The 49,966-nt window shown below is 68.5% G+C and carries 79 protein-coding genes (1 of these 79 cut by a window edge); 12 read left to right on the top strand and 67 right to left on the bottom strand.

Annotated features, from left to right (window positions below; translation table 11 throughout):
- The 3 genes in view from ACFQS9_RS21990 to truA are tightly spaced (at most 33 nt apart) and all read left to right on the top strand, a layout consistent with a single transcriptional unit that may run on beyond the window.
- Positions 1-64 carry the 3' portion of a DNA-directed RNA polymerase subunit alpha gene (locus tag ACFQS9_RS21990; protein WP_378408638.1) on the top strand. It extends 1,001 nt beyond the left edge of the window, so only the last 64 of its 1,065 coding nucleotides appear in the window; the start codon falls outside the window, past its left edge; it ends in the stop codon at positions 62-64.
- Positions 65-97: 33 nt separating this feature from the next.
- On the top strand, positions 98-625 hold the full coding sequence (gene rplQ, locus ACFQS9_RS21985) for a 50S ribosomal protein L17 (RefSeq protein ID WP_378408637.1): 528 nt from the start codon (positions 98-100) through the stop codon (positions 623-625).
- 23 nt (positions 626-648) lie between these two features.
- Positions 649-1,497, top strand: coding sequence for a tRNA pseudouridine(38-40) synthase TruA (truA, locus tag ACFQS9_RS21980; protein WP_378408676.1), 849 nt, complete (start codon positions 649-651; stop codon positions 1,495-1,497).
- A gap of 21 nt (positions 1,498-1,518) precedes the next feature.
- Here truA and ACFQS9_RS21975 read toward each other — a convergent pair whose 3' ends face one another.
- Complete coding sequence (locus ACFQS9_RS21975) at positions 1,519-2,559, bottom strand: EamA family transporter (RefSeq protein ID WP_378408635.1); 1,041 nt, start codon at positions 2,557-2,559, stop codon at positions 1,519-1,521.
- A gap of 54 nt (positions 2,560-2,613) precedes the next feature.
- Between ACFQS9_RS21975 and ACFQS9_RS21970 the strand changes: the two genes are divergently transcribed.
- Positions 2,614-3,168: a CGNR zinc finger domain-containing protein gene (locus ACFQS9_RS21970; protein WP_378408633.1), complete on the top strand. Its 555-nt coding sequence runs from the start codon at positions 2,614-2,616 to the stop codon at positions 3,166-3,168.
- 27 nt (positions 3,169-3,195) lie between these two features.
- On the opposite strand, the gene ACFQS9_RS21965 is transcribed toward ACFQS9_RS21970, so the two are convergent.
- Both ACFQS9_RS21965 and ACFQS9_RS21960 read right to left on the bottom strand, forming a co-directional pair.
- Entirely contained in the window at positions 3,196-3,567 is a 372-nt protein-coding gene (locus ACFQS9_RS21965; protein ID WP_378408632.1) for a PAS domain S-box protein, read from the bottom strand.
- A gap of 147 nt (positions 3,568-3,714) precedes the next feature.
- Positions 3,715-3,861, bottom strand: a complete 147-nt coding sequence (locus ACFQS9_RS21960; RefSeq protein WP_378408678.1) for a hypothetical protein — start codon at positions 3,859-3,861, stop codon at positions 3,715-3,717.
- 118 nt (positions 3,862-3,979) lie between these two features.
- Here ACFQS9_RS21960 and lpqV point away from each other — a divergent pair, with 118 nt between their 5' ends.
- The 4 genes from lpqV (at position 3,980) to ACFQS9_RS21940 (ending at position 5,514) form a co-directional block, all read left to right on the top strand.
- Positions 3,980-4,474, top strand: a complete 495-nt coding sequence (gene lpqV, locus ACFQS9_RS21955; protein ID WP_378408630.1) for a lipoprotein LpqV — start codon at positions 3,980-3,982, stop codon at positions 4,472-4,474.
- Entirely contained in the window at positions 4,474-4,737 is a 264-nt protein-coding gene (locus ACFQS9_RS21950) for a helix-turn-helix domain-containing protein (RefSeq protein WP_378408628.1), read from the top strand. The genes lpqV and ACFQS9_RS21950 overlap by 1 nt, the downstream gene beginning before the upstream one ends.
- Positions 4,738-5,113: 376 nt before the next feature.
- A complete protein-coding gene (locus ACFQS9_RS21945) occupies positions 5,114-5,272 on the top strand; it encodes a hypothetical protein (RefSeq protein ID WP_378408626.1) in 159 nt (52 codons plus the stop codon).
- The gene (locus ACFQS9_RS21940) at positions 5,269-5,514 is read left to right on the top strand and encodes a helix-turn-helix transcriptional regulator (RefSeq protein WP_378408624.1); all 246 of its coding nucleotides are present in this window, start codon (positions 5,269-5,271) and stop codon (positions 5,512-5,514) included. Before ACFQS9_RS21945 ends, ACFQS9_RS21940 begins: the two co-directional genes overlap by 4 nt.
- A 337-nt stretch (positions 5,515-5,851) precedes the next feature.
- On the opposite strand, the gene ACFQS9_RS21935 is transcribed toward ACFQS9_RS21940, so the two are convergent.
- The 63 genes from ACFQS9_RS21935 to ACFQS9_RS21625 form a co-directional block, all read right to left on the bottom strand.
- Positions 5,852-6,001 carry a hypothetical protein gene (locus ACFQS9_RS21935; protein ID WP_378408622.1) on the bottom strand — a complete coding sequence of 50 codons (150 nt, stop codon included), beginning with the start codon at positions 5,999-6,001 and terminating at the stop codon, positions 5,852-5,854.
- A gap of 38 nt (positions 6,002-6,039) precedes the next feature.
- Positions 6,040-7,980, bottom strand: coding sequence for a hypothetical protein (locus ACFQS9_RS21930; protein WP_378408621.1), 1,941 nt, complete (start codon positions 7,978-7,980; stop codon positions 6,040-6,042).
- Between the two features lie 15 nt (positions 7,981-7,995).
- Positions 7,996-8,655: a hypothetical protein gene (locus ACFQS9_RS21925; protein ID WP_378408619.1), complete on the bottom strand. Its 660-nt coding sequence runs from the start codon at positions 8,653-8,655 to the stop codon at positions 7,996-7,998.
- Positions 8,655-9,722 (bottom strand): hypothetical protein, encoded by a 1,068-nt coding sequence (locus tag ACFQS9_RS21920; protein WP_378408617.1) that lies wholly within the window; start codon positions 9,720-9,722, stop codon positions 8,655-8,657. Before ACFQS9_RS21920 ends, ACFQS9_RS21925 begins: the two co-directional genes overlap by 1 nt.
- Complete coding sequence (locus tag ACFQS9_RS21915; protein ID WP_378408615.1) at positions 9,715-10,080, bottom strand: hypothetical protein; 366 nt, start codon at positions 10,078-10,080, stop codon at positions 9,715-9,717. The genes ACFQS9_RS21920 and ACFQS9_RS21915 overlap by 8 nt, the downstream gene beginning before the upstream one ends.
- A complete protein-coding gene (locus tag ACFQS9_RS21910; protein WP_378408613.1) occupies positions 10,080-10,493 on the bottom strand; it encodes a hypothetical protein in 414 nt (137 codons plus the stop codon). The genes ACFQS9_RS21915 and ACFQS9_RS21910 overlap by 1 nt, the downstream gene beginning before the upstream one ends.
- Before the next feature lie 3 nt (positions 10,494-10,496).
- Positions 10,497-10,820 carry a hypothetical protein gene (locus ACFQS9_RS21905; RefSeq protein WP_378408611.1) on the bottom strand — a complete coding sequence of 108 codons (324 nt, stop codon included), beginning with the start codon at positions 10,818-10,820 and terminating at the stop codon, positions 10,497-10,499.
- A 1-nt stretch (position 10,821) separates the two neighbouring features.
- Entirely contained in the window at positions 10,822-12,042 is a 1,221-nt protein-coding gene (locus tag ACFQS9_RS21900) for a peptidoglycan DD-metalloendopeptidase family protein (RefSeq protein WP_378408609.1), read from the bottom strand.
- Between the two features lie 37 nt (positions 12,043-12,079).
- Positions 12,080-13,669, bottom strand: coding sequence for a Gp37-like protein (locus ACFQS9_RS21895; protein ID WP_378408607.1), 1,590 nt, complete (start codon positions 13,667-13,669; stop codon positions 12,080-12,082).
- The gene (locus ACFQS9_RS21890; RefSeq protein WP_378408605.1) at positions 13,666-14,553 is read right to left on the bottom strand and encodes a phage tail family protein; all 888 of its coding nucleotides are present in this window, start codon (positions 14,551-14,553) and stop codon (positions 13,666-13,668) included. Before ACFQS9_RS21890 ends, ACFQS9_RS21895 begins: the two co-directional genes overlap by 4 nt.
- Positions 14,554-14,556: 3 nt before the next feature.
- Entirely contained in the window at positions 14,557-18,267 is a 3,711-nt protein-coding gene (locus ACFQS9_RS21885) for a phage tail tape measure protein (protein ID WP_378408603.1), read from the bottom strand.
- Complete coding sequence (locus ACFQS9_RS21880) at positions 18,260-18,799, bottom strand: NUMOD4 motif-containing HNH endonuclease (RefSeq protein ID WP_378408601.1); 540 nt, start codon at positions 18,797-18,799, stop codon at positions 18,260-18,262. Before ACFQS9_RS21880 ends, ACFQS9_RS21885 begins: the two co-directional genes overlap by 8 nt.
- Before the next feature lie 345 nt (positions 18,800-19,144).
- Positions 19,145-19,498, bottom strand: coding sequence for a hypothetical protein (locus ACFQS9_RS21875; protein WP_378408599.1), 354 nt, complete (start codon positions 19,496-19,498; stop codon positions 19,145-19,147).
- Between the two features lie 106 nt (positions 19,499-19,604).
- Positions 19,605-20,171, bottom strand: coding sequence for a phage tail tube protein (locus tag ACFQS9_RS21870; RefSeq protein ID WP_378408597.1), 567 nt, complete (start codon positions 20,169-20,171; stop codon positions 19,605-19,607).
- Between the two features lie 86 nt (positions 20,172-20,257).
- Entirely contained in the window at positions 20,258-20,638 is a 381-nt protein-coding gene (locus tag ACFQS9_RS21865; protein WP_378408595.1) for a hypothetical protein, read from the bottom strand.
- Complete coding sequence (locus tag ACFQS9_RS21860) at positions 20,635-20,889, bottom strand: hypothetical protein (RefSeq protein WP_378408593.1); 255 nt, start codon at positions 20,887-20,889, stop codon at positions 20,635-20,637. Before ACFQS9_RS21860 ends, ACFQS9_RS21865 begins: the two co-directional genes overlap by 4 nt.
- Positions 20,890-20,893: 4 nt before the next feature.
- Complete coding sequence (locus ACFQS9_RS21855) at positions 20,894-21,163, bottom strand: hypothetical protein (protein WP_378408591.1); 270 nt, start codon at positions 21,161-21,163, stop codon at positions 20,894-20,896.
- Positions 21,163-21,504, bottom strand: a complete 342-nt coding sequence (locus ACFQS9_RS21850) for a hypothetical protein (RefSeq protein ID WP_378408589.1) — start codon at positions 21,502-21,504, stop codon at positions 21,163-21,165. Before ACFQS9_RS21850 ends, ACFQS9_RS21855 begins: the two co-directional genes overlap by 1 nt.
- A complete protein-coding gene (locus ACFQS9_RS21845; protein ID WP_378408587.1) occupies positions 21,505-21,876 on the bottom strand; it encodes a hypothetical protein in 372 nt (123 codons plus the stop codon).
- A 14-nt stretch (positions 21,877-21,890) separates the two neighbouring features.
- The gene (locus tag ACFQS9_RS21840) at positions 21,891-22,373 is read right to left on the bottom strand and encodes a hypothetical protein (RefSeq protein WP_378408585.1); all 483 of its coding nucleotides are present in this window, start codon (positions 22,371-22,373) and stop codon (positions 21,891-21,893) included.
- On the bottom strand, positions 22,370-23,305 hold the full coding sequence (locus tag ACFQS9_RS21835) for a phage major capsid protein (RefSeq protein WP_378408583.1): 936 nt from the start codon (positions 23,303-23,305) through the stop codon (positions 22,370-22,372). Before ACFQS9_RS21835 ends, ACFQS9_RS21840 begins: the two co-directional genes overlap by 4 nt.
- A 22-nt stretch (positions 23,306-23,327) precedes the next feature.
- Positions 23,328-23,765, bottom strand: coding sequence for a hypothetical protein (locus tag ACFQS9_RS21830; protein WP_378408581.1), 438 nt, complete (start codon positions 23,763-23,765; stop codon positions 23,328-23,330).
- A complete protein-coding gene (locus tag ACFQS9_RS21825) occupies positions 23,765-25,210 on the bottom strand; it encodes a phage protease (RefSeq protein WP_378408579.1) in 1,446 nt (481 codons plus the stop codon). Before ACFQS9_RS21825 ends, ACFQS9_RS21830 begins: the two co-directional genes overlap by 1 nt.
- Positions 25,203-25,469 carry a hypothetical protein gene (locus ACFQS9_RS21820; RefSeq protein ID WP_378408577.1) on the bottom strand — a complete coding sequence of 89 codons (267 nt, stop codon included), beginning with the start codon at positions 25,467-25,469 and terminating at the stop codon, positions 25,203-25,205. The genes ACFQS9_RS21825 and ACFQS9_RS21820 overlap by 8 nt, the downstream gene beginning before the upstream one ends.
- Positions 25,466-26,740, bottom strand: a complete 1,275-nt coding sequence (locus ACFQS9_RS21815) for a phage portal protein family protein (protein ID WP_378408575.1) — start codon at positions 26,738-26,740, stop codon at positions 25,466-25,468. The genes ACFQS9_RS21820 and ACFQS9_RS21815 overlap by 4 nt, the downstream gene beginning before the upstream one ends.
- Positions 26,741-26,755: 15 nt before the next feature.
- The gene (locus tag ACFQS9_RS21810) at positions 26,756-28,279 is read right to left on the bottom strand and encodes a hypothetical protein (RefSeq protein ID WP_378408574.1); all 1,524 of its coding nucleotides are present in this window, start codon (positions 28,277-28,279) and stop codon (positions 26,756-26,758) included.
- Positions 28,260-28,586, bottom strand: coding sequence for a BAR domain-containing protein (locus ACFQS9_RS21805; protein ID WP_378408572.1), 327 nt, complete (start codon positions 28,584-28,586; stop codon positions 28,260-28,262). Before ACFQS9_RS21805 ends, ACFQS9_RS21810 begins: the two co-directional genes overlap by 20 nt.
- Positions 28,587-28,699: 113 nt before the next feature.
- Positions 28,700-29,068 (bottom strand): hypothetical protein, encoded by a 369-nt coding sequence (locus ACFQS9_RS21800; RefSeq protein WP_378408570.1) that lies wholly within the window; start codon positions 29,066-29,068, stop codon positions 28,700-28,702.
- Entirely contained in the window at positions 29,065-29,694 is a 630-nt protein-coding gene (locus ACFQS9_RS21795; protein WP_378408568.1) for a terminase large subunit domain-containing protein, read from the bottom strand. Before ACFQS9_RS21795 ends, ACFQS9_RS21800 begins: the two co-directional genes overlap by 4 nt.
- The gene (locus ACFQS9_RS21790) at positions 29,642-29,863 is read right to left on the bottom strand and encodes a hypothetical protein (protein ID WP_378408566.1); all 222 of its coding nucleotides are present in this window, start codon (positions 29,861-29,863) and stop codon (positions 29,642-29,644) included. Before ACFQS9_RS21790 ends, ACFQS9_RS21795 begins: the two co-directional genes overlap by 53 nt.
- A gap of 59 nt (positions 29,864-29,922) precedes the next feature.
- Positions 29,923-30,099 (bottom strand): hypothetical protein, encoded by a 177-nt coding sequence (locus ACFQS9_RS21785; protein ID WP_378408564.1) that lies wholly within the window; start codon positions 30,097-30,099, stop codon positions 29,923-29,925.
- Positions 30,096-30,287 (bottom strand): hypothetical protein, encoded by a 192-nt coding sequence (locus tag ACFQS9_RS21780; RefSeq protein WP_378408562.1) that lies wholly within the window; start codon positions 30,285-30,287, stop codon positions 30,096-30,098. Before ACFQS9_RS21780 ends, ACFQS9_RS21785 begins: the two co-directional genes overlap by 4 nt.
- Before the next feature lie 401 nt (positions 30,288-30,688).
- Positions 30,689-31,471 (bottom strand): hypothetical protein, encoded by a 783-nt coding sequence (locus tag ACFQS9_RS21775; protein WP_378408560.1) that lies wholly within the window; start codon positions 31,469-31,471, stop codon positions 30,689-30,691.
- On the bottom strand, positions 31,468-31,827 hold the full coding sequence (locus tag ACFQS9_RS21770; protein ID WP_378408558.1) for a hypothetical protein: 360 nt from the start codon (positions 31,825-31,827) through the stop codon (positions 31,468-31,470). Before ACFQS9_RS21770 ends, ACFQS9_RS21775 begins: the two co-directional genes overlap by 4 nt.
- Complete coding sequence (locus ACFQS9_RS21765; protein ID WP_378408556.1) at positions 31,824-32,333, bottom strand: hypothetical protein; 510 nt, start codon at positions 32,331-32,333, stop codon at positions 31,824-31,826. Before ACFQS9_RS21765 ends, ACFQS9_RS21770 begins: the two co-directional genes overlap by 4 nt.
- Positions 32,330-32,512, bottom strand: coding sequence for a hypothetical protein (locus tag ACFQS9_RS21760; protein WP_378408554.1), 183 nt, complete (start codon positions 32,510-32,512; stop codon positions 32,330-32,332). Before ACFQS9_RS21760 ends, ACFQS9_RS21765 begins: the two co-directional genes overlap by 4 nt.
- Before the next feature lie 148 nt (positions 32,513-32,660).
- Entirely contained in the window at positions 32,661-32,954 is a 294-nt protein-coding gene (locus ACFQS9_RS21755) for a hypothetical protein (RefSeq protein ID WP_378408552.1), read from the bottom strand.
- Positions 32,951-33,706, bottom strand: a complete 756-nt coding sequence (locus ACFQS9_RS21750; RefSeq protein WP_378408550.1) for an alpha/beta hydrolase family protein — start codon at positions 33,704-33,706, stop codon at positions 32,951-32,953. The genes ACFQS9_RS21755 and ACFQS9_RS21750 overlap by 4 nt, the downstream gene beginning before the upstream one ends.
- Positions 33,703-34,314 carry a metallophosphatase gene (locus ACFQS9_RS21745; RefSeq protein WP_378408548.1) on the bottom strand — a complete coding sequence of 204 codons (612 nt, stop codon included), beginning with the start codon at positions 34,312-34,314 and terminating at the stop codon, positions 33,703-33,705. Before ACFQS9_RS21745 ends, ACFQS9_RS21750 begins: the two co-directional genes overlap by 4 nt.
- Positions 34,311-34,511: a hypothetical protein gene (locus ACFQS9_RS21740; RefSeq protein ID WP_378408546.1), complete on the bottom strand. Its 201-nt coding sequence runs from the start codon at positions 34,509-34,511 to the stop codon at positions 34,311-34,313. The genes ACFQS9_RS21745 and ACFQS9_RS21740 overlap by 4 nt, the downstream gene beginning before the upstream one ends.
- Entirely contained in the window at positions 34,511-35,026 is a 516-nt protein-coding gene (locus ACFQS9_RS21735) for a crossover junction endodeoxyribonuclease RuvC (protein WP_378408544.1), read from the bottom strand. Before ACFQS9_RS21735 ends, ACFQS9_RS21740 begins: the two co-directional genes overlap by 1 nt.
- 19 nt (positions 35,027-35,045) lie before the next feature.
- Complete coding sequence (locus tag ACFQS9_RS21730; protein WP_378408542.1) at positions 35,046-35,282, bottom strand: hypothetical protein; 237 nt, start codon at positions 35,280-35,282, stop codon at positions 35,046-35,048.
- 29 nt (positions 35,283-35,311) lie between these two features.
- Positions 35,312-35,809 (bottom strand): single-stranded DNA-binding protein, encoded by a 498-nt coding sequence (locus tag ACFQS9_RS21725; protein WP_378408540.1) that lies wholly within the window; start codon positions 35,807-35,809, stop codon positions 35,312-35,314.
- Positions 35,810-35,838: 29 nt separating this feature from the next.
- Entirely contained in the window at positions 35,839-36,195 is a 357-nt protein-coding gene (locus tag ACFQS9_RS21720) for a DUF7316 family protein (protein WP_378408538.1), read from the bottom strand.
- Positions 36,192-36,764 (bottom strand): hypothetical protein, encoded by a 573-nt coding sequence (locus tag ACFQS9_RS21715; RefSeq protein WP_378408536.1) that lies wholly within the window; start codon positions 36,762-36,764, stop codon positions 36,192-36,194. Before ACFQS9_RS21715 ends, ACFQS9_RS21720 begins: the two co-directional genes overlap by 4 nt.
- A 48-nt stretch (positions 36,765-36,812) precedes the next feature.
- On the bottom strand, positions 36,813-37,634 hold the full coding sequence (locus tag ACFQS9_RS21710) for a cell division protein FtsK (protein ID WP_378408534.1): 822 nt from the start codon (positions 37,632-37,634) through the stop codon (positions 36,813-36,815).
- Position 37,635: 1 nt separating this feature from the next.
- Complete coding sequence (locus ACFQS9_RS21705) at positions 37,636-37,905, bottom strand: hypothetical protein (RefSeq protein ID WP_378408532.1); 270 nt, start codon at positions 37,903-37,905, stop codon at positions 37,636-37,638.
- On the bottom strand, positions 37,902-38,453 hold the full coding sequence (locus ACFQS9_RS21700; RefSeq protein WP_378408530.1) for a hypothetical protein: 552 nt from the start codon (positions 38,451-38,453) through the stop codon (positions 37,902-37,904). The genes ACFQS9_RS21705 and ACFQS9_RS21700 overlap by 4 nt, the downstream gene beginning before the upstream one ends.
- On the bottom strand, positions 38,450-38,656 hold the full coding sequence (locus ACFQS9_RS21695) for a hypothetical protein (protein WP_378408528.1): 207 nt from the start codon (positions 38,654-38,656) through the stop codon (positions 38,450-38,452). The genes ACFQS9_RS21700 and ACFQS9_RS21695 overlap by 4 nt, the downstream gene beginning before the upstream one ends.
- On the bottom strand, positions 38,656-39,369 hold the full coding sequence (locus tag ACFQS9_RS21690) for a hypothetical protein (protein ID WP_378408527.1): 714 nt from the start codon (positions 39,367-39,369) through the stop codon (positions 38,656-38,658). Before ACFQS9_RS21690 ends, ACFQS9_RS21695 begins: the two co-directional genes overlap by 1 nt.
- Positions 39,366-40,310: an ATP-binding protein gene (locus ACFQS9_RS21685; protein ID WP_378408525.1), complete on the bottom strand. Its 945-nt coding sequence runs from the start codon at positions 40,308-40,310 to the stop codon at positions 39,366-39,368. The genes ACFQS9_RS21690 and ACFQS9_RS21685 overlap by 4 nt, the downstream gene beginning before the upstream one ends.
- The gene (locus tag ACFQS9_RS21680; protein WP_378408522.1) at positions 40,307-40,606 is read right to left on the bottom strand and encodes a hypothetical protein; all 300 of its coding nucleotides are present in this window, start codon (positions 40,604-40,606) and stop codon (positions 40,307-40,309) included. The genes ACFQS9_RS21685 and ACFQS9_RS21680 overlap by 4 nt, the downstream gene beginning before the upstream one ends.
- A complete protein-coding gene (locus ACFQS9_RS21675; RefSeq protein ID WP_378408520.1) occupies positions 40,603-41,160 on the bottom strand; it encodes a hypothetical protein in 558 nt (185 codons plus the stop codon). Before ACFQS9_RS21675 ends, ACFQS9_RS21680 begins: the two co-directional genes overlap by 4 nt.
- Positions 41,153-41,416, bottom strand: a complete 264-nt coding sequence (locus tag ACFQS9_RS21670) for a hypothetical protein (protein ID WP_378408518.1) — start codon at positions 41,414-41,416, stop codon at positions 41,153-41,155. Before ACFQS9_RS21670 ends, ACFQS9_RS21675 begins: the two co-directional genes overlap by 8 nt.
- Positions 41,413-41,745 carry a hypothetical protein gene (locus ACFQS9_RS21665; protein WP_378408516.1) on the bottom strand — a complete coding sequence of 111 codons (333 nt, stop codon included), beginning with the start codon at positions 41,743-41,745 and terminating at the stop codon, positions 41,413-41,415. Before ACFQS9_RS21665 ends, ACFQS9_RS21670 begins: the two co-directional genes overlap by 4 nt.
- A complete protein-coding gene (locus ACFQS9_RS21660) occupies positions 41,745-41,867 on the bottom strand; it encodes a hypothetical protein (protein WP_378408514.1) in 123 nt (40 codons plus the stop codon). Before ACFQS9_RS21660 ends, ACFQS9_RS21665 begins: the two co-directional genes overlap by 1 nt.
- Positions 41,864-42,337, bottom strand: coding sequence for an RNA methyltransferase (locus tag ACFQS9_RS21655; protein ID WP_378408512.1), 474 nt, complete (start codon positions 42,335-42,337; stop codon positions 41,864-41,866). The genes ACFQS9_RS21660 and ACFQS9_RS21655 overlap by 4 nt, the downstream gene beginning before the upstream one ends.
- Positions 42,334-42,681, bottom strand: a complete 348-nt coding sequence (locus tag ACFQS9_RS21650; protein WP_378408510.1) for a hypothetical protein — start codon at positions 42,679-42,681, stop codon at positions 42,334-42,336. Before ACFQS9_RS21650 ends, ACFQS9_RS21655 begins: the two co-directional genes overlap by 4 nt.
- Positions 42,678-42,863, bottom strand: a complete 186-nt coding sequence (locus ACFQS9_RS21645) for a hypothetical protein (protein ID WP_378408508.1) — start codon at positions 42,861-42,863, stop codon at positions 42,678-42,680. Before ACFQS9_RS21645 ends, ACFQS9_RS21650 begins: the two co-directional genes overlap by 4 nt.
- 171 nt (positions 42,864-43,034) lie before the next feature.
- On the bottom strand, positions 43,035-43,466 hold the full coding sequence (locus tag ACFQS9_RS21640; protein WP_378408506.1) for a hypothetical protein: 432 nt from the start codon (positions 43,464-43,466) through the stop codon (positions 43,035-43,037).
- Complete coding sequence (locus ACFQS9_RS21635) at positions 43,463-44,266, bottom strand: phage antirepressor KilAC domain-containing protein (protein WP_378408504.1); 804 nt, start codon at positions 44,264-44,266, stop codon at positions 43,463-43,465. Before ACFQS9_RS21635 ends, ACFQS9_RS21640 begins: the two co-directional genes overlap by 4 nt.
- 68 nt (positions 44,267-44,334) lie before the next feature.
- The gene (locus tag ACFQS9_RS21630) at positions 44,335-44,538 is read right to left on the bottom strand and encodes a helix-turn-helix domain-containing protein (RefSeq protein WP_378408502.1); all 204 of its coding nucleotides are present in this window, start codon (positions 44,536-44,538) and stop codon (positions 44,335-44,337) included.
- Positions 44,535-44,774, bottom strand: coding sequence for a helix-turn-helix domain-containing protein (locus ACFQS9_RS21625; RefSeq protein WP_378408500.1), 240 nt, complete (start codon positions 44,772-44,774; stop codon positions 44,535-44,537). The genes ACFQS9_RS21630 and ACFQS9_RS21625 overlap by 4 nt, the downstream gene beginning before the upstream one ends.
- A 120-nt stretch (positions 44,775-44,894) precedes the next feature.
- Between ACFQS9_RS21625 and ACFQS9_RS21620 the strand changes: the two genes are divergently transcribed.
- Both ACFQS9_RS21620 and ACFQS9_RS21615 read left to right on the top strand, forming a co-directional pair.
- The gene (locus ACFQS9_RS21620; protein WP_378408498.1) at positions 44,895-45,158 is read left to right on the top strand and encodes a helix-turn-helix transcriptional regulator; all 264 of its coding nucleotides are present in this window, start codon (positions 44,895-44,897) and stop codon (positions 45,156-45,158) included.
- Positions 45,159-45,491: 333 nt separating this feature from the next.
- Positions 45,492-46,676, top strand: coding sequence for a tyrosine-type recombinase/integrase (locus ACFQS9_RS21615; protein WP_378408497.1), 1,185 nt, complete (start codon positions 45,492-45,494; stop codon positions 46,674-46,676).
- 23 nt (positions 46,677-46,699) lie between these two features.
- On the opposite strand, the gene ACFQS9_RS21610 is transcribed toward ACFQS9_RS21615, so the two are convergent.
- Complete coding sequence (locus ACFQS9_RS21610) at positions 46,700-47,842, bottom strand: acyl-CoA dehydrogenase family protein (RefSeq protein WP_378408495.1); 1,143 nt, start codon at positions 47,840-47,842, stop codon at positions 46,700-46,702.
- A gap of 54 nt (positions 47,843-47,896) precedes the next feature.
- On the opposite strand from ACFQS9_RS21610, the gene ACFQS9_RS21605 reads away from it, so the two are divergent.
- Positions 47,897-48,487, top strand: coding sequence for a TetR/AcrR family transcriptional regulator (locus tag ACFQS9_RS21605; RefSeq protein WP_378408493.1), 591 nt, complete (start codon positions 47,897-47,899; stop codon positions 48,485-48,487).
- A 165-nt stretch (positions 48,488-48,652) separates the two neighbouring features.
- Positions 48,653-49,966: Ig-like domain-containing protein (locus tag ACFQS9_RS21600; RefSeq protein WP_378408491.1), on the top strand; the 1,314-nt coding region annotated here is incomplete at its 3' end.

Below are 49,966 nucleotides of genomic sequence, written 5' to 3'. Positions count from 1 at the left end.
CGCCGGCGCCTTCAACGAGGCCGACGGCAACGACCAGGACTACGCCGAGACCGAACAGCTGTAGTCAGCTCACCGGTTCCTTACTAGGAGATTCATCATGCCCAAGCCCAAGAAGGGTGCCCGCTTCGGCGGGTCGGCTTCGCACCAGAAGGCGATCTTCGCCAATCTGGCCACCGCGCTCTTCGAGCACGGTCGTATCACCACCACCGAGGCCAAGGCCAAGGCCCTGCGGCCCTACGCCGAGAAGCTCGTCACGCACGCCAAGGCCGGCACGCTGGCTCATCGTCGTGAGGTGCTCAAGGTCATCCGCAACAAGGATGTCGTGCACACCCTGTTCGCGGAGATCGGTCCGTTCTACGCGGAGCGCGATGGCGGCTACACCCGCATCATCAAGACCGTCCCCCGCAAGGGTGACAACGCTCCGATGGCGATCATCGAGCTCGTCAAGGAGCAGACCGTCACCTCCGAGGCCGACCGCGCGCGTCGCGTGAAGGCGTCGCAGGAGGCCCCGGCCGCCGAGGCCAAGGCCGAGGAGACCGAGGTCGTCGAGGCGGAGGCCACCGAGGCTCCGGCCGCCGAGGCCGAGGCTCCGGAGGCTGACGCCGACGAGGCCAAGAAGGACTAACGCTGAACGCGTCAGTACCTCGCATCGAACCCGTCGCCCCTTCCGGGGGCGGCGGGTTCGTTCGCTATCGCCTCGATGTGACCTACGACGGCACCGACTTCGCGGGATGGGCGCGTCAGCCCGGACTCCGGACCGTGTGCGGGGTGCTCGAGCAGGCCCTGTCCACCGTGTTCCGTGAACCGGTCGAACTGACCGTGGCCGGACGCACCGACGCGGGCGTGCATGCGGCCGGGCAGGTCGCACACATGGACCTGTCGACTCCGCTCGACGACCCGGGCAGGCTCGTCCGGCGGTTCGCGCGATTCCTGCCGCCCGACGTCCGGATCAAGGCCATTGCCGCGGTGCCCCCGGAGTTCGATGCCCGGTTCTCGGCGATCCGCAGGCATTACGAGTACCGAATCGGCACGGCGAGGTACGGCGTCGAGCCGTTGCGGGCCCGCGACACCGTCTCGGTGCCGAAGGACCTCGACCTGGACGCCATGGGCAGGGCGTCGGCCGGCCTGCTGGGCCTGCACGATTTCGCCGCGTTCTGCAGGCGTCGCGAGGGCGCCACCACCGTGCGGGAGTTGCAGCGCTTCGACTGGGTGCGCGAGGGCGACATCGTCACCGCGCACGTCAGCGCTGACGCCTTCTGCTGGTCCATGGTCCGCAGCCTGGTCGGGGCGATGTTGGCCGTGGGGGAGGGGCGCCGCAGCGTCGCGTGGACGGTCGGGTTGCTCGAGCAGCGCGAGCGTTCCAGCGCCGTGCTGGTCGCCCCCGCGCGCGGGTTGAGCCTGGTTCGGGTCGACTACCCGGCCGATGAGGATCTGCACGAGCGCAATGCCGTCACCCGAGAGGTGCGTTCGGTGCCCGGCGGATGCTGCGGCGACTGACCACCCCCGCGGAGTGGGCAGTTACCGGGGCATCGGCCGAGAGGGCGCGTCCGTAGCTGCACTGTCGGCGGGCTGTGGCGCCGGCGGGCGTCGGCCGCCCGCGCCGCCGACTCGGGCGATCGCGATGCCGCCGAGCACACCCGCGCCACCGACGATCTGGATGGGCGTCATCGATTCGCCCAGCAGGATCCACGAGGCGACGACGGCGAACAGCACCTCGGTCAGCAGGACCAGCGAGGTCAACGTGGGACCGATCCGGGCGACTGCGGCGCTGCCCGACAGGTAGGCGACGACCGTGCTGACGAGGACCAGCAGGACGAGTGGGACGAACCACGGCAGGTCGACCGAACCCAGCGTGGCCGCCGCGCCGGTGACGGCGAGCGGCAGCACCCCGAGCAGGCCGATGCAGCCGATCACGGCGGCCCCGACCGCCATGCCCGTCGCGGTCAGGATCAGCGGGCTGAATGTCTCGGAGGTCCGGTCGGAGATGACGAAGAAGCAGGCCAGGCAGACCGTCGACATCGACGCCCAGGCGACGCCGACGAGGCTGATGTCGACCGACCCGAACAGATCCAGTACTCCCACCGCCCCCGCCAGCGCGAGTGCGGTGCCGAGGAGGGTCACCGCGCCCGGGCGCTCGCCTCGCCTCGCCCACGCCCACGCGAGGACCAGGAGCGGCGCCAGGAACTGGATCATGAGCGCGACGCCGACCGAGAGGTACTGCAGGGACAGGAAGAAGCCGGTCTGGACGCCCGCCACCGCCATCAGTCCGTACAGCACGATCGTCCTGGTGTGCCGGTGAGCGGTACGCAGTCCGGACGGCTCTACTGTCGCGGCGATCACCAGCATCACGACGGCGGCGCCCGCGATCCGGGCCAGTACGGTGCCGCCGGGCGACCAGCCCGCGTTCATCAGCGACTTCGCGAGCGGGCCCGACAGGCCGAAGGTGAACGCGGAGAGCACGCTCAGGGCGATACCGGTCCGGGCCGCCGGCGACTGGGTGCGGGTCGCTCGAAACAACACGGAGGCCGCACTGCTGCGCACGTCGGTGTCTCCTGTCATGGGTGAAAGCTGATTAGACTCATGACGCTATGAGACGAGTCGTCAGGAGTCAAAGTGTATATAGCCCATGACACCGAGCGGGCCCTGATCTGTGCGACCGCGCTCGTCAACACCGGGCTCGGCGGCCGCGAGCTGCTCTCCGACGTGGCCGCCCTCGACGCCTTCCTGACCGAGCACGACTGGAGCGGCAGGCGCGACGGTACGGAGGCGGAGCTGCGCGCGGTGCGGTCGTTGCGGCCTCGGCTCGCCGAGCTGTGGCAGGCAGGCAGTGATCGCGACGTGGCGCAGATCGTGAACGCCTTGCTCCGGGAGGCGAAGGCGATGCCACGGCTCGCCGAGCACGGCGACTGGGGCTGGCACCTGCACGTCACCGCGGACGACGATCCCTTGGTGCACAGGATGGGGGCGGAGGCCGCGATGGCGATCGTCGATGTCGTCCGGGTCGGGGACCTCGACCGGCTGCGTCATTGTGTCGCACCCGATTGCGATTCGGTGCTGATCGACCTGTCCCGCAACAGGTCTCGCCGCTACTGCGACACCGGGAACTGCGGGAACCGGGCGAATGTGGCGGCCTACCGGGCGCGCAAGGCGCGGATCGCCACTCGATGAGGGACGCGGCGGTCGGGCTGGGCCGGGCTACGCGACGCCCTCGATGACGGTCATCACGACGGTTTCCGCGTTGTGCCGGGCGACGGACTTGTTGAGCTTGGCCCGAATGACGACGCCGTCCTTGCGCACGAGGTCGAAATCGGCAGACAGGCCGAGGTGTTCGCCGTTGATCAATTGGGTGTGGCCGCGATCGTGTTCCTCGATGAGGCTCGGATGGACGAACTGACGCGGTCCCAGGCCGCGGGCCTCGGGCAGTGAGTACCCGAGCAGATCGGCGAATGCCCGGTTGACGTCGACAACGTGATCGTCACTCTTGTGCACGATCACCGGCATGTTGACGTTGTGGATGAGCGACCGATAGTGGGCACCACTGATCGCACTCACGGAACTCGAAGACACCCGCGACCTCCCGACTGGTCTGCGAAAGCACCCGATCCAACGTTGTGGATCGTTCAACCAATGTGACAGCGGGGGAAGTGTAAGTGCAACGTGATGGGCGACACAGCGGTTTCCGATACGTCGAGAACCGAAATGATTTCGCGGCGGTCAGCCGGCCAGGGATCGGGCGATCACGAGCCGCTGAATCTGATTGGTGCCCTCGAAGATCTGGGTGAACTTATCTCGGTCGGGCAGCGAGGTCGACAGTTGGGTTTCCTGCAGGTCAGTGCGCGTTTCATGGTTCACGTCGATCACATTGTGATCAGCGCATCGGGCGCTGAACCGGGACCGCGCCGGGACCGGTCGGGTGTCGGTCCCGGAGTTGCCGGGCATTCCGGGCGACCGAACCGGATCCGTCTGATATTGATACGGCATGCGAATGATCATGGTCGTGACCGCGTGCGCGGCAGCGACAGCCCTTCTTGCGGGTTGCTCATCGTCGGATGACGGCGGGACTGCTGAGCCCGTGGCGGTTTCGAGTGCGGCGAGTCAGGCAGCGGCCTCGGGGGTCGACGAGGCCCGCGCGAAGTTGCAGAGTGTGGTCGAGAGGCCGTCTTCGACGTCCGTGAAGCCTTCCCCCGCCGCCGGGTATGAGGTGTCGCCTGCGGGCGTGACCACCGCGGTGGACGTACCGCCGGCGATGTCCGGGGCCGAGTTCACGCAGACGTGCCAGGAAGCGCTCGTTTGGGTGTCGACGATCGAGGGTGATCCCGCCTCGAAGGCCGAGGCGATGCTCGGCGTCTTACAGGCGGATCCAGTCGAGTTCGGAGGCGACCCGGCTGCGCCAGATGTGTGGGCCAACGGCACGCCGCAGATGCATGCGGACACGATCGCCGCGGTGAACGCGGCCGCGCGCGGCGAGTGCTGATGGGTACCGCGAAGGACCGCGATGCGATCACGGACGCGATCGCGGCTGCGCTGTGCCAGGCCCGAGAGCAGTCCGGGATGTCGTTGGAGGAAGTCGCGTCGGCGGCCGAGTTGCCGCCCGCGACGTTGGCGCGGTTCGAGTCCGGCGGCCGGGAGGTGACGCTTCCTGTGTTCTCCCGACTCGGTGCTGTGCTGGGCTTTGATCCATTCGTCGTGATGGATGCGGTGCAGGTCGAGGCGTTCGGGCCGCCGCGCCGCAAGTAGGGCGCCCGGTCAGGATCCAATTCCGGACAGCACGGTTTCGCGTTCGGGCTGGTCGTGGGCGATCTGAAAATATCCTATCGCTAGGGTTGCATTAGTAGCGCTGGCGCTGGTAATATCTTTTCCAGAGGGACGGAGATGCCGCCCCTCGGAGAGGAACAGATGAGCCCGCCCGAATGGATAGCCCTTCTGGCCGCCAGCTTCGTTGGTATCCAGACCGGGATGAAGATCAGGGAACACCTGATCGACTACCCGATCAGGAAACGGAGAGGGGAGGACCAGGAGGGCGAATAGCCCAGAACCCCGCCCTGGCCGGTAGCAACGGCCAGGGTGGGGCCCTGGTAAACCAGCGTAACCCCGACCGACGAAGGAGGACACGATGAGTAAGGAAATCGCAGGTCTCGGCGCGATCGCGGTTCTCGCGATCATCTTCTACCTCACCGATGTGCCCGCATGGGCGTGGGCGTTTCCCGCGGTGCTGCTCATGCTCGAGGTCGCGATGCTCGTCCGGGCCCGCGCGATCGAGGCCCGACGATGAAACCGATCATCATCGACGAGGACACCGGGCGCCGCCTCTGGCGGGTTGTCGAGTGCTCGGAGCACACCGGGATCGCGGGCACGTCATGGCGCGCGTACGTCGCAAAGGGCATCGCGCCGCAGCCGATCGCCCACCTCGACGCCCGCACGCCACTGTGGGACGCCGAGGAGGTCCAGACGTTCGAGCGGGACCGGCCCGGCGTAGCTGGCCGACCACGCACGAGATCGAGCGCAGGGACCTAGTTTGCCCATCGGTCCCGCTGTGGCATCGCCCCGGCGCACGGTGGGGTTCTGATCGTGACTCCGCACGTGCGGCAGTAGTGCGTTCGGTGCCCGCCGCGACAGGCGCCGGCGCATTCGCATTGTTCCCAGCCGACGAGGCACCGGCTCGGCCCGAGCCGGTGCCCGTTCGGGCAGTGTGTCGGCGCGGGCTCGACGTGCACGACCATACCTCTCAGCCTAGCCGTAGTCGCACATTCGTTCGATAGTCGCTAGGGTGGGGTCCGCGGGCGGAAGCCGGGAGGGAAGCCCGACCGACGCCCCAACGACAAATAGCCCCGCCCTCAGTTTGAGGGCGGGGCTATTTCGTGCCGAGCTGGCGCAGGTCCCACGCGACGAGGTCGAGGGCGTCGAGGACCCGGGCGCACTCAGGATCGCAGCGGAGCCAGCCGAGCGCCACACTGTCGTCGGCGTGCAGCTCCGCGAGGAGCATCTCGTCCACGGGGCTCATGCAGGGTTGGACGCGCCGCGCTGCGGCGCGGTTCCCTGCTACCCGATGCGGGTGATCATGTAGCGGGTGTTGTTGCCGGCCGCGATCGTGCGGTAGCCGTTCGCGGTTGAGTCAACGAAGAACCCGAACCCGAGCTTCTGAGCGGCCGCCGTGATCCGTACGAAGTGAACCTCGGACTGGAACGGCGGCTGGCCCGATGCGGCGGCTTTGATGCCCTCCCGAATTCGGTAGCGGGCCTGATCGAAGACTCCCGGTCCGCGATTGGGGGTCTCGTTGGAGTTCCACAGCACCTCGCAGACGACCAGGTAGCTGCCGGTCGGGACGGTGAAACCATCCGCCGCGAACGTATGTGCCGGGTCAGTCACTGTGTTCACGAGGTTGCTCTGAATTGCGAAGAGCCCCGCGCCGGAGGTGTTGCCCGCGTTGAGCATCGTGCCGCCCGGCACGTACGCCTCGCTGTACGCGCCGACCGATCCGCCTTGCCACGTGGCATTGCCTGCGCCGTCGGACGTCAGCACTTTCCCCGCCGCGGGGCTGCCGCCTGTGACCTTGAGCGACTGAGTGGTCAGCAGGCCGGTCACCGTCGGGTTTGTCACTGACAACTTGGCGGCGAGCAAGCCCGTGAGCGCGTCTCGAGCCCGCTGGTCAGTGAAGTACTTGTTCGTCGCGCCCTCGGTCACCGAGTCGGTCGAACCGGGGGAGGGACTGATCTCGATGTAGGCCGATCCGCTCCATCGGTAGATCTTGCCGGTATCGAGGGCGACATAGATCTTCCCGGAAAGGCCGGCGCCTGGGAGGGCGCCGTGGTCCGCATACTCGAGAACGTCGTCCACGTACGACGGGAGATTCGCGGGCGGGACGAATCCGTTCGCGTCGAGTGGCGCATACCCGTTGGCCGCACCCTTCGCGGACTTGTCTTCCTTGTTGCCCAGTGATGCGGTCAGTCCGGTGACGTCGGCCTGGGCGTGGGTGTGACCTGGCTGCGACGCGGTCGCGGCCTTGGCGAGATCAGCCCGAACGCTGGGTGCCAACTTCGGAGGGGTGACAGCGTCATCGACAAGCTTCGCGGTGGTGACGCCGCCGTCAGGCACCACCCCGGCGGCCGCGTCGGCGACGATCTGCTCCGCTTCGTTCCGGAAGCCCAGCGACTCACCCGCGGCGGTGACCGACTGATCGCGCGCGGTGTCGATCTGCACCTTGATGGCGTCGATCTGCCCCTTCGTCGCGTCGACTTGCCCCTTCGCGGTGGCCGCGGCCCCGGCGGACAGGCCCGCCGCGATCGCGGACTGGCTGGCCAGACCCGCCTGTTCGAGCGCGTCGTCGGCCTCGTTCGCGGCCTGGATCTCGGAGGCGCCCGCCGCGTTCTTCGCGAGGATCGCCGCATCGCGGGCGCCCTCGGTCACCCCCCGCGCAGTCTCGGCGCGGCCGGCCGCGTCACGGGAACTCGCCTCGAGCGCACGCGATTCGACGACCAACGCCTCCGCTTCGCGGACCAGCTCGGCCACCCGGGACACGACAGGCTCCGGGTACTCGATCGACATGTCGATCGCGTCGGCGAGGTTCAGGCGCCGCTGCCCGTCGCCGCCGGGATCTACCGGTCCGAACGTGGCCGAGTTCGCGGCCACAGAGGGACCGTTGACGCCGCGGCCCGGGTCCTCGACCAGCTGGGGCTCGGCGGTCCACGCGATCGGGACGCCCGCGACGATGACGGGCAGCATCACCCCGTCGCGGGCCTGCCGGTCCTGCAGTCGGCCACCGACGACGGGAAACACCATCTCGCGCAGCGACAGCAGGTACGCCGACGCGCTTCCGGCTCCGGGGACGCGGATCGCGTCGAACCGGTCCAGGGCGTCGAACTGGGCCCGGAACACGACGCGGCCCTTGAGGGTCGACTGTTCAGGCAGCGCGTCGACGTCGTCGCGGCTGTCGTAGTCGGTGATCTTCCATTCGCCCGTGATGTGCTGGTACTGGATCGACATATCTCGACCTCCTTCCTACGGTGCACCGGGGCCGTCGCCGACCTCACTGGGTGCGTCGCCGTGCGTTGTCCTGTTGTCCCACTTGTTGACCGACATCTGCGAGTACAAGGTGCCGCCGAGCATTCGGCGCCAGCGAGCCGACGCCGCGAACGCGAACACGCGATACCCGGGCGCGGGAGGCACGAACGAGACCGGGCCACCCACCGACGCCTGGCCATCGCCCAGCCATGCGGTGTAACGCTTCCTGTCGAAGATCGGGTCGCCGGGGGTGCCGACCGGTTTGTGGATCTCGATGTCGAGATCCACCCACGGGTCTCCTGTGAATCCGGTTCCCGCGGCGGTCGAATGGCAATCGACGCGCCAGCACCCCTCGGACTCAAGGATCAGTCCGTCACCGGCCGGGGTGATGGATACGCCCTTCATTTCCCCGACCTGGTGGCCGAAGCGCAGGATCGGGCGGGCACCGACTACCCACTCGTTCCGGGTCATCGACACGTTCCCGTAGGCGACGACGCCCTCGAGAAGACTGGTCCGGCCGCGGAGATCTTCGACCGACGACCCGAACCGCCGCAGCTGGTCCCGGCCTGCATCGAGGTCGGGACCGTTGCCGCCGAGCGACCGTTGGATATGTCGGATCCTGTTGGGCTGCGGAAAGTTCAGCAGTGACGCGGCCATTACAGCACCCGGTTCACGCGGATCCGCAGGTTCGCGAAGTCCTTGCGGACACTCCACGCCTTCTGGGTGCCGGCCTTCTTGATCGCGGTCACCCAGATCGAGTTGTTGATCCCCGCCGGGATGACCGAGGACCGCGGGACACCCGGGTTGAGCGGCACCGTCGAGTACGGGTTGATCACGATCCGTTCCCAGCCGGTCCCGTCGCCGCCGCGGCCGTAGCCGATCAGCGCGCCGTCGGTGTCCGACGAGAGCCGCACCTCGATGTCGACGCGGTGCCCGATCTCCCGGAACACGTCGACGCCGCCGAGAATCTCGGCCTCCCACGCGAACGGCTGCGCGGGCATCTGGAACGCGAGCAGGGTATGCCGCACGTCGCCCGAGTTCTTGTTGGCGTCGGGGAACGATTCGGAAGCCACGACGTACTCGATGTACGGCACCATCGGGGTGGCCCACACCAACTTGCCGAGCGCCTCGCTGTGCACGAGCATCTGCCCGTCGACGGGCTCGTCGGTCTGATCGACGTCCACGGAGGTGTAGATCGGCCCGGCGGGGCCGGTTCCACCCGGCGGCCCCTCGGGCAGCGGTGGCAGCTCGAGCGACACCGTGTACGGGCCGCCGTCCGCGCCGTCGACCCGCACCACGGCGGGCGCCGGCTGCACCTCGCCGCCGATCGTGACGCTGCCGCCATCCATCACCGGCGCGGGCCCGCGGTTGCCCGGCGCGCCATACGCATCCGAGTAGACCTGGAACGTGAGGCCGTTCCAGATCCACTGGCTGTTGTCGTCGGTGTTGCGGTAGGTGAAGTTCAGTTCGGCCTCGCCGAGCACCAGCGCGAGGCCGTCGAGCTCGGCGGTGGTCCGTTCGCCCTTGTGGATCATCCCGGCGGGCCCGGCCGGACCTGGCTTGCCCTCGTAGGCGGGCAGGCCCAGCACGGCAGTCTCGGGCGCGCCGTCCTGGCGCCGCCGCACGTGCAGGTACGTGTCGGTCATCGGCGGCATGCCCGGGGTCTGCGGGATCCCGATCACCTCGAGGTCCACCGAGATCCGTTCGATCGGATCGCTAGGCATCCACGCTCACCTCCCTCACCTTCTGCTTGAGTTCGGCCCACGCGAGTTCGTGGGTCAGGTGGACGACGGTGATCCCGGTCGGGGCGTGCCGCATCTTGATCGCCTCGTTGTCGCCGATCACCGTCACCTCGACGGCACCGAGTTCGGGAGTGGCCTCGATCGCGGCGCGGGTAACCCATTCGCCGTCGTCGTAGACGAGGTTGTTGAGCCAGTTCAGGCACGCCTGGGCGAGCAGCTCGGAATGCCCCTCGGGGATGCCGGTCTCGCCGCCGTTCGAAAGCCGGGCCCGCCTCAGGAAGCGTCCGAGCTCGACGACAGTCGGGTCGTCGAGCTCGAATATCTCTGGGGATTCGGCCATCACGCACCTTCTTTCGGGTCGGATTGGCTCGCGAGGTGGTCGAGCTTCGCGCGTACTTCGCCGAGCTCATGCTCGAGCCGGTCGCCGCGGCGCCGCTCCTCGTCTCGCTGCGCGGTCAGCTCCTCGCGCTGCGCGATCAGCTCGGCGTGCAATCCGTCGATGCGCTCGAGCAGGATCCCGACGCGCTCGTCGTTGAGCATCCGAGCGGCCGCCTCGATCCGAACCTGCCGCTGAAACCTGCGTTCGTGTCGGCCCTGCCACCATTCCCAGCCCGGCGCCACGAGGCCGGCGATCTTCCGACCGCCGACCACGATCAGCACCGCGACGAGCACGACCACGCCGGTGCCGATGACAACCGGGTGGTTCGTCGCTTCGTCGGGGATCTGCAGGGTGTCGACGTCACCGTCGGCCATCGGTCACCCCCGGCCGAGGCGGCGCTCGAGCTCGGCGCGCGCCTCGTCGACCGCGGCTGCACCGGAGCCGATCGCGCGCTGGGCGTGCTCAGCGAGGGCGTCGGTGATCACCTGCACGCCGTCGGGCGAGATGGTTGCCGGGCGCGGGCCGACGTTTCGGCGGGCCAGCTCGCCAGTGAGCATCAGCACGACGCCGCCGATGGCCTGTGCGACCGCGGTGCTGGTGTCCTGGTCGATCACCTGGAGTCCGACGAGCACCAGCAGGACGGTGCCGAGGACGGTCTGCGCGATGTAGATCCACTTGCGGGCGTTCTCGTTCGTGATCACGTCAGGCCTCCAGCTTCTTCTTGATGTCAGCGACCATTCGCTCGGTGCGGTACGTCGCGGCGTCGGTGCACTGCACGAACGTGGCGGCGTCGAGGCTTGCGGTCGAGCCCTCGACGAGCGACGGTCGCGGCTTGCACAGCGCGGCGTGAATCTCGCGGAGCATCCGGCGGTCCTCTTCGGTCATGTCGTCCTCCTCAGGGAGTAGTGCGGCGCCCATGTCGAGGCACCGCTGGTAGCGGGTGCTGCGGTCGGCGATGCCGTTCGTGCCGCCGTTGATCGCGCGGGTGGCGCCGTCGAGGTTGCGGGCATCGGAGAGCGTGTTGAGCTGCGGCCGGGCGACGGTCCAGTACCAGACCGGGCCGAGAAACCCGTACCGATCCGAGGCGAGCTCGTCGGGCCGGTCGACGAAGTACGTCGGCGACGGGACGAGACCGCGGCCATGCGCCCAGCGCGAGCACTCGGTGTAGTTGTCGCGACCGGTGACCTGGATCGGGCCACGCCCCTTGAACCGTCGGCCGTCGCCAGGCCGGGTGTTGCCGAGATCGGCGCGTCCCTCGTAACCGGATCCGTCGGCGATCTCCTCCATGTAGCGGAGGCCGGCGGACTCGTGGCCGAGCTGCGCGCACCACATCGCTGCCCGCTCGATGGTGGTGCACCCGGCCTCACGCATCGCCGAGGTGAACGCAGGCAGCAGTGCGGCGTACCGCTCCGGCGACACCGAGTTGCCCATCGCGCGAGCGAGGGTCTGCGCGTCCATCCCCCGGGGCGGGGGCGGCGGCGGTGGCGCCGCGCCGGGGTAGGCGGCGCCCTGCAGGAACGGCGCCGGATCCATTCGGCCCGGGCCCGACGGCTGTCGGGACCAACGGTGCACCTCGATGTGGCAGTGCGGGTCGACACCGCCGTTCGTCGTCCGGTCGCCGTTGACGTGCGCGATCCGCTGGCCCGCGGCGACGCGGTCGCCGAGGGTGACCTCGGGCTTGATGTGCCCGTAGACCCACAGGTTCGAGCCCTGCGAGTCGTCGGAGTCGATGTCGAGGAACCAGCCGAAGCCGTCCGGATCCCAACCGACTTGGACGACGGTGCCCGCCTGCACGGCGTGCACCGCACGGCCGGCAGATCCGCCGGGCCAGCCGAAGTCCATGCCGTAGTGCATGGCGCCCCACCGCGGGCCATAGGCCGAGGTGACGATGTGGCCCCGCTCGAGCGGCCAAAATCTGATCACGTGTGTCTCCTCTGTCGAGTTGTGGTGAGGCGGGCTGTCAGCCGCCGAGCGCGACCCGCGTGATGGTGCTCGCGAGCTTGCGGAACTTGCCGAGCGCGATCGCGCCGGGCTCCCGCTCGGCTTCGCCTGAGCCGATCTGCAGGCTCAGCCGTCGCGCGGTCGGGGTCTCCTCGTAGTCGATCGACTCGAGGTGGTCGACGTGCACGGTGCCGTCGGGCAGCTCGTAGCCGATCGGGTCGCCCTTGTTGACGTCACGCCCGACGTAGTACGGCGCGCCGTTGCTGACGTCGATTTTCTGGGAGGTATAGCCGCGAACCTCGTGGTGCTTGGCCTGCATCGCCGCGAAGGTGTTGAGCGACAGACCAGTTCCCTGCGACTCGACGAAAGCCTCTTTGAAGCGTGTCGGTCCGGCCTCGTTCGCGCGGGCGAGATCCTCCTGCGAGTGGAACGCCATCACGGTGTCGCGGAGCTGGTCGGTGAGCACGCCGAGCTGCAGGCCCGGGAACCCGATCGCCAGGCCGATCCATCCAGTGATCGCGTTACCGGCGTTGATCACGAGGTCGTTGATCCAGCCGGGTGACTTCCCGCCGCCGGTGACCCGGGAGGCCATCGGGATGTGCGTGGTCTGCTCGACCCGGTTCGTGGTCGACCACTTCCCGGTGCGGTACACCGCGATCGGCAGCCCGCGAAGGGTGCCTTCCTTCTTCTGCTGGTACGCCTCCCAGCCCTTGTCGCCGAGGATCGGGTAGGTGATCCAGGCGAGCGCGTCCTCGACCATCTCGTGCACGGTCCGCAGGAACCCGTCGACGATCGTGCCGCTGAACGCGTACCGGCTTCCCCGCTCGACGAAGTCGAAGATGATCGTCGGCCGCTCGATCCGGTAGAGCTCGGGGAACGGCTGCGGATCCTCGTCGGGGAAAACGATGTCGACGGTCATGCTGATGTTCTCGGACTTGCACACGTCCTGGGCGATGTCCATGAACGCGTCCATGCGGCACGCGATAGTCGTCCACTTCGAGGCGTCCCGGAACCCCATGCGGCGGGGGTTGACCATCATCGGCCACAACGCGTTGCGAGCGAGGTTCCACGTGGAGGGCTTGAACAGGTCGCCGGTGGGGATCGACCACAGCGGCCCTTGGAGCCGGAACAGGTTGCCCTGCAGCGCCTCCTTCAGCACGGTCACCGCGCCGCCGATGCCGATGTGTTCCTTCGGCTGCAGCTCGGGTATCGACCACCACAGCGGCCAGATCCGGATCCAGTTGAAGTGTTCGAGCGCGTGCACGGCCTCGACCTGGATCCACCACTTGCGGCCCTCGCGGATCCGCCCGAACGCCACCGTGAACCACAGCGTGCGGTATCCGCCGGGCAGGTCGACCACGATCGGACGCATCGCGCCCTTCGGCTGGCCGTAGAAGTACTCGCGCCAGTGCTCGGTGTCCGGCAGCTTCATCGACAGCCCGCCGGCCGCGTTGTTCTTGTCGGAGAACTTGAGCTCACGGAAGTCGCCGCACGGGCCGAACAGCCGAAGGTCCTTGTACAGGAACCGCACCCGCGCCCGCGGGTGCGCGTAGGTGCGGCGGTCCTGCTCGGCCTCGTGCTGGAACTCCGCATACGCCTCGCGGCTCACAGCAAACCCTCCTGCCGTTGCGCGACCGTCGCCCACAGTCGAGTCGCCGCGGTGGCACGCTTGACGGTGAACGCGACGCGGGTGACCTTGTTCGCCCCGATGGGGGCGTGGAACTGCTGCCCCTTCATCAGCGGCCACAGGTTCCGCCGTGCACCGGTGCGCCGGTTCTTCGCCCGCAGGGACTGCGCCCCGTACTCGGTGTCGATCTGCACCACCTCGTCCGGATCGAGGTACGGAATCGTCACGTCGACCGGGGCCGCCTCGACGGTGTCGTAGTGCAGGTGCAGCTCGCCGGGTCCGGTGAAGATGAACGCCGGCCACGCCGGGACCTCCGGGCCCGGGTAAAGGGCCAGCGATCCGCCGCTGGTGCTGCCGCCAGCGACGTTGACCCACTCGCGCGGCACATGGTTGGCAGCGCGGGCGAGCGGATTGTCGGCGTACAGCAGCACGTCGAACGTCGCCCCTCGCGCGCCCGCCGGGTCACGCGAGTACGCCGGTTTGATCGACCCGCGGCGGGTGGCAATCATCCGCCACCCGGTCGACGAGGTGTAGCCGCACAGCCACCCCTGCCGCTCGCGCGGGATCAGCGTGCGCAGCCACTCACGGCGCCGCCGAAACTCGTCGACCGTGGCACCGAACACGTGGATCGGGATGTCGATCGTGCCGTGCTCGTACGTCGAATCGACGTAGTCCTCGCCGATCTGGCGGGCGGCGCCATCGAAGATCGCCTTCGCCTCAGCGGACCCGAGACCTTCCGGGCCGTCGCCGAGCACGAAACCCTGCTCGCCGGCCATCCGCCCGCCGGACAGGGTCAACACGACCCCGTCCGGCGAGACGTACTGGACGATCGTCGCCGAGCCCGGGATGAGCCCGTAGTCGCGCATACGTCACCCCCATCCACCGAGTAGCGCGTCGGAACGCACGAGGCGGCGAGCTTCGCGGCCCATCGCGTTGGCCGCGTCCTCGTCGTCGTTGGCGATCAGGTTTTCGATCCACACCAGCGGGCCCTGCGGGGCCGAAGGCGGCGGCGGGGCCGGCTCGTTCTGGCCCGGACCGCTGTTGGTGCTCGGCGCGATCTGGGGCGCCGGCTGCGACACCGGCATGATCGGCAGGTCCATCAGCTTCCCGAGGCCGAAGAAATCGAGCACGTCGCCCGTCGTCTCGGTCGCGAAACCCGCTGCGGTCTTCCCGATCTGGTCCTTGAGCGTCAGCGATTCCGCCCCGCTCGATGTGGTCGACGGCGTGGACGTGATCGGCGAGGTGGTACCGCCCGAAGTGCTCGGCGACGTCGAGGTGCCGATCGGGGAGGTGCCGCCGCCGCTCGTCGACGGGCTGGTGTTCGCCCCGAGCGTTGTCCCGCCGCCGCCCGTGCCGCCGCCGAAGATGTCCCCGTCGAGACCAGGATCGCCACCGGTGAACATCGAGCCCGGGAAGAAGGCGTGATCGGTGAACATCGGATCGTCCCAACCGGTCGGGCCGCCGATGATCACACCGTCGGACCCGTTCGATTCGAAGTTCGTCCCGTCCGGGAACGTCCCGGCCGTATGCCCGTAGGCGCCACCGCCGTTGTCGTACCAGCCGAGCCGCAGATCACCGTCGCCGCCGCGGCCGATCTGGGCGCCCTTGGCGGTCAGCCAGTCGCCCTCGTTGACCGTGCTCATCCGCGAGTGGTACGGATCCAGGCCCAACGCGGTGTTCACCACCGCGGCCACGAACGCCGAGCAGTCGATGCCGCCCGGGCCGAACCCACCCATCAGGTACGGCGTGGGATCCATGCTGTGCGCATAGGCCATCGCCTCGTCGATACGGCCGCCCTCAGCGCGGCCGGGGAGCCGTGCGACCAGGTCCCCGGCGACCATTGCGCGCAGGAAGTCCGCCGACGGCACCCACCCATTGCGTAGCGCCTCAAGGAAGGGGATGGTCTTCGAGTTGACAGCATGCTCTGGGGTGACCCATTCGCCAGCCGACACACGAGCAGTCGGCACACCCGCGGCATCGAGCCCGACCACCGAATCGGATGTTCCGGTACCGGGGCCGAACAGAAGGCCGTTCGCGCGACGGCCGGCGACCTGGCCACCGGAGCGCAGCGCCTGCAGGGTCTGCCCCCACGACTTGAGCGAGCTGACACCAGGGATGGAGAACGGACCGACCTTGTCGGGCAACGCTGCGAGCAGCTGCCCGATCATGCGGATCGGCGCCTTGAGGATGTCGACGATCCCGGAGAACGAGCCCCGGATCGCATCGGCCACACCCCCGGCCGCGGTGCCGAGACCACTAAACGCCTCGCCTGCCTTGCCGAGGATCGGCGAGAGCACGTTGTCGTAGACCCACGACACGGTCGAGCTGATCCCGTCGAACGCTGGCTTGATCGCGTTGTCGTACAGCCACGTTGCCTTTTCACCGACGCCGACGAGAAACCCGGTGAACTTCTCGAGCGCGGGACGCAGCACGTTCTCCCACGCGAAGGACACCGCGGTCTGGATGCCTTGCCAGGCGCCCTGGACGATGTTCCGGAAGGTCTCGCTGTTCTTGTAGGCGAGCACGACCGCGGCGACGAGTGCGGTGATCGCGATGATGATCAGGCCGATCGGGTTGGCGTTCAGGGCCGCGTTCAGCAGCCACTGCGCCGCGGTCATCGCGCCTGTTGCGATCGTCGTCGCGGCCATCGCGCCCTTAGTCGCGACGAAGGAGACGGCGGTCCGGGTGTTCGATGCGACCCACGCGGCCGAGCTCTTGACCGCCTCGGCCGTCGCGGATGCCGAGGTCGCGACGAACGAGCCCGCGGCCTTGGCCTGTGTAGCCGCCCACCCTGCGCCGGCCTTCGCCTGCGAGCCGACCCACGACGCGGACGTCTTCGCCGCCTCGGCGGTTGCCGACGCGGACGTCGCGACGAACGAGCCGGTCGCCTTCGCCTGCGTGGCAGCCCACGATCCGGCGTCGCTGACCTTCGACCATGTGGCGACGGCGGTGTCCTTCGTTGAGACGAGCCCGTCCCGGACGCTGCCGACACCATCGCGCACGGAGCCGAGCACGCTCTTCGCCTGCTCGAGCCCGGCGAACGCGCCCCCGAATCCGGTCGTCGCGGCGAGCGCGCCGAGCAGCGATCCCTCGTTGCCCTTGAGCGCGGAGGAGAACTCGCCGAGCATCGGCAGCGCGTCGTCGCCGAGCACGCCGATGACCTTCGACTCGAGTCCGCGCTTGAACGTCTCCATCTTCGAGAGCGCGTTGTCGTTGAGGGTCTCGCCCATGCGGTCGGTGGACCCGGCGAAGTCGCCCATGATGTTGTCGGCGCCGGTCAGTGCCGACAGGAACTGCGGGATCTGGTCGACCGAGAGATCCTCGAGCGGGGTGCCGAACAGTGCGATCGCCGCGTTGGACCGCTCGACCGGGTCCTCGATGCTGAGCAGCCCGGTCGCGGTCTGCTGCAGTGCCTGCTGCGCCGCGTCACCGCCCTGGGCGATCTTCGCGGCCATGTCCTCGGCGCCGACACCGGCGAGCTTGTACGCGTCGACCGACGTCTTCGACATGTCGGAGCCGCGGATCGTGAATTCCTTCAGCGCGTCGCCGGTCTTGTCGAGCGCGAACTTGCCCTTGTCCGCCGCGGAGGCGAGCAGGTTGAACGCCTCCGGGCCCTCGAATCCGAGGGCCCGGAAGTTGGTGCCGTACTCCTGCAGGATCTCGGGCAACTCGTCGCGCATCGCGGCGGGCACCGACTGGAAGCTCTTGGTCATCAGGTCGAACGCTTCGGTCGAGTCCTTCGCGAGGCCGTCCTGCACGAGCTGCGAGGCGGTCTGCACCGACGAGGCGATGTCGGTGTCGAAGACCTTCGAGAAGTTCATCGCCCGCGAGGTGGCCTGCTCGAGGGACGCCTCACCTTCGAAACCGAGGGTGTCGAACGAGGATCCGACGACATCGACGGCGCGGGTGACGTCCGACATCGACTCACCCAGCCCGGCCGCGTACAGCTTCCCGGCCGAGTCGCCGTGCTCCTTGGCGATGGCGCCGGTCGCGCCCATCGCGGCGTTCATCTTGGAGATGTCCGCCTCGCGGCTCATCGACTTGCCGATCAGGTCCGCGGCGCCCGCCACCCCGGCGGCGCCTGCGGTGAACGCTGCGAGCTTCTTCGCTCCGGTGTCGAGACCGGCGAACATCGACTTGAACCCGCCACCGGCGCGGGTCGTCGATGCGGCGACCTCGTCGGTGGCTGTGGCGGCACGCTTCTCGGCATCGGCGAGCGCGCTGGTCGCCTTGTCCGCGTCGCGCAGCGCCGCGATCTCCTTGCGCTGCGCGGCGGCGACCTTCTCCTTCGCGGCCGCCAGCCGCCCAGCATCGGTGATGCCCTTGTCGAGCAGCGCCTGATACTGGGCCTCAGCGACCCGGGCCCGGCCAGCGGCGTCGGCGACCTTGTCGGTCGCCTTCGCCAGCACATCCGTCGCCTTCTCCACCGAGGCCTTGCCCGACGCGATGCCGTCGCCGAGATCTCGGCTGATCTGCTGACCAGCGGACCGCCCGACGCCGGCGGCACCCTTGAGGAAGGCGGCGCCGAACTTGTCCATCGACGGCAAGACGGGAACCCAAATCGCATCGTCGTCAGCCATGAGTCACCTCCGATCCCGCAGTAGCCGATTGGGACCTAGCCCGGTATTGGGCCTTGTGTCGATTGCGGCACTCAATGCACACGCGCCGACCCGAGGGGTGCCGGTAGGTGTTCTCGGGTGAGAACTCGTGCCCGTAGTTGCACCGGGTCTTGCTCGCCTGGTTGTGCGATCCGTGGTCGACCTGATCGACCGCGTTCTCGGATCGCGTTCCGTAGGCGAGGTTCGCCAGCCGGTTGTCGGTCGGGTCGCCGTTGAGGTGACGAACCTCGAGACCTTCCGGGCATGGACCGACGAACGCTCGCATCACCAACCGATGGACCTGATAGGTCGAGTCCCGACCCTCCATCGTGAGGTGCACGTACCGGTGGCCGCTGGGATGCGTTGAGGCCGACATCATTCGGCCGGTCAGGCTGATGTCGTACCCAGCCCTCGTGGTCACGATCCTGTCGATCGAGCGCACCCGCCCGAGGTCGCTCACCTCGTAGCAGCGCTCGTAGCCCACGACGGGCAGCCAGTGTTCAGCCAACGTCACTCACCACCTTCGGGGGACTCTGGGACTTGAGATAGGCGAGTGCCTGCTCGGGGGTGGCTTCACCGAGATCGCCGATCTTCACGGCGTCTCGTGTCCACGGGAATACCCGCCACTTCGGCCATTTCGGCTTGCTGCGCCGCGACCACACGATGCGTTGGTCGAGCCAGTCGAGCTTGTGGGCGATCGACCACAGCAGCGCCTCGACGTTGGTCCACTGGTGGCCTTCGTTCTGGGCGCGGTGCAGTGCGCTGCCGGGCGGTAGGTGTTCGACTAGGACGCGGAGCTGGCGCAGCGTGATCTTGCGGCGCCAGAACTCCGCGACGTAGTCCTTGTGGTATTCGGCGATTAGCGCCGCTTCGATCGCTTCTGGCGCCGAGCCGAGGACCGAGAGGACCGTGTAGGGCCCGCGTCCGTCTCAGCGGTCGCCTCCTCCATGAACTGGCGGACGGCGAGCACGAGGTACCCGGCGCGGCCGCCCGCGGCGAGGAACTGCTCGTACTGCTCGGTGCCGAGGTAGTGCTCGGCGACGTCGGGGTCGCTCTCGCATTCGGCGAGCTCGTCCTTCCAGTCGTCGTCGGCGACGATCGGGTCGATCGCAGACCAGGTCTGGCCGGCGAAGGTGAATGTGAACCGGTCCTTGGATCCGGTGACCTCCTCGCGCTTGGCGAGGATCGCGTCGAGGTCGATGTCGAGAGCCATGAGTGTGCAACCAATCTGGTGGGCCTGCGGTGGGTACTGGAAAGGCGACGGCGCGGGCGTAGACCCACCAGAGCCGCCCGCGCCGTCGCCGTTTGTGAGACCCCGGTTACGGGGTCGGGAGGGCCCAGCCCTCCTTGAAGAACCGCTTGACCGACCAGCCCTCGGCGCCCGGGTAGGCGGTGATGGTGACGCCCATCCCGATCAGCTCGTCCTTCTTGTAGGTCAGGCCCTGACGCTCGGTGACCTCACCGTTCGGGACGAGCGCGCGGCGCGCGTACACGCCGTCGATGACGTCGACGCCGAACGCGCGGCGGTCCTGGGGCTTGATGTCGCCGTCGACGAACTCGACCACCCCGGCGGTCTCGGTCATGTCTTCCCTCAGCGTCTTGAAGTAGAGGCTGATGGTGTCGAAGCTGGTCGCCCACAGGACCGTCTCGAACGTGATGATCTCGCTCGTGGTGGCGACCCGGACCGGGCCGTTGGCCTGCCACGGTGTGAACGGGGTCGTGTCGGTCTCGCGGTTCTCGGTGATGCCCTCGTCGCTGATGTAGCCGAGGTCCACCCACGGCGTCGCGTACGCGGCCATGCCGGTGGGTGCGGTGCTGCCGAACGGTGCGACGCGGAGGGCGCCGGTCACGCCCAGGCGCACGAGTGCGTTGTCGTAATTCGTCATTACGGTGCCCCTTTCGTGGGCATGCGGAGGCGCCCCGGCGCCGCGGTGCGGGCGGGGTGCGCTCGGTGATGGGAGGTGTGGTGGGCCTAGCCGGTGCGCGTCACGAGAGCCGTGTACACGCCCCCGAACTTGCGAACGTTCGGGTTGTAGTCGGGCCGCTTGGCGAACGCGGCCTTCTCGGAGACGCTGACGCCGCCGGGCTGCCAGCCGAGCAGCTCGTCGCGCACCAGCGCGGCGAGGTCGCGGATCCGCTCGATCGAAGTTTCGTACAGCTCGATGTCGAGGTCGGCCGAGTCGGTGAGCGGCAGGCCGTTGAACGGCCGGTTCGTGGCCGGGGTGGACAGCCGCTGAATCAGGATGATCGGCAGCGACTCATCGAACCGCGGCGGGAGCTCGACGACGGTGCTGACACCGAGCGCGACCGGTAGGTGCGCGCACAGCATCGCCTCGACGTCGCGGTACGTCATGACCGGGAGCCGCGCCCGCGTCCGCTGGCCGGGGCCTCGTCGGCGGTCGGCTCGGCCGCTTCGGCCGTGCCGTCGGGCGTGGGCGTCAGCTCGGCGGTCGCGGTCGTGGTCGTCTGCGGCGCGGTGGCCTCGGCGGTCGTGTACCGGGCCTGCCCGGACTGCACGAGGCGCGCGGCCTCCTCGTCCGGAAGGCTCGCGGTGGTGTCGTTCAGGCTCGAATCCCGCATGTTCGCGTAGGTGATCTTGCGCATGGGTCTACCCCTCTCGCACGGCCCGGCCGAGAGCGCGGCGCCGCGGTGTCTGCTCGGTGCCGTATTCCTCGGCGCCGCTGCTGGATTGGATGTTGGTGTAGGCGCGGCCCTTCGGTCGCACCCCGGAGTGCACGGTGATCTCGGCGGATCCGCCCTCGTCCTCGGTGATCCGGCGCGCGGCCGCGGCCTTGCGGTTGGCGACCGTGCGCAGCTGCTGCTGCACGCGGCGGTTCGCCATGACCTGCTCGAACACGCCCTTCGGTAGCCGGGCCATCAGCTCGACACCTTCTGCACCTCGACCTCGACGTGGTGCACCGCGCCCGGGATGATCGGGTGCGGCCACCGCGCGATCTCGCCGACGACCTCGAGGTCGCGGCCGGCCCACTTCACGCGGTCGGTCGACTGCAGGTCGAGATCTGTTCCGGCGGGGGTGAAGATCCGCCAGTTCGTGGTGACGGTGACCGGTCGGGCGCCGCCCTCGGTGGACCCGGCCGGCTGCACCGAGACGAGGAACGGAACCTCGATCTCGGCCGCGTTCGCCCAGTCAGCGACGGTGCTGTTGTAGCGGTCGGTGATGGTCGGTGCCCGCAGGATCACGATCGTGTCGCTGAACATTCAGGCCTCCCCGTCGCCGAAGTACCAGCGCGGCTCGGCCCGCGTCGCGATGCCGAACAGCGCGCGCTGCGCCTCCGAGAACACGATCGTCGCGGCGGGGTTGAGCAGTGTCGCCGAGTCAGCGATGCCGCCGACCGTCGTCGCGTACGACGACTTTCCGCGGTTGATCCCGGGAGCGAGCGCGTCGATCACCATCTCGATCGACACCTGTTTGGCGACCTTCTGCCCTTCGGCGCTGGCCACCTGATCCGCCGGAACGTTCCGGCGGATCAGGATCTCGGCCATCTCGAGCAGCGCGGTCGCGCGGGTCTGCTCGACGGGCGAGAGGGGGCGCCACTGTCCAGCGACTTCGGAGTGGTCCGCGTGTGCCATGACGCCCCTTCCCGTCAGGCCTGACCGATGCGGGAGGTGACTTCCGCGTCGATCTCGGCCTTCGTCATGTCCTCGGCCGCGGCGCGGTCGATGCCGTTGGCGACGGCGTAGTCGACCCACACCTGCTTCGGTGCGACGTTGGCCGGACGCGCCACCTGAGAGGCGGCCGCCGGGGGCGGGGTGTCGCCGCCGGTGGCCTCGACACCGACCGCCGGGTTGCCGCCCTGTCGGTCGTCGCCCTCGTCAACGCCGCCGCCGCCCTGACTGTCGGCACCCTCGTCGCCGGGGTCGACGACGATCTCGTCGAGCTCGGGCTGCGCGATGTGCCGGACGGCGCCCGCCTTGAGCAGCCGCTGCGCCTCGGCCGCGGTGAGCTCGACAACGTCACCGCGGCGGAACCGACGGAAGTCCGTGGGCTGACCGGGCTTCGAGGTGATCTGATCCCATCGCAGCGCGACGAGCAGGTACTCGCCGGCGTGCGCTTGCTGTGCGGTCACGGCGTGGTCACCCCGGTGATCCAGCACGCGGCGAGCGGCTCGTCGAGCCCCATCGCGCGCTTGCGGGTGGTGTCCGAGCGCCACGACTCGGTCGGGCCGCCGTTCGGGCCGTTGCCCTCCGCGTAGAGCCCGGTGGACTCGAGGCGCCGGGTGTCGCTGTAGAACCCGGCGACACCGCGCTGGACGACCAGCACGCGGGACTTGTCCCACGCCCGGGAGGCGAGCGCGGCCATGCCGAGAACGTCCTTCGGCAGACGGCCGGTGTACGCGATCGACTCGGGCGCGAGCGAATCGGTGTACACCTTCAGGAAGTCGTCGTTGTCCATGAGCACCGGCGCGATCGACGACGGCAGGGCGATGGTGTCGGGCTCGAACCCGAACGTCTCATCGTCGTCCTCGTTGCCGGTGCGCGAGGCGGACGCGACGACCTCCATCGCGTTGGCGATGTCCCGGCGCGGCTTGCCGGACGCGGTGTCCCACGCCGCCGATGCAGCGATGGACGGGATGGCCGGGTTGAGCAGCAGGGCGCGCAGCGCCCGCTCGTCCGCCCGGACCATCGTGTTCGTCAGCTGCGTGATCTGACGGTTCACATCGTCGACCCGGTTCTCGTCCTTCATCTCTCGGGAGACGCGGACGCCGAGGCCCTTCTTCGTCGCGACCGCGATCCGCGGGGTGCCGACCTGGCCGGCGCCGACGGGGATCTCGGCGAACTCGGCGACGTCCTCGACATCACTGCCGAGGTACAGCGGGGTCGACTCGCTGTACGAGACGAGGCCGTTGCTGTTGGATCCGGCATCGCGCAGCAGCGCCTCGGAAATGAACTTGTTCTTGAGCAGGTCCATGACCTTCGTCGGAATCATCATCGGATTGCCGACGAGCTGCGACACGGTGATCGCGGGGCCGTCACTGACGCTCAGCACGCTGGTAGTCATCTGTTGTCCTTTCGGGGTGAGCTCAGGCGGTCCGCATGAGACCGGTGGCGTTGGCCGCAACTCCGGCCGGGGCGGTGCAGATTCCGACGATCGTGCGAGCGTCGGGGGTGGCGGCGGCGGGCGTGACCTTGCCGCCCGCCGCGGCGACCAGACGGTCGCCGAACACCGCGGCCGCGGCGTAGACGACGGGCGTCTCGATCCCGCCGTACGCGACAGCGACAACGCTGGGAAGCACGGCGGCGTTGAGGACCGGGCGGCCGTTGACGATCACCGGCTCACCGGTGAATGTGTCGGGGTTCTGCGCGTCGGTCAGCGCGACGCCGAGCACCTTCGTGCTTCCGGCGGCGGCGACGCCGATCCGGCCTGCGGCGCGGGCCTCGACCAGCTGGCCGCCGAGGATCAGCTCGGCGGGGGTGAACGACTTCGGGCCGGCCTTGGTGACCTGGGGGATGGCGCTCATTACAGGCTCCAGTTCTGGTAGACGGCGGACTCGCGGATGGCGGCCGCGGAGGCGGAAACGTCATCACCCTGGCCGTGGCCGACCTCGGCGAGCGGCACAGCCAGCTCGGCCGGCAGGCCCTCGAGTAGGGCGGTGGTGCCCTCGCGATCGGCCGACATCAGCGTCAGCCAGTGGTCGCGGCGGGCCGGGGTGATCTTCCCCTGAGACAGCGCCGTGTCGACGATGCGCTCGAGGTCGTCGCGCTCCTGCCGTGCGGCCGCGGCATCGCCACGGGAGGCACGGGTTTCGAGCGAGGCGAGCACGTCGCGCTCGATCACGACGACGCCGTCGGGCAGCCGGGACGCGGCGGCCGCGGTGCCCTCGCTGGCGGCGGCCGGCGCGGTGGCGAGCTCCTCGACGGCCGTCACGATCGCGGCGGCGTCGGCGTCCTCTGCGAGACCGAGAGCCTCGCGGAGGGCGGTGATCTGCTCATCGGTGAATTCCACGGCAGAACCTCCTTCGGGTGTCCCGGCCGCCGCAGCGACTCGGGTTGTGGTGGATGCCGTCGGCGCAACGCCGAGGCGGGACTCGGTACGGCTGGCGTACCGAAGGGTGCGGCCGGCAGACGCGGCGACCGCCGCGTCGTCGGCGGGATCGGCGGTGATGTCCTCGTACCGAACGACGACCGGGACCGCGTCACCGAACGTGACGCCGTCGGTGCCGTCGCCTGAGACGGTGATCGGAACGCGCGAGCGCTGGCCGGTCGAGTCGTCGAGCACGATCAGCTCGAGCGGTTCGAGCTGCATCTCCTCGATCCACACCGACCAGGGCGCTTCGTCGTAGTAGGCGCGGCGGACGTCCTCGGTGGTGACGCCGGCCGCGACGGTTGTCGGGTTCGGATTGGGCATTGCTGACCCCTTCATCTGGACGGAGACAGCGACGCCGCTGTGCTCGCTACTGGCGGCGACGACGCCGTACATGGCGCCGACGTCCTGCAGGGACTCGAGAGTTCCGATCGCGGGATGCTCCACGCCGAGCAGCGCGAGGCCGGTCAGGACGAACGGATGGACGTGGCCGAGCGCGCACGTGCTGTTCCAGCGGCCCTCGATCGACCGGTCCGGGAACGCTGACGCGATCACGGTGTGCCCGTTCGCGTCCGGCGTGGCGAGCCAGCCCGGCATCCCTACGAGGTCGCCCTTGAGGGCGCGGCCTTCGCTGACGGTCGCGAGGTTGTCGATCCAGCCGACCGCGGGCTCGCCATCGAAACGCGGGTCGGTGTGGCCGAGCTTGATGATCGGCCGGCGCACCGCGGGACAGTCCAGCGCGGCGACCGCGTACGCGAAGTCGTCGGCGGTGAAGGTGTGCACGCCGGTGCTCGCCGACCACGTTCCGGCGTGCATCAGCTCGACATTCGGCAGGTGCGAGAGCGGCGGCGCCGCGGGGACGGTGACGGGTGGGTCAGCCATGCCGGGGCCTCCGTCCTCGCATGAAGCTGTCGCGGGGGATGCGGATCCGCTTCCGCGCGGTGACGAGCTCGTCGCCCGACGCGGTGAGGGCGTGATCGCCGTTCGCGTCCGGGACGAAACACGTGGCCTTGAGCCAACGTCCGTCGATCTGCCGCACGCTTTCGTCCGCGACCCACCGGCACCGGCGGCCGAGGATCCGGGTCACCTCGTCGTACTCGGCCGTGCCTCGTGCGATGTTTCGGCTGTCGGTGGTGCTCATGCAGCTCCCTCCTCTGCGGTGGTCGTGTCGGTGCGCGCGGCGGGAATGCCGAGGCTCTGGCGCACGGCGATCTTCACGATGTCGTCGTCGTCGAGCAGGCCCGCCTGCCTCAGCATCACGAGCGCGGCGGCGGTCGCATCTTGGCGAGATCCGATCTCGTCGAACACGATTCGTGGCGCTGGCTCGTCCGGTCCGAAGTTGATGTCGACGAGGTCCTCGACGATGTGCGCGTTCGCGATGTCGCCGATCGACTCGGCGAATGTCTGCACGGACTGCACGAACGTGTCGTTGAGCACGGAGGCGAGGGAGTAGCTTCCGCCGCGGTCGAGGTTCAGGAAGTGGGCGAGGCCTGCGAGTGCGATCTGCTTGTCGTGGTACTCGATCGACTGCTGCATGTCGGGCAGGTTTCCCTGCACGCCGAGCAATGCGAGCTCCTGCCCCTTGGCCAGTCCAACGCCCGAGGCCATGCCGCCGCGCAGGCCCGACGCGAGTTTCTGCATCCGATCGACCTCGACCTGATCGCCCTCGTTCGCCGCGGTGCCGACCGGGATGCCCATGCCGTTCCGCCGAGCGGTGGCGGCCTGGATCCGCATCATCTCGTCCTTGAGCAGCCAGTGCTTGTAGGCCGGACGGAGCAGCGAGCTCCCGGTCCACACGCCCGGCTCGGGATCCCGGACGTACGCCACGAGCCGTGAGACCGCAATCTCTCGCTCCTTGGCGCCGGTGACAACAGTCCCGGTCCGCGCGGGTGGGTTCTGCGTGATCGACTCGAGCCCGCCGTCGAGCGCAACGGCGATCTTGGCGATCGTCTTCTGCGGCCGCGGCGCCAGCTTGTGCAGGTGGAATCTCGCCGCACGGCCCTCGCCGACGACGCGATAGCGCTGCTCGAAGAAGCTGTGCCCGTACGGCAGCATCAGCAGAGCCGTCTGCAGGTGCTGGCCCCACGAGAACCGGCCCTTCGACCGCGGCCGCCCCGCAGGCTCAGCCGAGGCGATCGGCAGACCGAGGTTGTCGGCGACGAAGGCGGTGACCTCGTCGCGGGCCCCGTTCGGGTCGATGCGCCACGCGGTGCGCCGGATCGGTAGGCCGATCGCCTGGATGACAGACGAGACCCGGCCGTCCTCCTTGAGCATCCGCGAATAGGTGTGCACCGACTGCGGCCATTGCAGTTCGGGCACCCGCTCGTCGTCGTCCCACTGCAGCCAGCCGTCAGCGCTGCCGTTGACGTAGCCGATCTCCGCGGTGGGTGCAGCGTGATTGGTGTCGGCCATTGCTCACCCCTGTCTCTAGAACGCGGCAGTCAGCGCGTCGAAACTGTCGTCGTAGTCCTGTTGGTCGCGGGTGCCCGCCACCGGCGCCGCCGCCGGTGTGGTGATCGCGGCCGCGCCGAAGGTGACCAGCGCCCACCTTGCGAGCGTCGCGGCGATGAGCGCCGCGAGGTTGTCGTGAACGCTCCACGCCCAGTCACCGGCCGGCAGTGTCCGTTTCACCGCGCCGGCCACCGCCTCGGTCAGGATGGGCTGCCCGGTGTGGCTGAGCGATCCGTCGACGGTGGCGTCGAGGAAGTCGCCGCACGCGGTGACCATCTGCGGAGCCGACGTCATGGCGGGCTCGATCAGCGCGTCGATCAGCGGCGCCTCGAGCACGTTGGCCGGGGACTTCTTGTTGATGGCCAACGCGCACGGATCCCACAGCGTCACGAGATCGACGGTGTAGTCGAGGAACTCGGATTGCGATGCCGAGCGGTAATAGCCGATCTCGACGTGAATCCGGCCGGCGGTCGTGCGTTGCGCGGCGGCGACGATCCACCACTTCCGGTCCATGGTGCGGTCGATGCCGATCCCGATCGGTCCGATGAGCTGCGGCGCGGTGTCGGTCGTCCCTTCCCAGTGGTCTTGTTTGATCACCGAGTACAGCTCGACCTTGGTCTTGATGACCGGCCAGTCGCCACGGCCGAGCGCCTCGACGTCGAATCCCTTGCGGCCTGCCGGGGTTGACAGGTTCACCATGATGTCGAGGATCTTCTCGGCGGTCTGGATCACCCCGTATGAGGGGTTGGCGTAGCGCCAGGTCTCCTCGTCGTCGCGTGACATCCCTTCGGGCGCCAAGAACTCAGCGAAGTACAGATTCGGTTCCTGCGCGAGACCACGCTCGCGCACCGAGGCGAGGACCTCGCCGTTCGAGTGTTGGTCCTGATTCACCGCGCTCGACGCGTAGATCCGCTGTGGGTTCTTCGCGGCCATCTGCACGAACGCCATCGCGGACACTTCACCGTCGGTGAGGTTGTACGCCTCGTCGTAGACGATCAGGTCGACGTCCGTCAGGCCGCGGCCGGTGTCGTTCGAGCGGGTGCCGAACGAGATCACCGCGCCGGACGCGAGTTCGATGATGCCCTCACCCTGCGAGCAGTTCGACTTGACGACGCGCTTCTTCAACCACGGCCGGCCCTTGATCAGGGCCATCATCCGTTTCCACGCGTCGCGGGCGGTCTTCCACCGTTGCGCCGTGTAGATGATCGTCTCGCCGAGCTTGAACAGTCCGTACAGGCAGCGCTGAATCAGGATCTCGGACTTGCCGTTCTGTCGCGGCACGATCAGGCAGCACGTCGGGTGTGTCCAGCGCCCTGACGGCGTCGTCGACAGGATCGCGTGCTGGGCATCGGTCTGCCATGGCATCGCGATCGACCCGGCCCGCCGTCCCAGCTCGACGGCCTTCTTCGCGTGTGTCACGTCGCCGGCGAACACCGACAGGTTGTGGGGCTCCTGCCGCCCGGTCAGCGTCGGGAAATCGTCACAGATCGTCGAGACCATCGGGGCCTTGCTCCGCTTCGCCGAGACCCTTCTGCCGACGGATCTCTGCAATCAGCTGCCGCAGCACGCCCGCTTGCTGGCGGGCCTCCTGCAGCGGCGAGTCGACCCGGACCTCGAGCACGCTGTCGCGCCCCTTCGTCAGCCGCAGCCAGAGGTCATCATCGCCAGAGAGGACACGATCGAGCTTGGCGAGGCGATCCGCGATCCGGCAGGCCTCGACGATCAGCACGCCGACCGCGAACGAATCACCGTCGTCAGCCAGATCGTCATGCAGTCGTGTGCCGGCGGCGCCGAATTCGTCACTCACGGAGGCCCACCTCCCCGCGATTGCACGTACCGTTTTCGGCCCCCTGTAAAAAAACTCCTGACTACCGGAATGGAGTCAGGGACCCCCACCCCCTCAGGAATATCGGGGGTGGGTCATGGCCAGGGCATTGCGCGGGTCCCGAGGGCCTCGTGCGTGGTCTTGGCGTCCTCGATGGGCTGTCCTGTGACCGCGGGGCGTAGGTGGTCTCTCGATCCGTCTCCGCGCTCCTTGTTGCACCTGCCGTGCAGCATTCGGTCGGCCTTGGTGCCGCCGTGGGTTCGTGCGTGCGAGTGGTCAGCGGCCAGGGCGCCCGAGTTCGGATCCTTGCCCGTCGGGTCGTGGTCGAAGTTCAGTGTTCGATCGCGGTACATCGGCCGGTCGCACCACCAGCAGGGCGTGCCGTCGTGGTGGGCGCGGAGCAGGCGATCGCGTTGCTGTTGGTGTGCCCAGCCGAGCCCGCGTTCGGTGGTGGTGCGGGTCATGGCAAGGGCGCGTTGAGGATCTCGGCCTTCCAGGCGTCGAGCGTCGCTGACGCGGCGGTGCACCGAAGTCGGTCGATGGTGGTGGTGGTCCCGATGCCGGGGTTCGCCTTGCGGAGCGTGTCCTCGGCGTATGGGTCGTCGCCTTCGTCCATGCCGAACCGCAGCATTGGTGTGCCGGGAGTTCCGGGTTCGAGTTGGACGCCGAGACGGAGCAGTGGTCCGCTGGTGATGAGGCGCTCATAGCCGAGGGGTTGCCCGGTGTGGTCGTCGCAGATGATGCGGTCTCGGCCGCGGGCGGGCTGCCGGGTGGATCGGTAGCTGCAGAAGTCGATGGTTCCGGCGCCGATGGTGATGCTGCGGACCACGGAGCTCCGGGTAATCCGCCGGATGAGGCTGGGGTCGAGCGCCCGCTGCGCGGCCGTTATGCGGTCGAGTGCGTTGAGGGCGAGGGCGGAACTGGCGGTGAAGTAGACGATGTTCTCGCCGCGGGCAGCGGCGCGGCGTGCAACCTCTAGACCAACAGCGGACTTGCCTGCCTGGCGGGGCGCGGAGATCGCGAACTCGGGTGCGGATTCAGACTGTGCGATGGCGTCGAGCTGCCAGGGCATCCATTCGAGTGCGGTCATGGTCGGCTCCTGTTCGGTTGCGCCGGGCTCGCGTTCGCTCCTCGGCGATGCGGCGGATGACGATGTCGATCTGCCGGGTCAGCGCGATGACTGCGGGGAAGTCGCAGGCGCGGCGGCGTTCGGCGCATTGGCCGCGGAGAAGTTCGAGCTCGTCGAGGTCGGCCATCATCGGGCACGCCTGTGGTGCAGGCGGTCGGCGAGTGTCGGCATGGCAGCCTCCTCGGAAGGTCAGGGCAACGCGAGCTGGTGGCGCACGGTGGCGACGGTGAGGCGGAGCTGCTCGGCGATGGCGGGGATCGGCCAACCGCGGCGGTGCAGGCGCTGCACGGCGTTCGGTTCCTTCGCCTCGGCGGAGGTGAAGCGGTACTCGCGTCGGTCGGCGGGGGTGCGGGGATGCTTGATCATGTGTTCCTCCCGAACAGCTTCCGTTGGGGCTGTGCTTCGTTGACGGTGACGTGGGCGATGTGCACGACGACGGGCGCGGGCGGCGTGGTGTCGGCCTGGGCGTCGAGGGCGTCGGCGATCTGCCGTAGGACGCGCGCGGTGACGGCGGTCGACAGTTTCGCGAGGTGGGTGATCGGGTCGAGATCCATGGGGCTCTCCCGTCTGTGTGGTTGGGGTCCGCGCGCAGCTGCACCGCCCGGCGAGAAACGGGCACCGGGGGTGTGGGTGGTGGTGCGGCTTCGCTCCGATCCGGGGGCGCTGTCGTGGACGCCCGGGCGGTGACGTTGAACGCGCGGAGGTTGGTGTGCCCGGCCACCAGCGCGCCGGCTTGGATGATCGGCGCGGGGGAAGGGTGGCCGGGCCGCCCCGGCGCTGTGACGAGCGGCCTGGGGCGCCCCTCGCGGTGCGCGAGGCTCCGCACCCGGGTGTCCGGGGTGCTAGGCGGCTCAGCGCAGGGCGTGGGGTGGATGGTGGGCAGGAATGCCGAAAGGCGCGGAGCCGTGGTTACAACTCTCGCGCCTGCCGGCGTCAGCCTAGCACCCTGGTCTGGTCAGGCCGTGCGGGTGGCCTTGGTGGGCGTGGCGTTGTAGAGGGTGAGCGCGGCGGCGAGGCTGTAGCGCTCAGTGCCGTCATCGTCGGCGTCGATGGCTTCGAGCTTGCCGCGGCGGACCCAGTTCCGCACTCGCTCGTACGGCACGGTGTCTCCGACCTCGCGGGTGAGGGCGTCGGCGAGTTGGCGTGCGGTGTAGCTGTATTCGAGTATGTCGTCGTGCAGGGCGGACTTCATGGTGGGGATGTCGCAGTCGATGCCGCAGGCCCGGCAGGTGTAGGTGTCGGTGCCGCGGCGCACGTAGACGCCGGAGCACAGGACGGCGGGCTGTGCGGGGCTCTGGCAGGGCCCGGCGAACTCTCGGCCGCCGGGGGTGTCGATCGCGGCCTTCGCGCGTTTCCACACGTCGGTGATCTGGTCGGTCGCGGTCTGGGCCTGCTCGGTGAGGGCGAGGTCGATGAGGTGCCGGTCGAGCCAGCCCGCGAAGTGTTGGGCGCGGCCGTCGCCGGGCCATGCGAGGTGACGCCGGGTGCATACGTGGTTGGTCCAGGTGCGGAGGGTGCCGAGCAGGTCGTGGGCGACGTCAGATGCGTTGAGGTCGAACACGTCGGCCGGGTCGTCGTTCTGGCCGTGCCGGATGGCCTGGCCGCTGCCGAACGCGGTCTGACGCGTGATGGCGTTGTCGAGTTCGTCGACGAGCCAGTCCCGGATCTCGCCGAGGCGGGTCGAGAGCAGGCTCCGGGTGGAGCGGTCGAGGTAGAAGTGATCGGTGTCGGTGATCATCGGTCCCTCCTTGCGATTCGGGCGTCGAGCGAACGAACGAGCTTGTTGAAAGCCTTGTCTCGGTCCTTGAACGCATCGGCGAGGTTGCGGTGGAACGCTTCGTGCATGGCCCAGTCCACGATCGTGGCTCCGCACGCCCCGCAGATCGTCGGGTGCTTGTAGACGGGCACGCCCATCGCGTTGCGCGTGTCCGCCACGAATGCGATTGCTCGGCGGATCCCGAGGTCGGCGCGCATTCGCTGGACTTCGGCGTGGACGTCGGGCAGGCCCAGGATGGCGCGCATCGCGTCGTACGGGATCGGCTCCCCGGGGAGCCAACGGTGCGCGGTGATGCGCGGGGGCTCGTCGTTGGTCATCGGTTCCTCCTGCGGCGGCTGCGGGTGGGGTTGTGTGCCCACATCGGCGGGGTGTGGCTGGGGCGCGGAAGGGCGCGCTGTTGAGGCGTTTCGGGCTCGGCGTCGGCCATCGGATCGTCGACCGGCGCCCACAGTCGAGGCCAGGTGTGGTTGCGCAGGATCTCGACGACCTCGCGCCCCCTGTGGTACCGGCCGAGTGTGAACTCGGTGATCGGGATCGGCGGGCCGTTTGGGATCGTCCGAATCCATGGCGGATCTTCCGTCGAGATGAACGTTCCGAGTTCGCCGTGTTCCTCGACGTTGGTGACGATGCCGTCGTACCGGGTGCCGTCGAGGCCGATCGCGGCGACTCGGTCGCCCTTCGTCGGGACGGGGCCGTCGGTGTAGGGCGCGGTCGGCGCAAAGGGTGGCGGCGTGCCGACCGGCGCGGCGAAGACAGCTTCACCAGTGCCGTCGAGGTGACCGATCATGGCCCAATCGGCGGGCCGGGGCGTGGGTTCGGTCATCGGGTCCTCCTTCGGGGAAACGGGGCCATGGCGATGGCGTGGACGACCGCCCTACCGCCGACGGCGAGGGCCGGCGGCAGGGCGATCACGTTGGGGATGGCGGGGTCGGCCGCGAGCACAACGCAGAGGACGAGGATCGCGGCCATGAATCCAGCCCGGTTCCGATGCGCGGCGGTCATCGACGCACTACCTCGGCGATAGCGGTGGGCATCTCGGAGTCGTCAGGGATCCTGTTGATCCAGGCAGCCAGCGACCGCGCACCGCGTCGGGTGCGGTACGGGCGACCCCACGGCTTGCCGTCGAACATCACCTGCCACCTTCGCCGGATCACGCTTTCCCGCCCGTCTCGGAGGCACGGAGCAGCGGGATCAGTCGTCCGTTCCAGACGCCGAGGACCACGGGCACGTCCTGGTCTCCGGCCCACCGATCCGGGTCGATCCCGAGGTCGAGTGCCACGGAGTATCGGCACTCGCGAAGATCCCTTCCGCTGTCGCGGCACTCACGCGAGTGCAGGACATAGACGGTCTGCTCGCTCGACACTGCGCGGCCGAAATGGGCCTTGCGGTGCCGACCTACGCCGACGATTCGCTCGATCTGGTCATCCGGGACGAGGTCACTCATCGGTGGCTCCTCTCAAGCTCGTTGATCCGATTGGCCAACCACCGCGTGTAAGTCACGCCTTGGCCGGGCATCGTGCGCAGGTGGTAGCTCTGGTGGTCGCCGCGAACGAGGTAGCCCGCGAGCCCGCGGCGTGCACGGGCGTAGATGGCCCGGACCTCGGAAGGATCGCGCCAGTTGATCGCGACCTGTTGCCACTCCTGCAGCGTCAGCCGCCGCGCGAGGTCGGCGCCCCAGCCGAGCAGGTTCGCGAGGCTGAACGCGCGCGTCTGGTCGGTGACCGTGCGGAGCGGCGAGTTCCGCGGGCAGCGACCGATGACGTCGTTGGGGTCGCAGAGCCACCAGACCGGGAATCCGGCGATGATGCTGCGCGATCCGGCGATGCCGAATTCGCCGGCGCCGGGCGACGCCCATTCGGGCATGAACGGGTCCGCGATGAGGCCGACGCCGATGATGTTGGCCTGCAGCGGGGTGAGCGCGGCGGCGACGTTGCCGACCAGCGCGGCGCCGCCCGAGTAGCCGAGGAGCACGATCGGTCCCTTGGTCGCGAGTACGCGGTTCAGGAGCATCGTGTGTCCGGTGCGCAGCGACTCGTCGAACGCCGGACCCACCAGCAGTGGCGCCGGGCCGTAGGACGCCGGCCACGGCACCTCGACGACCCGGAAGTGCTCGGGGTCAAGGTGGCGGGTGACGTCATTGAGGGTGTTCGCTTCGAGTGACTCGCCGATGCCGCGGCATGCGAGGACGGTGATCACGATGCACCGCCCGCGATGAGCTCATCGAGCTCGTCGAGGTGGACGGGGCGTTGCCAGGCGTCCCAGCCGACGTGGATCTGCCGGTGCCCGGTCCACCAGCGTCCGTCGGGCCCCATGCGGCCGCCCGACAGGCGGTCGGGTGCGTGGGTGTGGCCGTGCAGCAGCCACATGCCCTCGTCGCGGAGCCGGTACTGCGTGGCCCGGTCCTGTGGGGTGTGGTCGCCCTTGTACGGGAAGTGCGACAGCAGCACCGGCTCGGCGCCGATCCTGCGGCGGGCGAACGGCTGCACTGTCCAGAACACGTCGAGGAACCGGCGCTGGTGCTTGTGAGCGTCGCGGTGCATCGGGTGGCACGAGTCGTGGTTGCCCGCGATCAGGTGCAGCTCGACACCCTCGTTGGCGATGGCGCCGAGCATGGCAAGGGCGTAGGTCTCGGCACCTCGGCTGCCGGCGGAGATGTCGCCGAGGATCCATAGCTGGCTGCCTCGGGGCAGTGCGCAGAGTGCGCCGTAGATCGCGGTGTCGTGGTGCTCCGTGGTGCCGTAGCCGCGGTGCTCGGCGATCTTGGCGTGGCCGAGGTGCAGGTCGGATGTGAAGTAGACGCTCATTCGGACTCCTCGAAATCGAAGGGAAGGCGGTACTTGATGTAGCCGCGCAGGTGGTCGACGACGACACTTGCCGCGGCACCGACCAACGGGCTCTCCGCTCTCATGCGTCCGGCCATTTCGGCCAACTCGTCAGCGCGCTCGGTCAGCACCTGGGCTGCGATGGCGCGCTTCTGCTCGGGGGTGATCTGGTCGGCCATCAGGCGATCGCTCCGTTCAGGTGAAGGTGTGCGCCGCTCACTGCGACGTCGTACGCGCTGCGGGCGTGGCGCAGCTTCCCGCCGCCGACCTTGAGCTGCCATCCCGCCGCGCGGCGCTCGGACGCGGAGACGAGCTCGGTCGGGTAGGCGCCCAGGACGTTGGATCCGTTGCGGCCCGGCGGAACCTGCACGATCGGGGACCGCAGCCACCGGTGCGACAGGACCGCGCCGAGTACCTCCGCGGTTGCGAGCAGTGCCGAGGGGTCCGCGGCGGCGCGGCCCTTCATGTGCCAGTTCGGGCGGCGGATCGACTCGACGGCGATCAGGCGGCAGTCGTGCTCGAGCACGAGCTCGTTGAGGCGCAGCACGACGTGGTGCAGGTAGTTCTCGTGGGCGGGGAACAGGTCGTGCGGGTTGTTGACGGTGTCGTGGGTGACGACGTCGCGGCCGGCGATGACGCAGAGGCCGGTGTCGCGGGCGCCGGGGTCGACACCGATGACCATGGGTGTGCTCACTCGGTTTCTCCGATCAGAGTCAGTCGGTGCAGGAACACGGCGGTGTCTGTCGCCGAGGCGTTTTCGCTCTCTTCTTGCGTCCTGTGGGTTGGTCGAGACGGGTCAGGCCCGCCCAGCCGCCGCGGATCCGGTCGATGCGCCATGTGCCGTTGACGCCGTCGATGGTGACGTGGTCGCCTGCAGCGAATTTCGGGGCTGGGGTGTCCGGCCGCGGTCCGGCGACGAGGTGGGCGGGGGTGAGTGTGTCGGTTGGCATGTCGGTGGCTCCTGGTATTGGCTGGGCGGTCAGAACGGGGGTTCGTCGTTGCTGCCGCCGAACCCGCCGGACTGCGGTGCGCTGCCCCACGGGTCGTCTGCCTGGCCGCTGCGTCCGCGGTCCTGGTTGCCCGCGTACCCGCCGCCGCTGCCGCCGCCGGACCTCTGGGCCTTGTTGACCTTCGCGGTGGCGTACTTGAGCGAGGGGCCGATCTCGTCGACCTCCAACTCCATGACGGTGCGCTTCTCGCCCTCACGGGTCTCGTACGACCGCTGCTTGAGTCGGCCGGACACGATGACGCGGGATCCGCGGGTGAGGGACTCGGCGATGTTCTCGGCCATCTCCCGCCAGGCGTTGCAGCGCATGAACAGCGCGGCTCCGTCTTTCCACTCGTTGGCGTTCTTGTCGAACGACCGCGGGGTCGATGCGACGGTGAAGTTCGCGACCGCGGCCCCGGCCGGGGTGAAACGGAGCTCCGGATCGGCCGTCAGGTTGCCGATGATCGTGATGATGGTTTCGCCTGCCATGGTGGTGTTCTCCTCTCGAGGTCTGCTGGTCAGAACGGGGACGTGGGGCGAGGCGACGGCACAGACATGGACACAGGCGTGGCCGCGTCGATCCCGGTGTGCTGGCGGAGGTTGTCGACGAGCGTCGGATCGGTGCGAACGATGGTGATCTGCCGTTCGACGAGCGCGTGGCTGGTGAGCACGGCGTCGACGTCGAGGTGGCTGTCGCGTGCCCACTTCGCGAGATCCTTCGCGAGCCCCTGGAGCTGGCCGGGCTGGTCCGGGTGGATGGCGTAGCACGCCATCCCTCCCGGGGGCGGCGTGAACTCCACCCAGTGGATCTCGCCGTCCGGCGTGCGGATCCCGTACTCGGTGACGACCTCGACGGTCGCGGAGATGTTCGTCATCGTGTGCCTCCTAGGGCTGTGAATGAGCGCGGCTGTGGATAACTCGGACCCGGCTCGCGCGAAAGAGATTGGTTTCTATTGGTTTCGGAAGGACTGGGCGGTACTGGGGTACCGCCTTTGAGGTACTGGGGTACCGCCTTTGCGGACGGGAGTACCGCCTTTGCGTCGAACAAAGCCGGTACCTCCGTCCCGCCTGTGGATGAATTGCTAACAGGCTGTGGACAACTCAAAGGCGGTACGTCAGTCCCGCCTTTCGGGTCGGTCCACTCCGTCATGAACGGCAGACGGAACGTCGTCGCGCGACCCTTATGCGCGAACACGGGAGATCCCGACGCGGAGAACGAGATCGGCAGACGCGGGTCGAGATTGCACTTCGCGAGGCGCTGCAGCACCTTCCTCAGACCGTCCTCGGAGACACCCACCCGGGCCGCCAATTCGGCCGAGGTCCGCCAGCACACCCGCTGATCGACGTCCGCCCACTCGGCGAGCGCGACGAGCACGAGACGCTCGGACGGGCCGAGTTGCGGCGGCGCGCCGTCGAGCACTTCCTTCACCAACTGCCACGCCACGCCGCCGCCCCTCCTTCCGTCTCGCCCCGACCGGGCACCATCTGCTCATCACTCCTCGCCGCGGACTTCCGGCACCACGGCCAGGCCCGGGAGCGGCTCGTCGGCCGGCTTCTCGTCCGGGAACGTGGTCTCACCGACGAACACCCCGCCGCTGTATCCGGCGAGCCACCTGAGGTCGAGCTCGTCTGGTCGCTCGAGGTGCACGTCGGTGTTCGGCTTGTCCGGGTCGTCGTGGTTCCACGCCGTCAGCGGGGCGATCGCCCCAACCCACCGATCGCCGATCTGCGCGCGGTGAATCTGGTTCGAGTGCGTCTGGAACAGGTGCAGCGACTCCTTGCGGCGGGTCGCGATCTGCGCGAGCGTCGTGAGCGAGCTCGGCGCCCAGGTGCTGCGCGGCGTCGACGGCATGTCGAGGCCCCGGTCGTCGCGTGGGGTCGGCAGCGGTGCGCCGTCGAGGATCCGCCAGACCCTGTCGGTTGGCCACGGCTCGAGGTCACCGACCTGAAACTCGACGCGGGCCCCGTCGTCGAACAGCGTCGCCGCCTCCACCACGGTGACTGTGTCGCCCTCGAGCGCCACGTCGACCGCGTGCGCCTTGTCGCCCTTCGCGAGCCCCTTGAGCGCGCCGATCAGCACCCGGCAGTTGACTGTCGGCCAGATCATCGGCGGGAGCTGGCCAGAGCACTGCGACCACGTGTGGCCGAGCACCGCGCCGTTCGTCGACGTGCCCACGAGCAGTGTGGTGTCGCCCGGCTCGTCGCCGTCCGGGCCGAGCACGGTGCGCAGGTGCACGCCGCGGACCTCGCCCGCCGTGGCGACGAGGTCGGTCAGCAGGTCCACCAGTACCTTCGTTCCGATGGTGATGGCCATGTCAGCGCCTCCTCGAGGTGGTGCGCGGGCTGCGGCGGTGGTGGTCCGCCTGTGGGCAGCTCGCGAAATGGGGGCGGTACAGCTGGATTCCAGCGGCGCGCATGGCGTCGGCCTTGGCGCGGAGCACGAGCACCGCCCGAGGCGGATCAGAGAAGGTGACCGACAGATTCCCGTCCGCGGCCGGCACCGCATCGATGGGCACGCTCTCGTCGTTCGGCGTCGCCGCGAAGAAGATCCGTTCACCGCACGTCGTGCACCGCGTCGACTTCACGACGCACCGCCGGCGGCGGTGAGGGTGTCGGCCAGCAGCTGCGCGGCGTGGTCGCGCACCTTGGCCGTCACGGTGGCCTTCGCTTCGTCGATCGCGCCCTTGAGTTCCTTGGTGAACTGGCGATCGATCTCCTCGCGGATGATCTTCTGCAGCCGCGTTCCGCCCCGGCCGTACTCGCCGCTCGGCTGGTTGCACCACCCGGCGGCAGCGGTCACGATCTCCTCGGCGATCGTGCGCGCCGGACCCTTCGGGTTGCCGTAGCTGTCGGTCGGGACGATCTCGCGCTCGGTGAAGTCCGCGAGCTTCACCGAGACCATTTCGGTGATCGCGTCGTCGACACGGCGCCGCACCCCGGCGTAGTCGATCTGTTCGCGGGCGTCCTTGGTGAGCTGCCGTGCAATACGCTCGGCGACCGCCTCGAGGAGGGTCACCTCTCGCTGCCCCTGATAGCCGCCGTCGCGGTCGTACTCGTGCTCGGTGCTGACGATGGTGTCGAGTCCGATGGTCAGCGTCACGGTGATCTGGCTGTCGATGGCGTTCTCGGTCATGGCTTTGCTCCTACGAGTGACAGGTTGTCGGGATGGGTGAGGTGTTCGGGGCCGTCGCCGGTGAGGCCATATCGGACGAGCACCAGGCCGCGATCGCCGATGCCGGTGATGACGCCGAATCCGGCCACGTGGCGGGTTTCCGGGCTCGTGTAGGCGACTCGCGCACCGGTGTTGCTGCGGGCCTGCTCGAGGGTGATGGACATCAGGCCACCCCCAACGCGAGCAGCTCGAGCAGGTCCGCTGGTTCAGCGGGCGGTGTTGTCTCGGCGATCTCCCACGGGTCGGCCATGTCGGATCGGCGGACCAGCACCGGCAGCGGCTGACCCGGACGCTGGATCGCGATTTGGTGCTCGAGGCGATCGCGGGCGGTGGCCTCGTCCGGGCAGTGCATCCACGGGTGCAGGTGCGGTGTCGGCGTCTCGATGAGCAGGGCGACGCCCCACAGGTGCGGGGAGGGTTTGCGGTCGCCGTGGAGCTGGCAGCGGCCGGTGCGCAGCTGTTCCCGGTATCCGCACGGGTGGACTTCTGTATGCGTGGCGGGCGGGGCCGGGGCGAGTATCTGCTGCACGATCGGCCGGCACGCCTCGGCGGTGCCCGGGTAGGCCGCGGCGCGGGCCGCCTCACGCAGGGCCTGAGGGAGCGCGGCCGACCATGTGGTGAGCGCCCGCCACGTGATGCGGCACAGGACTTCTCGCGGCGCGTTGACAGTGAAGTGATCCCAGCGGGCGATGGTCAGGCCCGAGCTGTCGACCTGTCGCCAGTATCCGGCGTCGCGCCACGGCTTGTGGCTCACGGTTCCGCCCATGTGCGTCGATCGCAGCCACTCGATCGTGTCGTCCGGGCTGGCCGCGATCCGGCAGACGATGACCGGGTCGTGCTCCTCGATCAGGCGGCGCTGGTCGTCGGTGAAGGTCATGCTGCACCCCCGTCGGTCGGTGTGCCCGCGGTCGACGGCTGGTCGCCCGCGGCGGCGGCGGCCTTCTCCGCGTCACGGAGCGCCAGACCACGCACCATGACGAGGTCGCGCAGCGTCGTCGGCTCGCCCTCGGCGTTGGTCGTCGGCGCGCCGAGCATCAGCTGCCCCTCGAGCTCGCGATGCAGCGCGAGCATCGACGCCGCGGTGTGATCGTCGGCGAGCACGCGGTCCCGGTACTCGGCGACGGTCGGGCGCTCGACGCCGTCCTCGAGCCACTCGCGCACCTGCTCGGCGAGGGCCACGCCCGGCTCGTGGATGACGGCGCGCGCGAGGGCCGGCATCCGCGTCTTGCTGACGGTCAGCGTGTTGTCGAGGTCGAGGTCGCCGACGATGTCGAACTCGAATTCGACACCGTCGCGCTGGATCGGCTTCAGCCCGACCTTGCGCGGCACCTTCTTCCCGCGGTCGTCCTCCTCGACGACGTACTCGACCTTGGACCGCATCGTGACGATCACGTGCCCGGGAAACGCGAGCAGCGCGTCGATCATGCGGCGCTCGTCGGGCCGGGCCTCCTTCCACCCCGAGAAACTGTTGCCGCTCTTGGCGCGCTGGTCGACCTGCTCGAGCATCCCGTCGACGCCCTCCCAGTAATGCGACCACGAGTCGAGCAGCAGCACGTCGTACGACTGCCCGGCCGCGGAGCCGAGGATCTCGACCAGCGAGGCGGGCGAGTAGCGGACCGCGTTGTGCCGGTCGAACTGCCAGCCGTTGACGCCGACGTACTTCGACGCGCTGCCGCGCTCGGTGTCGACGACGACGACGCGCTTCCCGAGGCTGAAGGCGAGCGCGAGGCCGGTGTACGTCTTGCCGGATCCGGCGGGGCCGCAGAGGGCGATGCGGGCCTTCGCTTCGTCCTTCGTTGCGGGCTCGAATGCGATCACGCTCGAACCTCCGTTCCTTGGATGCCCGTGTTGGGCGGCAGCTTGTCGTGCAGGATTCGGTCGGTGGCCGGATCGATCCACGTGTCGATGACCGGGACCGGAACCCACCAGTAGGTCCCATCGGCGTCGGCGCCGGCCGGTACGACGTTGCAGTCGATGTACTGCGGGTGAGTCCGGCCGGGGCGGGTGCGGCGGATGCATACGCCGGTCGGTCGCGGTGGCGGTGCGGCGAGCCCGGTCAGGGTGTCGGGCATCGACCACGACCCGGACAGTGGCGCGCGGGGAGACTCGCTCACTCGCCACCGCCCTCGATCGCGAGGAGCTCGCCGAGGTCGAGCATGGCGCGTCGCCACAACTCGGGGATCGTGGTCGGCACGGTGTCCGCGTTCGGCCGCACCTGCAGGACCGGGTCCGCCTTCACCGGCTCAACGCCGTCCGGGATCGGTCCCTCGCCGCGGCCGGCGAGCACGAGCACCTCGTTGAGCCACTGAGGCGACGGCCGCTGGGTCACCTTGGTGATGAGGTGCGGGGCGTGCTCGCGCAGGACCGCGGCGACCGCGGCAGGGTCGACGAATTCGTAGGAGGTGACGTGGTTCTCGCCCATGTTCTCGAGCGCCCACGCCTCGTGCGCCAGGGGATCGACGACCGCGAGGGCGGTGGTCGGTTCGGTCTTGAGGACGGTGCCGAGCTTCACCTTCTCGTCGTCGAGCTTGACGTGGACGGCGACGCGGTCACCCTCGTCCATACCGGCGTGCAGTGTGGCGCGGCGGGTGTCGATCTCGGCCTTGATCATCTTCTGCAGCTGGCCAAGCGCGATCAGGTGCAGCGCGGTGGTCTTCTGGTCAGTCATCGGTGGCCCCTCTGTGGGTCTGGTCGTTGATCAGTCGGTAGTCGCGGAGCTGGTCGTATGCGCGGTCCACGGCGCCGTCGTCGCCTGCGGTCAGGTCGTCGATGTCCTCACGGATGTCGTCGACCGGATGCGATGCCCGGTACGCGGGCAGCCACTCCTCGGGGTCGCGGGTGCCGCGCCGGTAGCCGTCGATGAACAGGCGTCCGTTCTCGACCGTGATCACGGTCTTGTTGTGGCCGTCGATGAACTCGCTCACCGATCTGTCTCCTTCTCGTCTGTCTCGCTGATTCGCTCGCACGCTGCGGCCCAACGGGTTCCGTCGACGTCGTCGACCTCGATGTGCCAGCCCTCCGCAGACGCCTTGTGTCGCTCCTTCTTGCTGGTGAAGAACAGTTCGAAGGCTTGCGTGGGGGACCCGGCGCGGCGTCGGGTCATGACGCCGTCGACCTCCCCGGTCGGGTCGACCAGCAGCCAGTGGTCCTTACGTGTCTGCGCGTGCAGGTCGGACTGCTGTCGCTCCCGCATTCGCGCGTACTTCGCGTCGACCTGCGCCTCGTATTGGGCGAGCGTCATCTGTTCGGCCATCACGCACCCCCGGCCGCGAAATAGAAGGCAGCGCCGAACGTTCCGCCGGTGGCGTACATCCAGAGCATCTCGGCGGAGAGCAGGTGCAGCTTGAGCCACTGCCAGTACTCGTAGGCGTTCACGCGACCACTCCCGCCGCGGTGCGCGGGGCGGCCGACTTCGCGACCCGGTCGTGCATCAGGATCGACCCGGCCACCGAGACGTTTAGCGACCAGCGGGCCGGCGTCGGGATCTGCACGACGTAGTGGCACAGGTCCAGCACGCGCTCGGGCAGCCCGTGGTCCTCGGCGCCGAGCAGGTACATCGCCCGGTCGGGGTGCACGAAGTCGGTCAGCGGCACGGCGCGCGCGTCGAGCTCGACGCCGACGATCGGGCACCGGTGCGGCACATGCCGGATTAGGTCGTCGATGTCGTCGTAGTGGTGCAACGGCACCGACAGCGGTGTCTTGCAGGTGTCGGACGCCTGCGGCTCGTAGCGGGCGCCGATGGTGGCGAGCAGCGATGCGTTGTAGGTGAACGCGGATCGCCAGAGGGTGCCGACGTTGACCTCGTGCTTGGGGTGGTAGACGGCGATGCCGAAGAACCCGGTCACGCTGCCACCTCGATCCGGTCGACGGGGATGAGGGAGGTCGCGATGCCGTCGGGCCCGATGACGGCCGGGTACCAGCCGCGGTAGAAGTCGGCCGTCCGCGCGGTGTTGACCTTGGTCTCGGCGATCAGCTCGAACAGGTCGCCGACGTCGATCCACTGGTCGGGGTCGGTGAAGTCGGCGGGCGCGGCCTCGGTGCTGGACAGCCCGAGCAGGTGGCCGCGGCCGAACTCGCCGCCGAACTGGGCGAGGCTGCCTGAGGCGCCGCGGTGCAGGTGCACCGGGCGCGGAACCTTGAGCGGATCGTCGGCGGGCGGCTGGAAGTGAATCGACACCGTGCGCATCACGCGGCCACCAGCGCTCCGGCGCGCACGCCGGAGCGCGCCGCGTGCTTGGTGAACTTCTCCGAGAAGTCGGCGGCGATGAAGATCGCGACCGGTACGCCGCGGTGGTGCTGGGCGCGGCGCTTCGGGGGGAGCGCGAGGCCCTCACGCTCGTAGATGGATTCGACGGTGATGGTGTTGCTCATGGCGGGGGTCTCCTGAATTTGGGTGCAGAGGGTCGGCGCAGGTGGTGGCCTGCGCTTGCACTGGGGAAAGGTGTTGGGGGGGTTAGGGGATCAGGTGCTGCAGGATCCAGCCGATGCCGACGAGGACGAAGGCCAGGGCAGAGGTGGACGCAACCAGAACTCGGCGCACGGTCACCTGACCTTGTGGCGGTCGGCGGCCTGCGCGCATGCGCACGCCCGGTCGGCGGCCATCTGTTCGGCGACCACCTGCGCCGCTCGAAGCCGGGCCTCGGCGAGCTGTTCGATCGCATCGACGTGCACGTCACCGCGGGAACTCCTGTAACGCTCGTCGACTAGCGACCTCAACGCGGCGAATGCTCCTGGGGCGGCCTCGAGGTACCCCCGGTTGATCTCCTCATGCACGATGGCTCGGACGTCGTCGTGCGTGAGGGGCGCCGGTGGCCGCGAACCGGGACCCGCGGCCCGCGCGTTCATGTACTGCTCCGCGGCCTGCCAGGTGGTGAACGGGCCCGCGACCTCGACCCACCGGCCGCAGGACATCTCCTCGACCATGTACACGTGCGTGCCTGCGCGGCCAGGCTTAGCCTCGATCCGATGCATCATCGCTGCACCTCGTCGAGGCGGAGCGGCTTCACACCGCCGAGCTTCTGATGCAGATACGTCAGGCCCGGCACGGTGATTCGGATCTGGTGGGTCAGCTGCGGCTCACCGGTTCGAGGGTGGTCGTACGAGCGGGGCCGGCGCACAAGGTGGTTGATGTGCTTCTGGTACGGCTGCCCGGTCTTGTCGACCATGCCGAGCTCGGCGAGCGTGACGTTCAGCCGGTTCTGTCCGGTCGCGATGGCGGGATCGCGGGAGAGGATCTGCGCGGCCTCGCGGAGTGAGTAGTCGCCCGCCGCCTGACCGAGCGCATCCCACGCGGCCGCCGACGGCTCGAGCTCGGCGACCTTCGCCTCGGCCAGCGCGCGGCCGTCCTCGGCGTCGATGACCATCTGTGCCAGTGCGCGCCGGTCCGGCAGCGCGGTCGGCGCGGGCCGGGTCTCCGCTTCGCGGGTGCGGATCGCGAAGTACGCCTGTGCCGCGGCTACCTCAGGTTTCCGGGGGTCCCCATTCATCGAGATCAGGTACGCGGCGAACCGAGTGATCAGGTAGTCGACTCTCGGTCGGCCACCGGACTTTTCAGTGTTGACCCTGAAAAGGATCTTCGGGTTGAAGCCCTGGTTGTGCGCGGCTGCCTTCGCTCGCTCGATGACGGGCTCGAACTCATTCCAACGGGGGTAGCCCATCATCTCCTGCAGAACGCGGGTGGACCAGAGGTCCTCGCCGCCCTGCGGGCACGGCTGACAGATTGCGTCGAACGGTGACTCTGTGTCGATCGGCGCAGGTGCCGTAGCATTCGCCATGTCTACCTACTTTCTGTGGATTCTGGTCAGACGCTGGCCGTCAGGTGTGTCCGCACCTGGCGGCTTCTTCATGCTCGACGTCGGGCACTTCTCGTGACCGGGCCCGTTGTGTTCGCGTGCTCGTACTCCTCGACGGCACTGAGAGGGATTCGGATCACCTGCCCGATCCGGAGGGCCTTGATCCGGCCGCTCTCGACCTGCCGGTAGATCGCGACCTTGGTGCAGCCCCATCGCGCGGCGAGGTCCTTCACTGAGATGTGCGTAGCGCTCACGGCTGCCCCTCGTCCGGGATCAGGTCTGTCAGTGGCACTTCGAGGAAGCGGGCGATCTTCAGGACGTCAGCGGCCCGCATCTCTCGCTCGCCGTTGAGGCGTCGCCTCATGGTCGATCGAGAGATTCCGATGGCCTTGGCGAGCTGACGTTGGGTGACACCAGCCGTACGCATTCGGCGGCGGATCGCATCCGTAGAACCACGGGCTGCCGCCTCTGGTAGCTCATTCGCTGTCATGCAGAGGACGTTAGCCTCCAAATGGAGGCCAATGCAACACATGAATTACACCGATGTCATCTTGATCGGTTCAGCACATTGGGGTACATGTGACGCAGGATGGCGGCTATCATCCTCCGCATGGATGCCACTAGAGACACGGAGCGGGACGAGATCCGCAACGCCATTGCGAATGAGATACGAGCGCTACGGGGCCGTCGACGCATGACGCAGGCCGACCTAATCAGGGCATCAGGAATTAGTCGAGCGGCAATTGGGAGAATCGAGAATGCCGAGCGCGACATGGATATGCAGCAGGCGTACGCAATTGCGCGGGCGCTCGGCGTTACGCCTGCCGAGCTACTTCAAGCGGTTCAGGATGCGCTAGATGGAAAACAACTCTGACACCGGCAGGCTGGCTGCCCGGGCCATCGCGACCAGGTCGGTTGCATTGAGATCCGCGGCGCGGCGGGCGATTACAGGCTCCGTGGTAGCGGCAACGCAGGCGGACATGGGAGCGGTGGCGGTATGCATGTGCGAGACCTCTTTGGTGTGAACGGCATTTCCCCGGTAAGGCAGAACAAACCTCGGTAGCCCGCATCCTAAAGGGTCGGCCAAGGTCAAAATACGGTACCGCCTAAAACTGTCATCCAACAGTCAACTTATTCGAATCCATCCAAATTGGAGTTGGCCAACATGAAGCCGCAGAAGCGAATCCGCAACGGCAGAGTTCGGTGGGTGGCCCGCTACGTTGGCGCCGACGGCAAGGAACGATCGAAAACCTTCGAGCTCGAGAAGCTGGCGAAGGCCTGGGTTGCTGACCGCGAGAAGGAAGTGCGCGAGGGCGACTGGATCGATCCGACGTCGCAGGAGACGACGGTAGGGCAGCTGTGGCATGCATGGACGGCTGCCGCACACACCGACGGCACACGCAAGGTCCGTGAGCTCGTCGGCCGCAACCTCGGAGACCTCGAGGGAATTGCGATCGGACGGCTGCGCACGAGTCACATTCGCGCGTGGACACACACCCTCAGCGCGGGGCGAACCTGGCTGCCCGGTTGCGAAGGCCTGGGCGAGAACACCGTGAAGAACTTCGCCGGGCAGCTGGCCGGATGCCTAACGATGGCCGTCGACGACGGCCTGCTCCGAAAGTCGCCGTACGCCAGCCTCAAGGGGAAGAAGCGGCGGACGCACAAGGCAGTGACGACCGCCGAGCTCATCTCCGCGGACGACGTGTGGACCCTGGCGGAAGCCGCACGTGCCGGCGCGCGGAAGGGAACGACCCGGTGGGTGCGCGAGCAGCGCACGCTCGCACGGATGATCATCGTCGGCGCAGCGCTCGGTGTGCGCGCGGGAGAGATCGCCGGTCTGCGTATCCGTTCGGTCGACTTCCTTCGGCGCGAGGCCTCAATCACCGAACAGTCCAAGACCGGGACGGCGGCGTTCGAGTGGGCACCGCTCAAGACGCCCGCCGCTGAGCGCGTGCTGCCCCTACCTCAGGTCGCTCTCGACGCTCTCGCCGAGGAGCTGGCCGAGAACCCCTGTGCGGATCGCAGCCTGCCGATCTTCCGCACCATGTCTGGCCGCATGTGGTCGTCGTCGACGTTGGGGAAGTCGTTTCGCGCGGTGCGGAAGCGCTGCGGCCTAGACGACGTGGTGACGTGGCACAGCCTGCGGCACTTCTACGCATCGACGCTGATCCACTCCGGGGCGAGCGTGAAGACCGTGCAGGAGCGACTCGGGCACGCGAAGGCTGCAACGACGCTCGAGATCTACACGCACCTGTGGCCCGGCGAGGATGAGCGGACCCGATCGGCGATGGACAAGATGCTGAACCGGGACCGGGCCGGGACCGCGGTCGCCGAGGGCGCGGAGGGGCCGGGCGGGGCGAGTCAACCGGCCCGGCGAGGATCGCTCGGATAGCCCTGCTGACCTGCTAGATTTCGTCAGCCGGCCAGGGATCGGGCGATCACGAGCCGCTGAATCTGATTGGTTCCTTCGAAGATCTGGGTGATCTTGGCCTCGCGCATGTACCGCTCCACCGGGAAGTCCTGGGTGTAACCGTATCCACCGAACACCTGGACGGCGTCGGTGGTGACCTTCATCGCGGCATCCGTGGCGACGAGCTTCGCGACGCTGGCGTTGCGGGAGTAGGGGACGCCTGCGTCGCGTCGGCGGGCCGCGTCCAGGTAGGTGGCCCGCGCCGAGTCCACCGCGGCGGCCATGTCCGCGAGCAGGAATCCGAGGCCCTGGTGGTCGATGATCCGCTTGCCGAAGGCCTTACGTTCCTTGGCATAGGCGACGGCGTCGTCGAGTGCACCCTGGGCGAGCCCGACGGCGACCGCGGCGATACCGAGCCGGCCCGAGTCGAGGGCGCTGAAGGCGATGGGCAGGCCCTGTCCCTGCGCGCCGATCAGCCGCTCGTGCGGGACGAAGGCGTCGTCGTAGTGGGCGGACGTGGTGGGCACCGCGCGCAGCCCCATCTTCTCCTCCGGCTTGCCGAAGGTCAGTCCCTCGGTGTCCTTGTCGACCAGCAGGCAGGAGATGCCCCGCGGGCCGTCGTCACTGGTTCGCGCGAACAGGGTGTAGAAGTCGGCCCGTCCGCCGTTGGTGATCCAGGCCTTGGAACCGTTGATCCGGAATCCGCCGTCCACGGGCGTCGCCTTGCAGCTCAGTGCGGCGGCGTCCGAGCCGGCCTGCGGCTCGGAGAGGCTGTACGCGCCGATGGTGTTGCCGCCCAGCATGTCCGGGAGCCAACGGGACTTCTGCTCGTCGGTGCCGTGGGTGGCCAGCGCGAAGCAGGAGAGGCTGTGCACGCTGGTCGCGACGGCGACGGCGGCCCAGCGCGCGGCGAGTTCCTCGAGTACCTGCAGGTACACCTCGTACGGCTGGTTGCCGCCGCCGAACTCCTCGGGATACGGCAGGCTCAGCAACCCGGCCTGGCCGAGGGCGGGGAAGACCCCCTCGGGAAAGGTCTCCGTCTTCTCGAACTCGTTCACCTTGGGTGCCAGCACCTTGTCCGCGACGTCGCGGGTCAGTTCGATCAGGTCGCGGGCTTCCTGGCTGGGTAGCAGGCGTTCGACGGGCACGGCGATCTCCTCCGGTTGCAGTACTGAAATAGATACTGCAGTACTGTTAGCAGTATGGCAACCCGCTCCGACGCCCCCGCCGTGCGCGGCGCCGCACGCCGCGCGCAGCTACTCGACCAGCTCGTCGCCCTGCTGCTGGAGGAGGGTTTCGCCCATCTGACGCTCGACGACATCGCGGGCAGGCTGCGGTGCTCGAAGTCGACGCTCTACGCGCTCGCGGACAGCAAGGAGCAACTGGTTCGCACCGCGACCGTGCACTTCTTTCGGGGTGCCACCGAACGTGTCGAGTCCCGGCTCGAGGGGGCTGTCGGTGCGCGCGAACGGATCGGGGCGTATCTGGAGGCGGTGGGTGAGCAACTGCGCCCGGCCTCGACCCGTTTCATGGACGATCTCGCGAACAACACGGCCGCTCGCGACATCTACGAACGCAACACCCGGTTCGCTGCCGTCCGAGTGCAGGAGCTGATCACGGAGGGGGTGCGGGCCGGGGAGTTCCGGGACGTCAATGCCGCCTTCGTGGCGGACGTGGCCGCGGCGATGATGGTCCGCATCCAGCAGCGTCGGGTCAGGGAATCGACCGGCCTCCCGGACGCCCAGGCGTATCTCGAACTCGCAACGCTGTTGACCCACGGCCTCGCGGTGTGAGGCTCTGACCTGCAGTTTCACAGTTGGACAAATGTCCGCGTGGGCAATCATCTCATTCTGGCAACGCAGGTGCGGACTGTTGGTTATGGTTTCCGCATTTCGTGCGATCTGTAACCGGTTCTGGCTATGCATTCGCGCGGTCCCTGGATGCATGGAGGAACGAGAATGTCGCCCGAGCGAAGCCTGCGAAGCGAGCCGAGAACCCACGCGGTAGTGCGTCGCGCGGCCGCGGCGGCGAGCACCACGGCCGTTGTTGCCCTGGGTCTCGGGGTCGGTGGTCCGGTCGCGTCGGCGGCACCGGCGTCGGTGAACTGGAACGACGGCAACAGCGTCTTCACCCGCACGATCAGTGATGCGAACCCCGGTGAGGGGGATGTGATCACATCATCGACGAAGTTCGAGCGGAAGGCCTGGACCACGCTCGAGATCATCAATCAGGTCAAGGATGTACATCCGCCGTGCCTGACGTACGTCGAGGGTTCCGCGAAGGTGGACGGTTCCCCGCGAGGGCTGGAGAGTCAGGGGCCGGACTTCGCCAAGGTGACCGGTTCCTGGACCGTGTACCCGAACATCGATCCGAAGTCGCATACGTTCGAGTTCTCCTACCGGGTCGGCGCGGACTGCGATCGCGGGGTCCCGCTGGCCACCCGTCTGGACTATTCGGGCGGGCTCGGCTCGGGCAGCTACCCGGACAAGGGCCCGACCATCACCGTTCGCAAGAACGTCTCGACGACAACGCTGGCCGCGGTCGCGAATGCTCAGGTCGGTCAGGCGGCGACGCTCAGTGCGACCGTCGCGGGTGGCGCGAACGGTGACACCGTCGAGTTCTACGACGGCACCACCAAGCTCGGAACGGGAACTCTGAACAACGGCGCCGCGACCTACGCCTGGACCCCCACGGCGGGTGGCGCACACGCCCTGTCCGCGAAGTACCTCGCGACCGCGCGGGCCGAGGGATCGCAGTCCGCGCCGCAGAACGTCACCGTTTCGGTCCCGGATGAGGCGACCACGACCACGCTGACTGTCCCCGCGTCGGCGAATGTGGGTGCTGCGGTGGAGTTGAAGGCGACGGTTGCTCCGGCTGGCGCTGCTGGCACGGTGCAGTTCAAGGACGGCGCTGCGAACATCGGTGGCCCGGTTGCGGTGAACGCCGGTGTGGCGACGTTGTCGCATACCTTTGATGCGGCGGGTGCGAAGAGCATTACTGCGGTGTATTCGGGTGGTGCGGGTTTCACGGGTTCGACGTCTGCTGCGGCGACGGTGACGGTGTCGGTTCCGGATGAGGCGACGACGACGACGGTGACGGTGCCTGCGACGGCGAATGTCGGTGCTGCGGTGGAGTTGAAGGCGACGGTTGCTCCGGCTGGCGCTGCTGGCACGGTGCAGTTCAAGGACGGCGCTGCGAACATCGGTGGTCCGGTTGCGGTGAACGCCGGTGTGGCGACGTTGTCGCACACCTTTGATGCGGCGGGTGCGAAG

The organism is Rhodococcus daqingensis (assembly GCF_042665615.1).
In the GTDB taxonomy this organism is placed as follows: domain Bacteria; phylum Actinomycetota; class Actinomycetes; order Mycobacteriales; family Mycobacteriaceae; genus Rhodococcus_G; species Rhodococcus_G daqingensis.
This window is presented reverse-complemented; position numbering and strand designations above follow the sequence as displayed.

Excerpts from the sequence above, each read along its gene's own strand:
- ACFQS9_RS21870 (WP_378408597.1), bottom strand. The coding sequence starts at position 20,171 with ATGACGAATTACGACAACGCACTCGTGCGCCTGGGCGTGACCGGCGCC.
- ACFQS9_RS21860 (WP_378408593.1), bottom strand. The coding sequence starts at position 20,889 with ATGCGCAAGATCACCTACGCGAACATGCGGGATTCGAGCCTGAACGAC.
- ACFQS9_RS21675 (WP_378408520.1), bottom strand. The coding sequence starts at position 41,160 with ATGACTGACCAGAAGACCACCGCGCTGCACCTGATCGCGCTTGGCCAG.
- ACFQS9_RS21815 (WP_378408575.1), bottom strand. The coding sequence starts at position 26,740 with ATGGCCGACACCAATCACGCTGCACCCACCGCGGAGATCGGCTACGTC.
- ACFQS9_RS21725 (WP_378408540.1), bottom strand. The coding sequence starts at position 35,809 with ATGGCAGGCGAAACCATCATCACGATCATCGGCAACCTGACGGCCGAT.
- ACFQS9_RS21730 (WP_378408542.1), bottom strand. The coding sequence starts at position 35,282 with ATGCCAACCGACACACTCACCCCCGCCCACCTCGTCGCCGGACCGCGG.
- ACFQS9_RS21640 (WP_378408506.1), bottom strand. The coding sequence starts at position 43,466 with ATGATGCATCGGATCGAGGCTAAGCCTGGCCGCGCAGGCACGCACGTG.
- ACFQS9_RS21855 (WP_378408591.1), bottom strand. The coding sequence starts at position 21,163 with ATGGCCCGGCTACCGAAGGGCGTGTTCGAGCAGGTCATGGCGAACCGC.
- ACFQS9_RS21945 (WP_378408626.1), top strand. The coding sequence starts at position 5,114 with ATGAGTAAGGAAATCGCAGGTCTCGGCGCGATCGCGGTTCTCGCGATC.
- ACFQS9_RS21800 (WP_378408570.1), bottom strand. The coding sequence starts at position 29,068 with ATGACCCGCACCACCACCGAACGCGGGCTCGGCTGGGCACACCAACAG.
- ACFQS9_RS21720 (WP_378408538.1), bottom strand. The coding sequence starts at position 36,195 with ATGACGAACATCTCCGCGACCGTCGAGGTCGTCACCGAGTACGGGATC.
- ACFQS9_RS21950 (WP_378408628.1), top strand. The coding sequence starts at position 4,474 with ATGGGTACCGCGAAGGACCGCGATGCGATCACGGACGCGATCGCGGCT.
- ACFQS9_RS21765 (WP_378408556.1), bottom strand. The coding sequence starts at position 32,333 with ATGACCGAACCCACGCCCCGGCCCGCCGATTGGGCCATGATCGGTCAC.
- ACFQS9_RS21810 (WP_378408574.1), bottom strand. The coding sequence starts at position 28,279 with ATGGTCTCGACGATCTGTGACGATTTCCCGACGCTGACCGGGCGGCAG.
- ACFQS9_RS21620 (WP_378408498.1), top strand. The coding sequence starts at position 44,895 with ATGGATGCCACTAGAGACACGGAGCGGGACGAGATCCGCAACGCCATT.
- ACFQS9_RS21780 (WP_378408562.1), bottom strand. The coding sequence starts at position 30,287 with ATGGATCTCGACCCGATCACCCACCTCGCGAAACTGTCGACCGCCGTC.
- ACFQS9_RS21605 (WP_378408493.1), top strand. The coding sequence starts at position 47,897 with ATGGCAACCCGCTCCGACGCCCCCGCCGTGCGCGGCGCCGCACGCCGC.
- lpqV (WP_378408630.1), top strand. The coding sequence starts at position 3,980 with ATGCGAATGATCATGGTCGTGACCGCGTGCGCGGCAGCGACAGCCCTT.
- ACFQS9_RS21820 (WP_378408577.1), bottom strand. The coding sequence starts at position 25,469 with ATGAGCACCACCGACAGCCGAAACATCGCACGAGGCACGGCCGAGTAC.
- ACFQS9_RS21695 (WP_378408528.1), bottom strand. The coding sequence starts at position 38,656 with ATGTCCATCACCCTCGAGCAGGCCCGCAGCAACACCGGTGCGCGAGTC.
- ACFQS9_RS21775 (WP_378408560.1), bottom strand. The coding sequence starts at position 31,471 with ATGATCACCGACACCGATCACTTCTACCTCGACCGCTCCACCCGGAGC.
- ACFQS9_RS21890 (WP_378408605.1), bottom strand. The coding sequence starts at position 14,553 with ATGCGCGACTACGGGCTCATCCCGGGCTCGGCGACGATCGTCCAGTAC.
- ACFQS9_RS21770 (WP_378408558.1), bottom strand. The coding sequence starts at position 31,827 with ATGACCAACGACGAGCCCCCGCGCATCACCGCGCACCGTTGGCTCCCC.
- ACFQS9_RS21930 (WP_378408621.1), bottom strand. The coding sequence starts at position 7,980 with ATGTCGATCCAGTACCAGCACATCACGGGCGAATGGAAGATCACCGAC.
- ACFQS9_RS21975 (WP_378408635.1), bottom strand. The coding sequence starts at position 2,559 with ATGACAGGAGACACCGACGTGCGCAGCAGTGCGGCCTCCGTGTTGTTT.
- ACFQS9_RS21885 (WP_378408603.1), bottom strand. The coding sequence starts at position 18,267 with ATGGCTGACGACGATGCGATTTGGGTTCCCGTCTTGCCGTCGATGGAC.
- ACFQS9_RS21910 (WP_378408613.1), bottom strand. The coding sequence starts at position 10,493 with ATGGCCGACGGTGACGTCGACACCCTGCAGATCCCCGACGAAGCGACG.
- ACFQS9_RS21850 (WP_378408589.1), bottom strand. The coding sequence starts at position 21,504 with ATGTTCAGCGACACGATCGTGATCCTGCGGGCACCGACCATCACCGAC.
- ACFQS9_RS21875 (WP_378408599.1), bottom strand. The coding sequence starts at position 19,498 with ATGGCTCTCGACATCGACCTCGACGCGATCCTCGCCAAGCGCGAGGAG.
- ACFQS9_RS21755 (WP_378408552.1), bottom strand. The coding sequence starts at position 32,954 with ATGAGTGACCTCGTCCCGGATGACCAGATCGAGCGAATCGTCGGCGTA.
- ACFQS9_RS21825 (WP_378408579.1), bottom strand. The coding sequence starts at position 25,210 with ATGGCTGACCCACCCGTCACCGTCCCCGCGGCGCCGCCGCTCTCGCAC.
- ACFQS9_RS21935 (WP_378408622.1), bottom strand. The coding sequence starts at position 6,001 with ATGAGCCCCGTGGACGAGATGCTCCTCGCGGAGCTGCACGCCGACGAC.
- rplQ (WP_378408637.1), top strand. The coding sequence starts at position 98 with ATGCCCAAGCCCAAGAAGGGTGCCCGCTTCGGCGGGTCGGCTTCGCAC.
- ACFQS9_RS21760 (WP_378408554.1), bottom strand. The coding sequence starts at position 32,512 with ATGACCGCCGCGCATCGGAACCGGGCTGGATTCATGGCCGCGATCCTC.
- ACFQS9_RS21665 (WP_378408516.1), bottom strand. The coding sequence starts at position 41,745 with ATGGCCGAACAGATGACGCTCGCCCAATACGAGGCGCAGGTCGACGCG.
- ACFQS9_RS21925 (WP_378408619.1), bottom strand. The coding sequence starts at position 8,655 with ATGGCCGCGTCACTGCTGAACTTTCCGCAGCCCAACAGGATCCGACAT.
- ACFQS9_RS21635 (WP_378408504.1), bottom strand. The coding sequence starts at position 44,266 with ATGGCGAATGCTACGGCACCTGCGCCGATCGACACAGAGTCACCGTTC.
- ACFQS9_RS21830 (WP_378408581.1), bottom strand. The coding sequence starts at position 23,765 with ATGAGCGCCATCCCCCAGGTCACCAAGGCCGGCCCGAAGTCGTTCACC.
- ACFQS9_RS21795 (WP_378408568.1), bottom strand. The coding sequence starts at position 29,694 with ATGACCGCACTCGAATGGATGCCCTGGCAGCTCGACGCCATCGCACAG.
- ACFQS9_RS21785 (WP_378408564.1), bottom strand. The coding sequence starts at position 30,099 with ATGATCAAGCATCCCCGCACCCCCGCCGACCGACGCGAGTACCGCTTC.
- ACFQS9_RS21710 (WP_378408534.1), bottom strand. The coding sequence starts at position 37,634 with ATGGCCATCACCATCGGAACGAAGGTACTGGTGGACCTGCTGACCGAC.
- ACFQS9_RS21700 (WP_378408530.1), bottom strand. The coding sequence starts at position 38,453 with ATGACCGAGAACGCCATCGACAGCCAGATCACCGTGACGCTGACCATC.
- ACFQS9_RS21865 (WP_378408595.1), bottom strand. The coding sequence starts at position 20,638 with ATGACGTACCGCGACGTCGAGGCGATGCTGTGCGCGCACCTACCGGTC.
- ACFQS9_RS21690 (WP_378408527.1), bottom strand. The coding sequence starts at position 39,369 with ATGACCTTCACCGACGACCAGCGCCGCCTGATCGAGGAGCACGACCCG.
- ACFQS9_RS21790 (WP_378408566.1), bottom strand. The coding sequence starts at position 29,863 with ATGATGGCCGACCTCGACGAGCTCGAACTTCTCCGCGGCCAATGCGCC.
- ACFQS9_RS21940 (WP_378408624.1), top strand. The coding sequence starts at position 5,269 with ATGAAACCGATCATCATCGACGAGGACACCGGGCGCCGCCTCTGGCGG.
- ACFQS9_RS21645 (WP_378408508.1), bottom strand. The coding sequence starts at position 42,863 with ATGAGCAACACCATCACCGTCGAATCCATCTACGAGCGTGAGGGCCTC.
- ACFQS9_RS21745 (WP_378408548.1), bottom strand. The coding sequence starts at position 34,314 with ATGAGCGTCTACTTCACATCCGACCTGCACCTCGGCCACGCCAAGATC.
- ACFQS9_RS21920 (WP_378408617.1), bottom strand. The coding sequence starts at position 9,722 with ATGCCTAGCGATCCGATCGAACGGATCTCGGTGGACCTCGAGGTGATC.
- ACFQS9_RS21835 (WP_378408583.1), bottom strand. The coding sequence starts at position 23,305 with ATGACTACCAGCGTGCTGAGCGTCAGTGACGGCCCCGCGATCACCGTG.
- ACFQS9_RS21740 (WP_378408546.1), bottom strand. The coding sequence starts at position 34,511 with ATGGCCGACCAGATCACCCCCGAGCAGAAGCGCGCCATCGCAGCCCAG.
- ACFQS9_RS21625 (WP_378408500.1), bottom strand. The coding sequence starts at position 44,774 with ATGACAGCGAATGAGCTACCAGAGGCGGCAGCCCGTGGTTCTACGGAT.
- ACFQS9_RS21915 (WP_378408615.1), bottom strand. The coding sequence starts at position 10,080 with ATGGCCGAATCCCCAGAGATATTCGAGCTCGACGACCCGACTGTCGTC.
- ACFQS9_RS21845 (WP_378408587.1), bottom strand. The coding sequence starts at position 21,876 with ATGGCACACGCGGACCACTCCGAAGTCGCTGGACAGTGGCGCCCCCTC.